Here is a 56071-nt window from a genome sequence, read left to right on the forward strand (position 1 = left end):
GCCGCAGGCGACCCCACCCCCTCCCAACCCCTCAACTCCGCCACAGCGCCTCGACCGCCGCCCCCAGCACCGTCCCCACCTTCCCCAGATCGAAGACCAGGTCGAAGTGGTTGCGCCCCCCGATCAGCAGCTCGTGCACCCGGACCCCGTTCTCCCGGAGCGTCTCCGCGAACTCGGCCTGCTGCCGCCCGAACTCGTCCGTCTCGTGCTCCCCCAGCGCGAGCACCACCGGCGGCAGCGCCGCCAGCGCCCCGGGCGCGGCGTGCTGCGGGCTGAGCCGGCGGGCCCGGTCGGCGTCGAGGGCGAGCGGCTGGTTGACGTAGCTGAGGATGACGGGCTGCAGGTCGTAGACGCCGCTGAGCAGGGCCGCGCCCCGGATCCGCCCGCGCAGCCTCTCGTCGAGCAGGGCGCTCGCCGCCAGGTGCGCTCCCGCGGAGCTGCCGCTGAGCACGATGCGGTCCGGGTCGGCGCCGAGTTCCGCCGCGTGCTCGACCAGCCACAGCACCGCGGTCGTGACCTGTTCGGTGATCTGCTCCACGGTCCACTCGGGCGCGAGCCCGTAGCCGACGGCGGCGAACGCGGTGCCGCGCGGGACGAAGTCGAGTGCGGGGAAGTCCGAGTCCTCCTTGCCGAGTTCCTGCCAGAAGCCGCCGTGCACGAAGACGTGCAGCGGGGCGCCGGGCCCGGCCGGGAAGTAGTCGAGGAGTTCGGGGGCGGCGGCCCCGTACCGGAGTTCCCGGTGGCCGCCGAGTTCCCGGTGGGCCCGGCGGCTCTGGTCGGCGTACGCCGCGAGTTCGGCGTCGAAGTCGGCGACCTTGCTGCTGGGCGAGTACTCCCGGTCGAGTTCCCGCTGGTCGAAGCCCCGGTAGACCGCCATGCCGCCGTTCCCCTCACCCCAGGGGGCCGCCCCCGGCAGGTCACCCAACAAGGTATAGACCAATACGGGAGGGCCCGGTTAGCGTGGTGACTTCCCCGTACTTCCTTCTCCGGAGTTGCCCCGTGGAGACGTCCGTCCTCGCCTTCGCCACCGATCTGCTCGACGAAGGGGCCGACACCTTCTTCGGCAACCTTACCGACCGGGCGGGCGTCGGCGGCGTCACGCTCGCGTCCGTCTACCACGAGGCGCGCGACGTCTTCCCGCACAACCCGCGCCGGGTGCTGCGCTACCTGGAGCCCGGCGCCGCGTACTTCCGCCCGGACCGGGCCCGCTGGGCCGGCCGTCGGCTCGCCCCGCTGCCGTCCACCGCGATCGGCTCCCGCGACCCGTTCGCCGAGGCCGCCGAGGAGACCCGCCGCCGCGGCCTGAAGCTGCACGCCTGGACGGTCTTCTGCCACAACGACCGGCTCGGCTTCGCGCACCCGGACTGCGCCCCCGCCAACGCCTTCGGCGACCGGCACCTGACCGAGCTGTGCCCGGCCAACCCGGAGGTCCGCGAGTACTGCCGGACGATCGTCGAGGAGCTCGCCCGCTACGGCGTGGACGCGATCCGCGCCGAGTCGCTGCACTTCCACGGCCTGGCGCACGGCTACCACCACGAGCGCTACTTCGAGGAGCTCGGCCCGGTCACCGAGGCCCTGCTGTCGGTCTGCTTCTGCCCGCACTGCCTGGCCGCCGCGACGGCCGCCGGCGTCCCGGCCGAGCACGTCCGCGACACCGTCCGGGCCGAGCTGCGGGCCCGCCTCGCCGACGAGTCCCGGGCGCTGGCGCCCGCCCCGCTGGACGAGCTGGCCGGCGGCGCGTTCGCCGCCTACGTGGACGCCTCCGCCCGCACCGTGACCTCGCTGGCCGCCGAGCTGGCCGCCACCGCCGCCGAGCACGGCATGCGGCTGACCTTCATGGACGGCGGCGGCCCGGGCACCGGCTGGCTGTCCGGCATCGACCTGCCCGCCCTGGCGGGCGCCGCCCACCAGATCGAGACCCTCGGCTACGCGAAGACCCCCGAGGAGGTCCGCGAGAAGGTCGCCGCCTTCGCCCTGCACGGCGTGAGCCCGCGGGACATGGCGGTGATCCTGCGCCCGATGGCCTCCGACTGCGACGGCCCGGCCAACCTCACCGCCAAGATCGCCACCCTGCGCGAACTCGGGGTTCCCGAGGTCGAGTTCTACAACTACGGTCTGATGCGGCTCTCCTCGCTGGACCGCATCGGCCAGGCCCTGCGCTGACCCCCGGCCCTCGCCCCGGGCGGCCGGAATGCACCATTCGCACACATAACGTCCGCTCCGTCCCCACCCCGACTCAACGCACCGTTCGCCCCGCCTGCTGCGCCCGGTGCGTCCCGAACGGTAGGCTTTCCGTGTGATCTTCAAGCGCATCGGCAACGGGCGGCCGTACCCGGATCACGGCCGGACCAGCACCCGCCAGTGGGCGGACGTCGCGCCGCGTCCGGTGCGGCTGGACCAGTTGGTGACCACCAAGGGCCAGTTGGACCTGGAGACCCTCCTCGCGGAGGACTCCACGTTCTACGGGGACTTGTTCGCCCACGTGGTGAAGTGGCGCGGCGACCTGTACCTGGAGGACGGGCTGCACCGCGCCGTCCGGGCCGCCCTCCAACAGCGGCAGGTCCTGCACGCCCGCGTGCTGGAGATGGACTGACGCCCCGTCATCCGCCGGGGCGTCCGGAAGGCGCCGGAACCGCTCGGGAACGGGTGCAACCGGCGTCGGTGCCGGTACGTCCTTTCGAGTGCCGTCGTCCCCCGGATGATGATCGTTTAGTACCTGCGCACCCGTTGTCGGATTAGTCTGCTGACTACAGCGGTTCCGCGGTCCGTTCCCCACGGCCGCCCCGCGGTCACCGGCACCCCACCCTGGCACCTAGGGGGAGACAGACCATGAGCATGTTGACTCCCCGGGGTTTGAAGGGGAAGCAGTACCGCGTCACCGGAAACGCCTACCCCAGGCTCGGACGCCCCTCGCGCCGCGGCCGGAAGGCCGCCGTCGCACTGGGCGGCGTCCTCGTGCTGGGCCTGGTCTCGGTCGGCGGCGTCCAGCTGTACGACGTCTTCACCGGCAAGAGCAGCAAGAACGCCACCGCCCAGGCGTGCGCCTCGGCCTCCGGCAAGCCGCTGGCCGCCCCGGAGAGCTCCCCGTCGGCCGGCGCCCCCGCCGCCGCCCAGGCGTCCGGCGCCCCGGCGCCGGTGCCGAGCAGCACCGCGGTACCGCAGCCCGCCGCGGTCACGGTGAACGTCTACAACGCCACCGACAAGTCCGGCCTGGCCGCCCGCACCGCCGACGAGCTCCGCAAGCGCGGCTTCGTGGTCGACAAGGTCGGCAACGCGCCCGCCGCGCTCGACAAGAAGGTCCCCGGCACCGCGCAGATCCTCAGCGGCCCCGGCGGCCTCGGCGCGGCCGCCCTGCTCACCTCGCAGGTCGCCGCCGCGACCGCCACCGAGGACACCCGGGCCGACGCCACCGTCGACTTCGTCATCGGCGACACCTTCAGCGCCCTCGCCGACCCGGCCCAGGCCGCCGCCGCGCTCGCCGAGCTCACCAAGCCCTCCCCCACCCCGGAGCCCGGCCACTGCTGAGCCCCGCACGGACGAGGTCCGGCCACCGACGGGAGTTCCCGTCGGCGGCCGGACCTCGTTCCGTCCGTACTCTCCGTACCGTGCGGACCGGCCTCAGCCGGCCGTGCCGTACAGCCGGTCGCCCGCGTCGCCCAGCCCCGGCACGATGTACCCGTGCTCGTTGAGCCGCTCGTCGACCGCCGCGGTGACCACCGTGACCGGCCGGCCCGCCAGCTCGCGCTCCATCACCGCGACGCCCTCCGGCGCGGCCAGCAGCACCACCGCGGTGACGTCGGTGGCGCCCCGCTCCAGCAGCATCCGGATCGCCGCGACCAGGGTGCCGCCGGTGGCGAGCATCGGGTCGAGGACGTAGATCTGCCGCCCGGAGAGGTCGTCCGGCATCCGGGTCGCGTAGGTGGACGCCTCCAGCGTCTCCTCGTTGCGCACCATCCCGAGGAAGCCGACCTCGGCGGTGGGCAGCAGCCGGGTCATGCCGTCGAGCATGCCGAGCCCGGCCCGCAGGATCGGGACGACCAGCGGGCGCGGGTAGGAGAGCCGGGTGCCCCGGGTGACGGCGACCGGGGTGGTGATCTCGACCGTGTCGGTGCGGACGTCCCTGGTCGCCTCGTACGCGAGCAGGGTGACCAGCTCGTCGGTGAGCCGCCGGAAGGTCGGCGAGTCCGTGCGCTCATCGCGCAGGGTGGACAGCTTGTGGGCGACCAGCGGGTGGTCGACGACGTGGAGACGCATGGGACCAACGGTAACGGGCGCGAGCACGTGTGTACGACTCCGTACGAAGCGGGACGACCGGGGCGACCCGCCGAAATGCGCCGCAGTCCGTCCGCAATCACGGAAGTCGGGCCGCTCCTGTGGTATCGGCGCGGCTGATCTGGGAAAGTCGGGACCTATGAAGAGCAACCCGACGCGGGCGTCCACCGCCGGCGCGGGCGGGTCAGGCTCGACGGCCGAGTCCCGTCCGGCGTCCGAGAGCGGAGCGGAGAGCACCGCGGAGACCGACGCGGAGCGGCGCAAGCGCCGCGCCGTCTTCCTCCGCGAGTTGACCGAGGCCCGGGAGCTGCGGGCCCGGGTGCAGCCGAGACGGACCAAGGAGCGCCGGATGCGCGAAGCGCTGCGGATGCGCACCTTCCGGATCTGACCGCGAGCCGCGCCCCGCAGCCGAGTTGCGCCCCCGTGAGTGCCCGAACGCCCCCGCGCAAGAGGCCGGACGGTCAAGATCCGCACCCGGAGCGGCCGGAAGCCGACCATTCCGACACGACCTGCGAAGACGCGCTGCCGAACACCCCCCGCAGCGGCGGCCTTTCTGTCACGATGCGGTGGGACGGTCCGAACAGCGGACCGCCTTCTGGCGCGGGGGCGGCCGGACCGCACCCGCCCGAGATCGCCGACAGCCGAGACCAATCTTGGGAGTGTCCCTGGTGGCGTACTTCGCTGCAGTGCTTGCTCGCACCGGTGCCGGGTGGGACGTGAGCGAAACCGAACTCGACGACGTAGAGACCCTGGCCGACCTGACCGACCTGGCCCGCGAAGCGGCCGAGGACGAGGACACCGTGCTGGTCTTCATCGAGCAGGAGGACGCGTGGTTCGCCGTCCTGCGCATCGACGGTGAGGACGACCCGCGGATCTTCGTCTCCGACGCGGCCGCCGCGGCGCGCAGCTCGTACGGCTCGGTGCTCACCGACGAGTTGATCGAACAGGACGGGGAGGCCGACTTCGACGACCTCGACGGGCTCGTCGCCGGGCTCGACGACGAGGACGGCGCGACCGCCGAGGACGACTCCGACGAGGACGACGAGGAGCCGGCCGGCGGCCGGGCCGCGAGCCCGGTCGGGCCGATCGGCGACTCCGAGCTGCTGACCGAGTTCGGGATGACCGCCGCCGACCTGCTGGAGCTGGCCGGCGAGGGCTCCGCGCCGGGCGACGCGCTGGGCGAGATCGCCGAGGCGCTGGGCTGCGGCGAGGTCCTGGAGGCCGTTCGGTAGCGGCGGGCCCGGTGCCCGACACTGGGTCCATGCAGCCCGCCCCCCTTTCCACCACCGACCCCGGTGCGCGGCCGCGGATCGCCCCGCTGCCCGCCCCCGAACGCCCCGATCCGGTCCGCGACCGGTGGCGGGGCCGGATGCGCCTCGCCATCGAGGAGGCCGCACTGGCCACCGCCACCGGTGACGTTCCGGTCGGGGCGTTCGTCCTCGCCCCGGACGGCACCGTGCTCGGCCGCGGCCACAACGTCCGCGAGGCGGACGGCGACCCGACCGGCCACGCCGAGGTGGTGGCGATCCGCGCGGCCGCCCGGGCCCTGAACGAGGCCGCGCGGAGCACCCCCGGCCAGGACGGCGACGCCCGCCGGGCCGGCGAGTGGCGCCTGACCGGCTGCACCCTGGTCGTCACCCTCGAACCCTGCACCATGTGCGCGGGCGCGATCGTCCTCTCCCGCCTCGCCCGGGTCGTCTTCGGCGCCTACGACCCCAAGGCCGGCGCGGCCGGCTCGCTCTTCGACGTGGTCCGCGACAACCGCCTCAACCACCGCCCCGAAGTGGTCGGCGGCGTCCTCGCCGAGGAGTGCACCGCCCAGCTGCTGGCCTTCTTCGACACCCAGCGCTGACCGCCCCGGAACGGATTTCGCCCCGTCCCCCCGATCCGGTAGAGTTCCCCTCGGTAGCGTGTCCGAGCGGCCAAAGGAGCACGCCTCGAAAGCGTGTGTGGGGGCAACTCCACCGTGGGTTCGAATCCCACCGCTACCGCTTCTCGAAGGGCCCGACCGGTTCACCGGTCGGGCCCTTCGGCGTTCCCCGGCCCCGCGGGGCCGGCGGTTGGGACGGGGACGCGCCCCGGAAAAGGCGAGGGGCCCCGCGCTCCCGGGCGGTTGACCACCGTGCCCAGGGGAGTGCGGAGCCCGGCCGGAACCTCGCGGTCCAGCGGTGGGGGCAGCAGCTCCGGGGGGACGAGCTGCTGCCCCGGCGGAGGTCCCACAACCGGGTCCGCTTCGGGGGAAGCCGCGGTGCCCGGTCCCACAGCGGGGACCTCCGGATCGCCGTACCGGGGATTCCTGCCAGATCCTCGGTACATCAACCATCCTGCCGCGCCTCCCCGGTGGGGACATCCGGACAAAGCCCTGTCCGCGCGGGACCTTCGTCCCGGCGGGTGAACACGGCCCTCACCCCTTGCGCCGTCCGGTGGATAAGCTGCGGGTGGCAGGGCCGTGCGGGGAGAGGGCGGCGGCCCGACTCAGGGAGGCAGGCCCGTTCGATGGCTCAGGCGAAGAAGGTGGCCATGTGGATCGTGGTCATCTTCGTCATCTACACGATCATCACCTCACCGGAGCGCTCGGCGGACCTGGTGAAGTCCGGCTTCGTGGGCATCTCGGACGCCGCCAAGGCGGTCGGCTCGTTCATGACCGGACTGGTGCGCTAGTACCGTTGCGGGGTCCGTCCGTCGGGGGCGCACCCGTGACCGCGCGCGCCCTCCCCCACCCGCGAGGAGCGGCATCGTGATCCGGCACCTGGTCCTGTTCAAGCTCAACGAAGGCGTCACCGAGGAGGACCCGCGGGCCGTCGCGGGCGCCAAGGCGTTCGCCGAGCTCGGCGCGCTGATCCCCGAGCTGCGCGAGTGGGAGTGCGGCTGGAACTTCACCGAGCGGGACATCGCCCAGGACTTCGCCATCAACAGCCTGGTCGAGGACCGCGCGGCGCTGGCCGCGTACCTCGGCCACCCGGCCCATCAGGCCGCCGCCGCGCAGTGGCGCGAGTTCGCCACCTGGGTGATCGCCGACCTGGAGGTCTGACCCCCTCCCGGCCACCCCTCGTACACGCACGACCCGCCTCCCCCCGCCCTCCGCACGCGAGCGGGGGGTCTGGCGCGCTCCGCCGAATGCTGGACGGCCCGTCAACACGCCTCTACCGGGTGCTTGCCCGGCCACAGAGCGACTTGTGATGCTATGACCGGTTTTGCCGGAAATTGGCGAGGTGGTTCACGAGGGAGGGGTGACGTGTCCGTGCGGACGCAGCAGGGCAGTGCGCCGGAGGACCGGATCGAGGACCTGCCGGACCCTGTCGAGCTGGCCGCCCGACGCTCCGGCGGACGCGGCGCCGTGGACGTCCGCACCCTCACCCGGGTCCTGTTCGAGCGGCTCGCCGAACTCCCGCCGGGCGCCCCCGAACGCGCCCGGGTCCGCTCCGCCCTGATCGAGATCAACATCCCGCTGGTCCGCTACGCCGCCACCCGCTTCCGCAGCCGCAGCGAACCGATGGAGGACATCGTCCAGGTCGGCACCATCGGCCTGATCAACGCCATCGACCGCTTCGACCACGAGCGCGGCGTCCAGTTCCCCACCTACGCGCTGCCCACCATCCTCGGCGAGATCAAGCGCTACTTCCGCGACAACGTCCGCACCATGCACGTCCCGCGCCGGCTCCAGGAGCTCTGGGTGCAGGTCAGCGGCGCCATGGAGGAGCTGACGGTCACCCACGGCCGGGTCCCCAAGGTCCCCGAGATCGCAGCGAACCTGCGCATCCCCGAGGAGGACGTCCGGGCCTGCCTGGACGCCGGCCGCGCCTACAACGCCGCCTCGCTGGAGGCCGCCCAGGAGCACGAGGGCGGCCTCGCCCTGCTCGACCGGCTCGGCTACGAGGACTCCGCCCTCACCGACGTCGAGCACCGCGACATGGTCCGCCACCTGCTGGTCCAACTCCCCGAGCGGGAACGGCGGATCATCATGCTCCGGTTCTTCGCCAACCTCACCCAGTCGCAGATCTCCACCGAGCTCGGCATGTCCCAGATGCACGTCTCCCGCCTGCTGTCCCGGATCCTGTCCCGGCTGCGCACCGGCAACTCCTGGGAGGAGTGAGCCGCCTCCTGTTGCCCCGTGTCACCGCCGGATGACGAGTCACCACGTTCGGGTTTGCCGGGGCCGGTGCGCCGGTATTGAGCAGGAAGACCCGTCGACCGGGAACCACCGCGCGGTGGCGGCCGTTCGACAGACAGTCACGAGGGGGGTGGGCGCGTGTTCACAGAACCGGGCAGTGCGGTCATCGAAGCCGAAGCCGTCGCCGTACAGATCCCGGCCCAGGCCGGTCCCGCCGAGGCCCCCGACCGGGCCCTCGACACCCGCACGCTGTCCCGGGCGCTGTTCCGCCGGCTCGCCGGGCTGGAGTCCGGCAGCGCGGAGCACACCTACGTCCGGGACACCCTGATCGAGCTCAACCTGCCGCTGGTCCGGTACGCGTCCGCGCGCTTCCGCAGCCGCAACGAGCCGATGGAGGACATCGTCCAGGTCGGCACCATCGGCCTGATCAAGGCCATCGACCGCTTCGACCCGGACCGCGGCGTCGAGTTCCCGACCTTCGCCATGCCCACCGTGGTCGGCGAGATCAAGCGCTTCTTCCGGGACACCAGCTGGTCCGTGCGCGTCCCGCGCCGCCTCCAGGAGCTGCGCCTGGCCCTCACCAAGGCCGGCGACGAGCTCTCCCAGCGCCTCGACCGCTCCCCCACCGTCCCCGAGCTCGCCGGCTACCTCGGCGTCTCCGAGGAGGACGTGGTGGAGGGCCTGGCCGTCGGCAACGCGTACACCGCCAGCTCGCTCGACTCCAGCCCGGCCGAGGACGACGGCGGCGAGGGCCCGCTCGCCGACCGCCTCGGCTACGAGGACCTCGCCCTCGAAGGCGTCGAGTACCGCGAGTCCCTCAAGCCGCTGCTCGCCAAGCTCCCGCCCCGCGAGCGCCGGATCATCATGCTCCGATTCTTCGGGAACCTGACGCAGTCCCAGATCGGCGAGGAGATCGGCATCTCCCAGATGCACGTCTCCCGGCTGCTCACCAAGACGCTCGCCCACCTCCGCGACGGCCTCACCGCCGAGTAGCGGCAAGTGGGTGGAGGGGCCCGGCGACAGCCGGGCCCCTAGACGGTGCAGCCGGCCCGGAGACTCGCCAGGTGCTCGGCGGTGAGGCCCAGGCCGTCGTGCCAGAAGTGCTCGAAGTCGTCCCAGCCGCGGGCGAGTTCCTCGAAGGCCGCGTCCAGGTAGGCCTCCTCCGCGCGGGCCAGCGGCCGCATCAGCGGGTCGACCCGGGCGATCAGGGCCGCCGAGCGCTCGTTGGTGAGCAGGTAGTCCGCGCGGACGCTCTCCCGGTCCACGCCCAGGGCGGTGAGCAGCAGGGCCGCCGTCCAGCCGGTGCGGTCCTTGCCGGCGGTGCAGTGGAAGAGCACCGGCGCGCCGCCCGCCTCGGCGGCCAGCCGCAGCACGGTGGCGAAGCGGGAGCGGGCGACGGCGTCGGTGACGAACCAGCGGTACATCGAGGTCATCATCGCGGCGGCCCGGCCGTCTCCGAGCGCGGCGTGCACGGCCGCCGGGTCGCCGCTGCCCAGCGCCCGGCGCAGTTCCACGTACAGGTCGAAGTCCGCGGAGAACACCGGCAGGTGGTGCAGGGTCGGCCCGAGCCCGTCGGCCGCCGCGACGGTGAGCGTCGCCGCGGCGTCCAGCGGCAGCACGGCCGCGGGCAGGCCGGGGACGAGGTCGGCCCCGAGGTGGCGGACCTCGTCGAGGCTGCGCAGGTCGACGACGTGCCGCAGCCCGAGCGCGCCGAGCAGCGCCCGGTCGTCCTCGCCGAGCCGGCTGAGCGCCTCGGTGCGCAGCAGCGCGCCGGGGCGGACGGTGCGGCCGTCCGCGGTGCGGTAGCCGCCGAGGTCGCGGGCGTTGGCGGCGGCGGCCAGGCCGAGGCTTCTGGCGGTCTCGGTGGACGGCGCGGTCACGGGTGCCTCCTCGCGGCGGTGCGGCGGACCCGGCCAGTGTAGGCACGCCCGACGGCGGGACCGCCCGGGGTTCCCGGTCGGCCCCGTGCGGGTGCTCCCGGGTGCTACTTGACGGCCAGCCAGATCACGCCGGCGACGACCGCCAGGACCACGATGGCCCCGATGACGACCATCGGGGTGCGGCTCGACGAGGAGCTGCTGCCGTAGGTGGTGACGGTGCCCGGGGCCTGCGCGGCCGGGGCCTCGTCGACGAACGCCCGGAACATCTGGGTGGAGCCGGCGGGGTCGTAGTCGTTGTCAGCCATGGACGGGACTCTAGCCCGCCCGGGCAGCCCGACGACACCCCGGTCCCCGTCCCCGGGCAGGTCTGCACGCTCCCCTCACCTCGGGCGACCGGGGGGTGAACGCACGGTCCGCCGGAATCAAGCCGGACCCGAACGGGTTGTCTCCCGTCATGACCAACAGTGACGCCCCCCGGGTGACCCTCGGCCCCTCCGACCTCGCCGTCTCCCCGCTGGCCCTCGGCGGCAACGTGTTCGGCTGGACGGCCGACACCGCGCAGTCCTTCGCCGTGCTCGACGCGTACGCGGCGGCGGGCGGCAACTTCCTCGACACCGCGGACGTCTACTCGGCCTGGGCGCCGGGCAATTCCGGCGGCGAGTCGGAGACGGTGATCGGCGAGTGGCTGCGCAGCCGCGGCAACCGCGAGCAGATCGTGGTCGCCACCAAGGTCGGCATGCTGTCGGGCCTGGACAACCTGCGCCCGGAGACGATCCGGCGCGGCGCGGAGGAGTCGCTGCGCCGGCTCGGCGTGGAGCGGATCGACCTGTTCTACACCCACCGGGACGACCCGGAGACCCCGGTCGAGGAGATCGTCACGACGCTGGACGCGCTGGTCCGCGAGGGCAAGGTGCGCGAGGTCGCCGCGTCCAACATCGGCCCGGAGCGGCTGGCCGCCTCGCTGGAGTTCGCCGCCCGCGAGGGCCTGGCCAAGTACGTCGCGGTGCAGCCGCACTACAACCTGGTCTCCCGCGACACCTACGAGGGCCCGCTGGCGGACGTGGCCGCCGAGCACGGCCTGTCCGCCGTCCCGTACTACGCGCTGGCCTCGGGCTTCCTGACCGGCAAGTACCGCCCGGGCGCGGCCGTCGACTCGGCCCGGGCCCAGGGCGCGGGCCGCTACCTGGAGGAGCCGCGCGGCCTGCGGGTGCTCGCCGCCCTGGACGAGGTGGCCGCGGCGCACGGCGCGCAGCCCGCCGCGGTGGCGCTGGCCTGGCTGGCCGCGCAGCCGACGGTGGCGGCCCCGCTGGCCAGCGCCCGCACGGTGGAGCAGCTGCCGCCGCTGCTGGCCGCCGCCTCGCTGGAGCTGACCGGGGCGGAGCTCAAGCTGCTCTCCGAGGCGTCCGCCTGACGCCTCGTCGGGCCGCACGACGGCGCCCCTCCCGCAGCACGCGGGAGGGGCGCCGTCGGTTTCCCCGCCGTCCGGTTGTCCCGGCCGTTCAGGGGCGGCCGAAGAAGTCCGGGTAGTAGCCGCTGTTGAGGCGGGAGACCCGGACGTCCTTGCCGGGGCGCGGGGCCTCCACGTACGTCCCGTCGCCGAGGTAGATGGCCACGTGGTGGATGCCGGATATCCGGCCGTTGCTGGACCAGAACACCAGGTCGCCGCGCTGCAGCTGCCCGGAGCCGATCGGGGTGGCGGCCCGGTACTGGTCGTCGGCGACCCGCGGGGTGGAGACCCCGGCCCGGCGGAACGCCTGCTGGACCAGGCCCGAGCAGTCGAACCCGTTAGGCCCGTTGCCGCCCCACACGTACGGCTTGCCGACCTGCGCCAGCGCGTAGGACACCGCCGCCTCCACCCCGCTCGCGGCGGACTGGCCGGACTGGCCGGACGAACCGGCGGACTGCCCGGAGGAGCCGCGGTCGCCGGTCCGGGCGACGTAGACGTCGTGGTGGCTGGTGTAGCGCCACTCGCCGGCCGCGTTCCTGAACCAGTAGACCCGGCCGTCCCAGCCCTGCCGGATCCCGCCGGAGGACTGCGCGGGGGCGGACTTCGCCGGCGGGGACTGCGGCTGCGCGCTCTTCGCGCCGCCGGTGCGGTCCAGGTAGACGTTGCGCCACTTGGTGTAGCGCCACTCGCCGGCCGCGTTCTTGAACCAGTAGACCTTGCCGTCCCAGCCGGGGCCGGACGGCGCGGGCATGGCCTGCGCGGTGCCCGCGTCGAGGCCGAGGCCGACCGCTCCGGCGCCCGCCAGCACGGTGCCGGCCAGCAGGGCCGACCGCACGGCGCGGTGTATTCGGCCCACCCGCTCGGCCGCGCCGGACCCGCCGGTGCGGACGGCCGACCGGGCGCACGCGGCGCAGCGGCAGGCCGGCGCACCGTCGGATTCGGCGAAGCCCAGCAGCGGGGCCCCGGCGAAACCCGGGAGGTCGGTGGGGTCGGTGGATATCGAGGCGAGCGCGGTGGTCACGCGGGTTTCCCTTCCTTGCGGTGCGGGCGGGCGGCCGGGGCGGGCACCGAGGCGGTGACCCCGGCCGGGGCGACGAACGCGACCAGCAGCTGCTCCATCAGGGCGCTGCGCGCGCTGTCGTCCAACTCGTGGGCGGTGGCGCGCTCCAGGCGTCGCACCGCGAGGGCGGCGGCCTCCACCGCGTCGTCCACCAGGACGGTCCGCAGCCCGGCGTCCAGGTCGGCGAGCCGGCGGCGGCGCATCGACTCGGCGACCTCCGGCGCGTAGTCCAGGGCCAGCGGCTGCACCGAGTACACCTCGACCCCGGCCGGGGCGGTCTCGGCGGCCAGCGCCCGGGTCAGCTCGTCGGCGAACCACTGGCCGTCGCGCAGCGCGGGCCCGGGTGCGGAGTTGGAGTCGCACGGCAGCAGGGAGGCGGTTCGGGTAAGGACGGCCTGCACCTGCTCGCGCAGATACGTTTCGTGTTCGGCGATGCCCAGCGTCACCCGGGCGGTGTCCTTGACCCGCCAGACGATCAGCAGCCGCACCACCAGCGGCGTCCCGGCCCGGTCGGTGACGTGCACCGGCTCGCTGCGCCAGTGCCGCAGCCGGACGTCCACCCGGCGGCGGCGCAGCAGCGGGTTCACCCAGAGCAGGCCGGTGCGGCGGACGGTGCCCCGGTAGCGGCCCCAGCGGGTCAGCACCCGGGTCTCGCCGCCCGGGTTGGAGAGCATCCCGCCGAGCGCGGCCAGCATGACCAGCCCGATCCCGCTGACCGCGGCGACCGTGCCGTCGCCGACCTGGGCCCGCCCGCTGTCCAGCGCGGCCGGGCCGCGCAGGTCCGGCACCCCGGGCAGTTGCGGGAGCACCCCGGCCCGGGCCAGCACCAGCAGCACCCCGGCCGCGCCGGCCAGCAGCACCAGCAGCGGCAGCCAGCCCGGCAGGGCGAACGCGCGCCGCTCGCGCAGCGACTGGTCCGCGCGCGGCGGTCGGCGGTGGGTCGCGGCCTCGGCCGCGGTCGGGTGCGCCGCCACCGGCTCGGCGCCGGCCGCGCTGAGCCGGCGCAGTTTGCCGGACGGGGCGCCGGCGGGCTCGACGGTGACGGGCTCGACGGCGGGCCGGGGCGCGGGCGGGAGCACGGACGGGTCGTCCGCGCCGACCGGCACCAGGCGGGCCGGGTCGACGGCCGGGTTCACCACCGGGAGCGGCTGGGTGGCCGGCCCCCGGTCGAGACCGTCCTCGGCCGGCGGGGCGGTGGTGATCAGCGGCTTGGCCACCGCTCTGGCGACCGCCTTGGACAGTTGGGTCGCACCGACCGGGGGCTCGGGTGCGGCGGGGGGCCAGGAGTTGGGTCGCGGCGACGAGTCGCGGGTGACGTCCATGCACGTGTCCTAAGGGTCAGAGTGTCGCGCACCGGGCGGCCCGGATCTGACGGGCAGTGCCAGACTCAGGCTAAGTTGATAAGTCATCAAATGCGACATTTGCCAAGGGGTGTGTCGGTTTGTCCGCTCAGCGGACACGGGACGGCCCGCCCGCGCTGAGCTGCGGGAACGAGCGGGCCGACCGGAGCTCGGAACCGGAACGGACGGGCCGTCAGCGACGCCGGGTGCCACTCCCCCGGCCGAACACCCGGCGGGTCAGCAGCCCCACGCCCGCCGCGATCAGCAGCGCCCCGCAGGCCAGCCCGCGCCACCCGGTGGCCGCCGCCCGGTGCGCCGCCGCCACCACGTCCGGCGGCGGCGCGGCCGGCGTCCGCGACTGCGGCTGCGCCTGCGCCTCGTCGTCCTGCGGCTCCGGATCGGGAGCGGCCACTGCCGGGTCGTCGGACGCCGGGACCAGGGCCGACGCCGACGCCGACACCGACGCCAACGGGGCCTGGGACGGCGGAACGGACGGTGGAACGGACGGCGGAGCGGACAGGACCGTCACAGCGGCCGAGGCCCCCCGAGTCGACGTCGGCACCACCGGCGACGGTGTACCGGCCGGAGACGTCGCGGCGGGCGGGGTCGCGGCGGGCGGCGGCGTGGTCGCGGGCGGCGTGCCTCGGGTCGGCGCGACCGCCGCAGGCTCCACCGGACGGCCCGGCACCCCGGACGGCGCGGGCGCCGCAGCGAGCTGACCACCCGTCGGACCGACGGTCGACGGCACCGCAGGGGCTGCCGGAACGGCCACCGGGGCGGGAGGAACCGGCGGTGCCACGTCCGACGGCACCGGCAACGTCAACGCGGGCCCGGCCACCCCACCGGAAGACTCCGACGCGGATGCGGACGGCGAAGGCGACGCACTCGGCACCACGATCGGCAGCACCACGTCCGGCGGCACCGGCAACGTCAGCTCGGGCTCGGAAGCCCCACCGGACGGCGAGGACGACACGGACGGGGCGGGCGACGCCGATCCGGACGCGGACGGCGACGGCGACGGGGCTGCGGACGTGGACGCGGACGGCACCGTGGACGGCGACGGCGACGCACTGGGCACGTCGTCCTGCCCACCCGTCGGCGGCACCACGATCGGCAGCACGTCGGGCGGCACCGGCACCACCGGTACCACCGGCGTGGGCACCGCCGGGATCGGCACGGAGGGCACGGCACTTGACGATGCGTCGGGCACAGCCACCACCGACGCCGACGCCGAAGCCGAACCGGACGGGGACGCGGAGGCCGACGCGCTCCCACTCACGCTCGCACTCGCGCTCGCGCTCGGACTGGCCGTCACCTCGGCACTCGCACTCGGCGCCGCACTCACACTCGGGCTCGGGCTCGGCGTCACAGCCGGACTCGGACTCGCGCTCGAACTCGGGCTAGCGCTCCCGCCCGGCGTCGCCGTCGCCGCCGCTGCCGCGACGCGGACTGGCACCGGGTCGCCCGGGGTGCCATTGCCCGCCGGGTCGGTGGCGGTGGCGAGGAGGGTGAGGTCGCCGGGGGCGAGGTCGTGGGCGGGGGTGCAGGACCAGGTGCCGTCGGGGGCGGTGACGGCGCTGCAGGCGGTGGTGCGTTCGTCGCCGTGGCCGGTGGTGGCGGTGACGGTGACGGTGGTGCCGGGTTCGGCGCGGCCGGTGAGCTTGGGGCGGGCGGTGTGCAGGAGTTCGCCGCTGCCGGGGGCGGTGAACTGCGGGCGGTCGGGAGCGACGGTGTCGACGGTGAGGGCGACCGCCTTGCCGTCCGCGTGGTTGCCGGCGCCGTCGTCGGCCCGCGGGGTGAGCTGGTAGCGGCCGTCGGCGAGGTTCTCGACCGGCAGGCAGGACCAGGTGCCGTCGGCGGCGACGGCGGTGGAGCACAGGTCGCCGCGGCCCTGGCCGGGGGCGTCCGCGGTGACGGTGACGGTGGAGCCGGGTTCGCCGAGGCCGGTGAGCAGCAGGCCGGGGTCGTTGGTGTAGGCGGGCAGGGTGAGGACAGGGGCGGTGGGCGGCGTGGTCCGGACGGTCAGCCGGAACTCGTCGCCGCGCAGCACCATGCCGGTGCGGGTGGTCTCCACCGGGACGAGGGTGTGGGTGCCCTCGGCGAGCGGCCGGTCGGGGCGGCAGCTCCAGGAGCCGTCGTTGCCGGCCTTGGCGGTGCACAGGGTGGTGCCGTTCTCCTGGACGGCGATGCTCGCCCCGGCGACCGCGCCGTCGCCGCGGAACTCGGGGCGGGGCTCCCGGGTGGTGCTGCCGGGGACGGGCAGGCCGACCTGGGGTTTGGCGGCGCCGATCGAGATGCCGACCTTCTGGTCGACGACCTGCCCGGAGTCCGCGAAGCCGCCGGGGGCGACGAGTTGGGAGCCGCTGCGGGCCAGCCGCAGCCGGACCCAGGTGTCGCCGCCGGCCGCCCCGGGCGGGACCTGCCACTCCAGGGCGGCGTGGTCCGCCCCGGCGGGGACGTCGGCCTGCACCCGCTCGAGCGGGTCGAAGCGGCCGTTGTGGTCGAAGTCGATCCAGCCGGCCAGGACGGCGGGGCCGCCGCCCGCGTTGACCGGCACGTCCAGGTGGTAGTAGCGGCCGACCGCGGCCTCGGTGGGGAACTTCAGCGTCGGGTCGGCGCCCTGGTACTCGGCGCGGCCGGGCTGCAGCAGCGGCGGGGGCGGGCTGGCCCAGGGGCTGCGGCGGCTCTCCCCGCCATCGATCTCCACGCTGGGGGCGACCGGCCCGGCGTCGGGCGGCGGCGGGGGCGGGCTCGCGGGCGGGCCGGGCTGCAGCGGCTGCTCGACGGACTGGGCGAGGCCGGGGCGGGCCCGGGTGGCGGAGGTCGCGGCGTCCTGCCCGAGGAACAGGTCGGAGACCAGGTGGGAGACGTTCCCGTACTCCTGCGGGGCGCTGCCGAGGCCCTCGTCGAGGGTGACGGTGTACGCCTGGCGGAGCGGGGCGGGCGGGGTGGTGGAGCCGTCCCGGGCGGTGGAGCGCTGCTCGACGCGCAGCGACACGGTCGTGACGGTGCCGGCGAGTTCGAGGGTGCCGGTGCCGTCGGCGGTGCCGTCCGGCCCGGCGTCGGGGGCGGGGGCGAGCTCGCCGGCGCCGACCGTCCAGCCGGGCCAGCCGGTGCGGCCGACCAGGGCGGGGGCGGCGGGGCTGCCGCCGGTGACGGTCAGCCGGGTGCTGGTGCCGGTGCTGCCGTCCTTCGAAGTGGCCGTTCCGGCAAGGCCGCTGACGTGCAGTCGGGGGTTGCGGACCGGGCGGGAGAAGGAGAGCTGGAGGGTGCCGAGGGTGTGCCAGGAGCCGTCGGCGCGGGGGCGGCGCTCGGCGGCCTGGAAGGTCTCGGCCGGGTCGCCGGGGCGGATGCCGTCGGTGTAGGGGCCGGCGCCGCCGCCGGTGCGGTCGGCGAGCTTGCCGGGCGCGGTGTCGACGCCCACCCCGGGGACGGCCGCGTAGTCGAACTGGACGGTGAGGCCCGAGGGCAGGACGGCGCGCCGCTCGGCGGACCAGCTGTCCGGGGTCTGCTGGGCGGCCACCGGCGGGATGCCGAGGCCGGTGAGCAGCCCGGTGGCGATCAGCGCGGCGGTGCGCCGGCCGATGCGGGGGTGCGGCCGGTCACGGTCGGCCGGGCGGGCGTCGGGGGCCGGGGCCCGGTGCGGGAACTGTCGGCACATCCGGCTCTCCTCTCGGTGTCGTCGTCCGCCGGAATCGCGGTCCGATCACCATCGCGGTCCGATCGCCCTTCGCCCGAATGGTCATGACGATCCGACAAAAGGTAATCACGATCTGGTTTCGGTCATACCGCAACACCCGCTCATTTCCCCCGACACCACCCGATTGGCGGCCACTCGGTCAGCAGCATCTGGATACCCGCCCGACTCACCGTCAACTCCCACGAACAGGCACCAATCGGGCGCTACCGCCCAGTTGTTGACTTCCCGTCAATCCGGCCTGTTCGAATTGGTGGGTTTATCAGTAGAGTCGGCGGGCGTGACAATCGATCCCACTCTCATCAAGAGCAGCTTCGCCGTCGTCGAGCCCCACGGCAGCGAGGTCACCGCCTACTTCTACGCCCACCTGTTCGAGCACAACCCGGATGTGCGCAAGCTCTTCGCCGAGCACATGAACGACCAGCAGGACCGCCTCTGGGCCGCGATAGGCACCCTGGTCAACCGGCTCGAGGACACCGACACGGTGGTCAACGTGCTCCAGGGCCTGGGCCGCCGGCACATCGGCTACGGCGCCCTCCCCGAGCACTTCCCCGCCGTCGGCGGCAGCCTGCTCGCCTCCCTCGCGCACTTCGCCGGCGACGCCTGGACCCCGGAGATCGAGGCCGCCTGGACGGCGCTCTACGGCGTCATCACGGATGTCATGAGCGCGGCAATGACCGAAGAAGCCGCGGGCTGAGAGCCCCCCGGTGCCCTTCGACCCCGCGGTCATCCGCGCCAGCTTCGCCGTCGTCGAGCGCCGAGCCGATCAGCTGACCAAGTTCTTCTACGCCCACCTCTTCACCAACAACCCCGGTGTCGAAGAGCTTTTCCCGGCCAGGCTCGCCGAACAGCGCGACCGCCTCTTCGCCGCACTCACCCAACTCGTGCTGCGGCTGGAGGAACCGGAGAAACTCACCGGCTACCTGGCGGCACTCGGGCGCGACCACCGCAAGTTCCAGGCCGCGCCCGAGCACTACCCCGCCGTCGGCGCCAGCCTGATCGCCGCGCTCAAACACTTCTCCGGCCACTACTGGACCCCCGAGATCGAGAAGGCCTGGACCGAGGCCTACACCGTCATCTCCCAGGCCATGATCGACGCCGCCGCGGCCGTCCCCGACTCCACCCCGCGCTGGTGGAACGCCGAGATCACCGGCCACCGCCGCGCCACCTCCGACCTCGCGGTGCTCACCCTGCGGCCCGACCGGCCGTACCCGTTCACCGCGGGCCAGTACCTGACGGTCTGCTCCGACCGCCGGCCCCAGGTCTGGCGGCCCTACTCCGTCGCCTGCGCACCCCGTTCCGACAACACCCTGGAACTGCACGTCCGCCGGGTCCCCGACGGGACGGTGTCCACCGCCCTGGTCGACGAGGTCCGGCTCGGCGAACGGCTCCGGCTCGGCCCGCCGCTCGGCGAGGCCGTGCTCGCGCCCGGCTCCGACCGGCCGCTGCTGATGGTCGCGGCCGGCAGCGGCTGGGCCCCGGTCCGGGCCCTGCTGGAACAGCTCGCCCAGGACGGCGGACGGCCCGCCACGGTCTTCATCGCCGCCCGCGGCGACCGGGACCTGTACGACCTGGACTCCGTGCACGCCATGGTCCAGGAACACGCCTGGCTGCACGCCGTGCTCTCCGCACCCGACCGCGGCGCCTCCCGCAACGAGGCCGTCCGGCTGCTCCGCGAGGGCCTGCGCGAGTACGGCGACTGCTCCGGGCACGACATCCACCTGTCCGGCCCGCCCGACCTCGTCCCCGCCGTCGGTGCCCAACTCCTCGAGCAGGGCGCCGAGTCCACCCTCCTCCGGCACGATCCGGTCACGCCCACCTTCAACCGCAGCCGCCCGCTCACCCCCGCGGAGTGGTTCCTCGAAGAACGCGACGTGCCCTGGATCAACCGGACCGAACTCGGCTGACGCCGGTCCTGCCGCCCCCCGACCACCACAACGGGGGGCGGCAGGACCGGCGACACCCGGCGGGAGCACGACGAAGGCCCCGGGCGGGAACCCGGGGCCTTCGGCTGGTGCGCTCAGCAGGATTCGAACCTGCAACCTCTTGATCCGTAGTCAAGTGCTCTATCCGTTGAGCTATGAGCGCTCGGACGGCCCCTTGCGGAACCGCGAGCGGAGATTGGTGCGCTCAGCAGGATTCGAACCTGCAACCTCTTGATCCGTAGTCAAGTGCTCTATCCGTTGAGCTATGAGCGCTCGCCCCGGTGGACTGGCCTCCTGGGCGGTGCGGGGACAACATTACATGACCGGCGACCTGGGACGAAATCGATTGCCACCGGCCCCGTCGCCCCCGGCCGGGGCCCTCCGGGCGGCCCCCGGGTGAACTTCCGGCGACAACGCAGGAGCCCCGCCGGCCTGTGACCGACGGGGCTCCCGGTGAGCGGAGGCGGAGGGATTTGAACCCTCGATGGACGGTAAAGCCCAAACCGCATTAGCAGTGCGGCGCCATAGACCGGACTAGGCGACGCCTCCAACACCCGGACCGCGACCGGCACTCCGGCGCGTTCCGTGCGACTGCGATGATGCCACAGCCGACGGCCCCGGCACCAACCACCACAACGATACTGGCCGGGTCGTCCACGGCGCAAAGAAGAATGAGATACTTCCCTCTCCGAGGAGAGCCAGAGCCGCCCGTCGCAGCGGCGGCCCGAAGCCGTGAGGAGACCTGTCGACGTGAGCAGCAGGCCGACCCGAGGCGCTGCTCGCCTCGCCGCGATACTCGATGCACTGCCCGACCCGCTGCTGCTGGTGAACAGCAACGGCACCGTGGTCGACGTCAACAAGGCCGCCGTGGAAAGCCTGCAGGCACCCGGCACCTCGTTGGTCGGGATGGGCGTGCTGGACCTGCTGCCGGAGTTCGACCCCAGTCGGATCCCGGGTTCCATGCGGCCCCCCGCGAGCGAGACCGAGAGCCTTGACCGACCGGTCCGGATGACCGCCCGCCGCACCGACGGCACCGCCTTCACCGTCGAGGTGTCCGGCAACGACTTCACCGACGAGGGCGGCGGGGAGGCGCACGGCTTCCTGTCCTTCAGCACCAACGACCAGGGGCTGCTGCTGCTCCTGGTCCGCGACATGTCGGCCCGGCTCGGGGTCGAGTCCGAGCTGCGCCGCCAGCACAAGCAGACCGAGATGATCCTGCGCGCCGCCGCCGAGGGCGTCCTCGGCGTCGACCTGGAGGGCCGCGTGGTGCTGGTCAACCCGGCCGCCGCGCACATCCTGGACTTCCGGGCCAGCGAGCTCGGCGGCCGCGAACTGCACCCGCTGATCCAGCACTCGCAGCCCGACGGCAGCCCGCTCGCCGCCGAGAGCTCCGCGCTGATGGACACCCTGCACTCCGGCCGCAAGCACCGGATCCGCAACACCGTGCTGTGGCGCAAGGACGGCCGGCCGGTCACCGTCGACCTGACCACCGCCCCGGTCCGGGACGGCGAGCAACTGGTCGGCGCGGTGATGACCTTCACCGACCGCACCCGCGAACTCGCCCTCGCCGCCCGCAACGAGCACCTCACCGCCGTCCTGGAGACCGAGCTCGGCGGGGCCCTCACCGCGCTGCACGGCCGGATCGACGCGCTCGCCGCCGACCCCGCCGGGCAGCTCTGGCCGGAGGCCAACTGGACGCTGCGCCGGCTCGCCGACGAGTGCCGCCGGTTCGGGAAGCTGATCGACGGCGTCCTGGAGCACCAGCGCTTCGAGGCCGCCGCCGACCGCGGCAAGGCCGCCCTCGACCGCGAACGCGTCGGCCTGGACGAGGTCGTGCAGCTCGCCGTCGAACGGGCCGGGGAGCTCGTCGGGCCCGGCCGGGTCCGCTACTCGGTGCACGCCGCCGCCGTGAAGGTGCTCGCCGACCGCGAGCGGCTCGCCCAGGCGCTCGCCCACCTGGTGGCCGACGTCAGCGGGGTCACGCCGGTGCCCGAACCCGCCCGGGCCGAGGGCGAGTCCGCCCCCGCCGGGGTCCCGTTCGCCGGGCCCGCGCCGGCCGGCGAGCAGCCCCCGATGGTGGTGCTGGCCGCCGCCCGGCGCGGGGACGTCGCCCGGGTCGAGGTGCGCGGCCCGGCCCGCGGCTCCAGCGCCGTGCACCTGCCGATCGCCCGGGCCGCCGTCCAGCGGCACGGCGGCGTGCTCCAGCGCCACGACCTGCCCGACGGGGCCGGCGCCACCTACGTGGTGGAACTGCCGCTCGACCCCGACGGCGACGCGTCCGGCGGGCCGGACAAGCAGCAGCACGTCCCCAAGGACTCCGACACCGCGATGATCCCGGACCTGCCCGGCCAGCCCGCGCCGGTCGAGCCCCGGCCGGACGGCGACGAGGCCCCCGGCGCGAAGCCGGAGGCCGAGGCGCGCGCCGACGACACCCAGGGGTCCGGCCGGCGCCGGGCCCGGGCGGCCGCGGAGCGCGGCGGCCAGGACGCGCCGGAGCAGCCGGCCCCGCGCGGGCCGATCGCGCTCGGCGCCGGGCCGTCCGCGGACGACACCTCCGGCGGCGGCGCGATCGCCCTCGGGCCGGCCGAGGGTGCCGAGGGCGGCACCCGTTCCGGCCGGCGGGCCCGCCGGGCCGCCGCGCAGGCCGCGTCCGGCGACAGCTCCGGAGCGCTGCACATCCCCGGCGTGCCCGACCCCGGGACGCCCGTGTACCCGGGCCTGGAGAGCGCGCTGGCCGCCTCGACGCCGGAGCCGGTCACCCCGACCGCCCAGCCCACCGGGCGCCGGCGGCGGCTCGCGCTGCCCGCCGACACCGCGCAGAGCGCGGAGGAGGTGACGGCGGTCCTGCCGCCCGTCCCCGCCCTGGACCCGGCCCCGCCGGCCGCGCCCGCCCCGGATGCCGGGGCCGCGCCGGCCGCGCCGTCGAACGGCGCGCTGGAGGTCGCCCGGCCCGCCGCGCCGGCCCTGCCCCCCGCCGCCCCGGACGCCGCCGCCCAGGCCCCCGAGCCGGTCGGCAGCGGGCTCGGCGAACTGCTGCCGCCGCGGCCGATGGGCGGCTTCCAGGCCGCCTTCCCGGCCGCGTTCCCCAACGCCCCGGTGCCGGGCCCCGCGCCCGCGCCGAACGCGCTGCCCGCCGGCGGGAGCACCCCGTCCGCGGTCGACCCGGTGCTGCTGAACGGCCAGCGCCTGAACGGGGCCGCCCCGCAGGGCGAGGGCGGCGGACCGGGGGCGGCCCTGGCGCTGCCCGGCGCGGCCGGGGCGTCCGGCGGCCCGGTCGAGGGGCGCACCCCGCCCCGGCCGGTCGCCGAACTCGCCCCCGCCAAGGACCTCCCGTCGGACGGCCCGCGCCCGCTGCTGGTGTGGCCCGAGCCCGACCCGTCCACCCGGGGCGCGCTGGAGGTCCGGGGCTTCCGCCCGGTCGTCGTCGCCTCCCGCGAGGAGGTGGACGCGCAGGTGCCGCAGGCCCCCGCCGCGCTGTTCGTCGACCCGCTGACCGGGCCGATCACCCGCACCGCGCTGCAGTCGCTGCGCACCGCCGCGCTGGCCGGGCGGGTGCCGGTGCTGCTGGCCGCCGGCCTCGGCCAGGCCACCCGGGACGCCGCGTACGGCGCCGACCCGGCGGTGCTGCTGCGGGCGCTCGCGCCCCGGGACGGCGAGAACCACGCGGCCCGGGTGCTGCTGGTGGAGTCCGACCCGGAGGTCGCGGCGGCGCTGGTGGCCAGCCTGGAGCGGCGCGGCATGCACGTCGAGCACGCCGCCGACGAGAACGAGGCGGTGGCCCGGGCCAGCAGCCTCCAGCCGAACCTGGTGGTGCTGGACCTGCAGCGGATCGAGCGGCAGCACCTCGGCCTGCTCGACTGGCTGCGCGCCAACGACCGCCTGCACCGCACCCCGCTGGTCGTCTACACCTCGGCCGACCTGGACCCGCAGGCCCGGGCCGGGCTGCGAACCGGCGAGAACGTGCTGTTCCTCGCCGAGCGCTCCACCACCGAGGACGTGCAGGGCCGGATCGTCGAACTGCTGGCCCGGATCGGCGCGTTGGGCCAGGTCGTGACGGCGGGCAGCGGCGCCTCGTTCTGACGCTCCGTCAACTCGCCTGCGCAGGTGGCCCGGCCAGTGGGAGGCGGGCCACCAGGCGGGCGCCGTGCGGGTGTTCGGCGACGACCAGGGTGCCGCCGTGGTGCTCGGCCAGGTCCCGGGCGATGGCCAACCCGAGGCCAGCGCCGCCGAGTTCGCGGCTGCGGGCGTCGTCGAGCCGGGTGAAGCGCTCGAACACCCGCTCCCGGTCCGGCTCCGGGATGCCCGGGCCGTCGTCGCGCACCTCCAGCACCAACTCGTCCGCCTCGACGGACAGTTCGACCTCCACCCGGCTCGCGGCGTAGCGCTGGGCGTTGTCGACCAGGTTGGTGAGCAGCCTGGTCAGCCAGGTGCGGCTGCCCAGCACCCGTGCCCCGTCGGCGAGTTCGGCCCGGACCGGGACCCGGTCGGCGATCCGGGCGTCCAGGACGTCGGCGAACAGGACGTCCAGGTCGAGGAGTTGGGTGGCGACCGGGTCGGCGGCGTCCAGCCGGGCGAGCAGCAGCAGGTCCGTGGCGAGGTCCTGCAGGCGGACGGTGTCCTGGAGGGCGTCGGCGAGCAGTTCGGGCCACAGCTCCGGGTCCGGGTGGGCCAGCGCGACCTCCAGTTGGGTGCGCAGCACGGCGATGGGGCTGCGCAGTTCGTGCGAGGCGTCGGCGATGAAGCGGCGCTGGCGCTGCCCCGCGTCCTCCAGCCGGTCCAGGGTGGAGTTGACGGTGACGGCGAGCCGGGAGACCTCGTCGCCGGTGGGCGGCACCGGGACCCTGCGGTGCAGGTCGTGGCCGGTGATCTCGGCGACCTCGGAGCGGATCGCCTCCACCGGGCGCAGCGCCCGGCCGGTGACCCGCCAGGTCACCAGTGCCACCAGGGCCACCAGCAGCGGTAGTCCGACGGCGAGCGCGGCGGCGGCGGTCCGGCCCGCCGCGTCCACCGTGCCCAGGGAGGCCGCCGCGTAGACGGTGAGCTGCCCGTCCGGGCCGGTGACGGACACCGAGACCACCCGCTGCCGCGGGTCGTCGGTCGGCCCGCCGGCGTACAACGTGCCTTCCCCGTCCAGGAGTCGGCGCTTGTAGGGCGGGGCGGGCAGCGGGACCTCGGGCGGTACCGGGGCGTCCGCGCCGAGTTCGCCGGCCAGGTCGGGCGTGGTGGCGACCAGCCGGCCCGTGCTGTCGACCACCTGGACCGACCCGCCGGGCCCGCCGATGATCGGCGGCAGGTGCTGGCGCTCCGCCATCGCGGCGACCTTGGAGGCCTGCCGGACGGCGGTCTGCTGGACGTCGCGGGCCAGGTTGGCGTGCAGCACGCTGAGCAGGGCCAGCGCGGTGCCGCCCAGGGCGAGGGCCACCACGGCGGTGGCGGCGAAGGTCGCCCGGGCCCGCACCGAGCGCGGCACCAGGCGGCGCAGGGTTCTCTTCCGGCCGGCCGCCGCCCGGTCAGCCACCGTCTGTTCAGCCACCGCCCGGTCAGCCTCCGCCCGGTCAGCCATCGCCCGGTCAGCCACCGTCCACCGCCAGCCGGTAGCCGGCGCCGCGCACCGTGCCGACCGCGCTGCGGCCGAACGGGGCGTCGATCTTCCGGCGCAGGGCGCTGATGTGCACCTCGACGATGTTGGGGTCGCCGTCGAACGCGGAGTCCCAGACGCTCTCCAGGATCTCCCGTTTGGACACCACCCCGCCGGACGCCCGGGCCAGGCACTCCAGCACCGCGAACTCCCGTGTGGTGAGCCGGACTTCGGTGCCCGCACGGGTGCAGGTGCGGCGGGCCGGGTCGATCGCCAGGTCGCCGAACTCCAGGGTCTGCGGCAGCCGGCGCCCGGTGCGGCGGACCAGGGCGCGCAGCCGGGCGACCAGCACCACGTACGAGAACGGCTTGGAGAGGAAGTCGTCGGCGCCGGTGTCCAGGGCCTCGGCCTCGTCGAGTTCGCCGTCCTTGGCGGTGAGCATCAGGATCGGGGTCTCGTCACCGGCCGCGCGCAGCCGGGCGCAGACCCGGTAGCCGTTCAGCCGGGGCAGCATGATGTCGAGCACGATCACGTCGTAGTCGTGCTCGGTGGCCAGCCACAGGCCCTCCTCGCCGTCGTGGGCGAGGTCGACGGCGAAGCCCTCGGCCCGCAGCCCGCGTTGCAGTGTGGCGGCGAGCCGCCGTTCGTCCTCCACCACCAGTACGCGCATGGGGGACAGCGTCGCAGGCGTCCGGCGGAACGGGGAGGGCGGCTTCAGCCTGGCTTCAGGAGGGCGGCGGCATGCTGGGCGCCCGGCCGGACGGGAACCGTTCCGGCCGCGTTCCCAGGAGGGGGTCCACCCGCATGTCCGAATCCCAGTCGCAGTCCCCGCAGTCCCAGTCCCAGCCGCAGCCGCAGCCGCAGCCGCAGCCGCAGCCTGCTGAGTCGGGGCCGGAGTCGATCGACCTGACCAAGCTGCCCGCCCCGGAGCCGTCGGACGCGGCGGCCGGGCCCGCCCCGGCCCCGGTGGCGTCCCGGCGTTCGCTGCGGCTGCCGGGGCGGCGCGGGGTGCGCTGGGTGCTCGGCGCCGCCGTGGTCGTGGTGCTGGGCGTGGCGGCCGTCGGCACCGGCGTCGCGCTGGAGCGCCACCACGAGCGCGGGGTGCCGGTGTTCGACCGGGCCTACGTCGGCAAGGGCCCGCTGGCCGCCCCCGGTGCGCCGAAGGCGCCGGGCGTGCCCGGCAAGGTGGTGGTCCGCGGCGCGGACGGCTCGGTGCAGGTCTTCCCCGGCGCCGGGCAGCTGCCGGAGGGCGCCGCCGGGCTCCCGGGCTTGCAGGGCTTCCGGGGTGTCCAGGGCTTCCAGGGTGGCGACGGCCCGGCCCAGGGCCTCGCCCCGGCCGCGCTGCCCGCCGTCCCCGCCGACCAGGCCGTGGCCAAGGCCGCGGCGGCCGTCCCGAACGGCAAGGTCGACGCCCTCGCGGTGGTCGGCCGGGAGGGCGGCGGCAGTTCCTGGTCGGTGGAGGTGCTCGGCCCGGACGGCGTCCGCCACCTGGTGACGGTGGACGGCACCGACGGGTCGGTCACCGGGAACACCGTCGCCGCCGGACGCTGAGTCGGCGCCCGGCGGCGCGGCCGGAGTCGGTGCGGGTCGGGGTCGGTGCGGGCCGGGGTCAGTGGTAGGCGTGGACCACCGCGTGACCCCGGCCGCGGCCGATCAGCCAGCGGTTGACCGGGACGGTGACCAGGAAGGCCAGCACCAGGGAGCCGGCCAGCGACAGCCAGAACAGCAGCTGGCCGAGACCCGCGTCCATCGCCCCCGGGACGGCCACCATGACGCCGTTGTCGATCAGCTCCATGACGATGATCGACACGGTGTCGGCGGCCAGCGCGACCTTCAGCGCCTCCCGGAAGGGCAGGCCGGCCTTCAGCACGCCGCGCATGGTCAGCGCGTAGCCGAACACGAAGGCGAGCGCGATCGACAGCACCACGGTCGCGCCGTTGTGCAGGCCGAAGCCGACGCCGATCACCTGGCCGAGCACCTCGCCGATCGCGCAGCCGGTGAGGCAGTGCAGCGTCGCCTGCGCGGCGGTGCGCCAACTGCTGCCGCCGCCGTGGTGCTGGTGCGCGTGGCCGGTGTGCTGCGCGTGGTCCGGGTGGTGCCCGTGCTGCTGCTCGTGGTGCTCGTGGTGCGCGTGCTGTGCGGGGTGTGCGGGGTGTTCGTGCCCCTGGTGCGCGCTGTGCTCCATGACGGCCCTCCTCGTCCGACCCGGTGGATTCCCCCGGCCACCTGCGGAACGTTATACCCCCCTGGGGTATTCCGAACCGGTTTTCGGGATCTTTCCGGGGAGGGCCGCCCGGCGGTCCGCGTCAGCCCTTGTCGGCGGTCTTGCCGATCACCGTCACGTCGAGGCGGTCGGCCGCGTAGTCCGCGCGGATCACCTTCTTGTCGAACTTGCCGACCGAGGTCTTCGGCACCGACTCGATCAGCGACCAGCGCTCCGGCAGCTGCCAGGAGGCGACCCGCTCGGCCAGGAAGGCCCGCAGCTCGGGGAGGCCGGCCGTGGCGCCGGGCCGCAGCACCACGGTGGCCAGCGGGCGTTCGCCCCACTTCTCGTCCGGGACGGCCACCACCGCGGCTTCGGCGACCTCGGGGTGCGCCATCAGGTGGTTCTCCAGCGCGACCGAACTGATCCACTCGCCACCGGACTTGATCACGTCCTTGGCCCGGTCGGTGAGGGTCAGGTAGCCGTCGGAGGTGATGGTGCCGACGTCGCCGGTGCGCAGCCAGCCGTCGGGGCTGAACTTGTCCTCGGGAGCCTCGGCCGCGTTGCCCGTGCCGCCGAAGTACGCCGCGGCGATCCACGGGCCGCGCACCTCCAGCTCGCCCTCGGCGACGCCGTCGTGCGGCATCACCTCGCCGCCGGGGCCGATCAGCCGGGCCTGCACGGAGGACGGGAAGACGCCCTGGGTGACCCGGTAGGCCCACTCGTCCTCGCCGGTGACGCCGGCCGGCGGGTGGGCGACGGTGCCCAGCGGGGAGGTCTCGGTCATGCCCCAGGCGTGGATCACCCGGATGCCGTGCCGCTCCTGGAAGGCCCGCATCAGGGCGGGCGGACAGGCCGAGCCGCCGATGACGACGGTCTCCAGGGTGGAGGTGTCGTAGTCGCCCGCGTCCAGCTCGTCCAGCAGGCCGGTCCAGATGGTCGGGACGGCGGCGCCGAAGGTCGGCTTGACCCGGTCGATCATCTCGGCGAGCGGCTTGGGCTGCAGGAAGCGGTCCGGCATCAGCAGGCTCGCGCCGGTCATGAACGCCGCGTGCGGGATGCCCCAGGCGTTGACGTGGAACATCGGCACGACCGGCAGCACGGTGTCGCGGGCGGTCAGGCCGAAGCTGGAGGCGGCGATGATCTGCATCGAGTGCAGGTAGATCGAGCGGTGGCTGTACACGACGCCCTTGGGGTCGCCGGTGGTGCCGGAGGTGTAGCAGAGCGCGGCGGCCTGCTTCTCGTCGATGTCGGTCTGCCACGGGTAGTCGGCCGGCCGGCCCGCGATCAGCTCCTCGTAGTCGTGCACCGTCCCGCCGAACCCGGCCAGCAGCGCCGGGTCGTACGCCCCGGACACCACGATGTGCTCGACGGTGCCGGCCAGCTGCGGCAGCACGGCGGCCAGCAGCGGGAGCACCGTCCCGTTGACGATGACCACCCGGTCCGCGGCGTGCTTGACGATGTAGACCAGCTGGTGGGCGGGCAGCCGCAGGTTCAGGGTGTGCAGCACCGCGCCCATGGACGGTATCGCCAGGTACGCCTCCTGGTGCTCGGTGTTGTTCCACATCAGCGTCGCCACGACGCTGCCGTCGGTCACCCCGAGCTCGTCGCGGAGGGCGTGCGCGAGCTGTCCGGCGCGGGCGCCGATCTCGGCGAAGGTCCGCACCACCGGGCCGTTCTCGGTCCAGGTGGTGACGGTGGACCGGCCGTGGATGGTGGAGCCGTGCTGCAGAATCCGGGCAACCGTGAGCGGAACGTCCTGCATCGTGCTGTACACGCGGGTCCTCCTTGACCGGCCGGCGCGTTGCTACCCGCAGGTAGCAAGCGATTTCTCCGATTGTTTCCCCGGCGCACCCCCGCTGTCAGTAGTCGCAACCGAGATGAGACCGACCCCTCCCCCGCAGGTCGCGGGGCGTGTCCGGCCGGGTCCGGGGCGTGGCAGGGCACGGCAGGCGCGATGGGGCACGGTGGGGCGCGTCCGCCCGGCCGCGCGCCCGTTCGTTCGTTCGCGCACCCGTTCGTTCGTGCGTCCGTTCGGTGCCACTGTTCGCTTCCTACCCGCTCAGCGGGCGACCGGACCGTCCACCTGGTTGCGGTCGACGGCCAGCGCGGCGCCGCCGTAGCTCTCCTGGGCGTTGCCGTGGTGCTGGTGGATCCGGGCGTGGTCGGCCCACAGGTCGTCGCCCAGCCGGCCCGCGCCGTCGGTGGTGGTGGCCCGGTCGTCCCAGTTGGCGTACCAGACCGCGTCCGGCAGCGGCCCGCTGCCGGCCCGGGCGGCGGCGGCCAGGTCGGCCACGCCCGAGTTGGTGGAGGAGTAGAAGCCGGAGCGGAAGCCCGCCCCGTGCAGCGCCTGCGTCCAGCCGACGGTGAAGTCCATCACCGCCTGGCTGCACGCCGAGTCGCCGCGCGGGTACGCCTCGACGTCCAGGTACACGGGGGTGCCGACGCGCAGCCCGAGGCCCTGCACCGCGCGCACCGCCTCGGCCGCCTCCTCCCGGCCCTGCTGCACCGCCTGCGCCGGGTCGATCCGCTGCGTCTTGCTGCCGGCCGCCATGCACGGGGCCTGCCGCCCGACGTGGGTCGGGATCAGCTGCCAGCCCATCTCCCGGACCTCGCGCACCCAGTCCGCGGTCAGCCGGGACTGGCCGCAGGCCCGCTGCCGCCCGCTGGTGTAGATCCCGACCGCGCCGTACGGGGAGGTGCCCCACCAGGCGCGCATGGTCTCCACCGGCGGCGCGGAGCAGGCGTCGAACCCGGCGCCGGTGAACACCTCGGCGGGCAGCGGCTCCCGGCGCGAACGCAGCGGGTCGGCCAGCAGCCTCCGGCGCAGGCGGACGGGCGGCGCCTCGGCAGCCGTCCGACCCTCGGTCAGCGCGGCGGCCTGGTGGGCCACGGCGGGCGCCGCCTGGGTGGGGAGTTGCTGGGCGGGGAGCTGCTGGGCGGGGAGTTGCTGGGCGGTGGGGGCCGGGTCGAAGACGGGATCGAGGGCAGGGCCGGGGGCGAGGCCGGGATCGAGGGCAGGGCCGGGGGCGAGGCCGGGGGCGGTTCGGGCCAGGACCCGGGCGGGGGCGGCCGCCGGGCCGGCCGTCGGCATTCCGACGACCGCCTGGTCGGTGGCGAGCAGCAGGACGAGTGACGCGGCCGTCAGGGCCGCCGGGCCGAGGTAGCGCATCTTCCAGGACTACTGACGGCCCGTCAGGACCCTCGGCAGGACACGCCGTCGCCGTCGCCGGGTCACCCGGGTGGCCCCGCCGGGCCATCCGCCGGTAACCGGCTTTGACCATTTGCACTCCTTACGACAGACTCGATCGCATGCCAGGCACGCCCCTCACCGTTGAAAGCGCAATCGAACTCCCGGCAGTCGCCTCCGTTTCGAAGGCCGATACCGGTTCCCGTCGAGCCCGGGCGAGCGGCCTGCGACGACCGGACGCCCGGCGGGTGCGCGGGGTCCGGCAGCGGGTGGGGCGCGTTCCGGCCCCGATGCTGTGCCTGGTGTCGATGCTCGCGGTGCAGCTCGGGGTGGCGGCGTCCAAGCCGCTGTTCGGGGTGCTGGGGGTGGCGGGCGCGACCTTCCTGCGGATCTCGTTCGCCGCCGTCGTGCTGCTCGCCGTCACCCGGCCCCGGCTGCGCGGCCGCAGCCCGCGCGACCTGGCGATGGCCGGGCTGCTCGGCGTCGCCTCCGCCGGGATGACCCTGCTGTTCGCGGGCGCCGTCGACCGGCTGCCGATGGGCACCGCCGCCACCATCGAGTTCCTCGGCCCGCTGGCCGTCGCCCTGGTCTTCGCCCGCCGGGCCGGCCACGTGCTGTGGGCGGCACTGGCCGCCGCCGGGGTCGCGCTGCTCACCCTGCTGGGCGGCGACGGCGGCTCCGGCCCCGGCGGCCTCGACCCGGTCGGCCTGGCCTGCGCGTTCGGCGCGGCCGCCTGCTACGCGGGCTACATCCTGTTCACCGACAAGGTCGGCGCAGCCTTCAAGGGCTTCGAGGGCCTGGCGGTCTCGTTCACCATCGGCACCGTGGTGCTCGCCCCGTTCGGCGCCGCCGAGGCCGTGCACGGCCTGTCCGGATCCGACTCCCCCGCCCTGCTGCTGCTCGCCGTCGCGGGGGTCGCCCTACTCTTCCCGGTGCTGCCGTACGCGCTGGAGATGACCGCGCTGCGCCGGATGTCGCAGCGGGTGTTCAGCGTGATCGTCAGCCTCGACCCGGCGGTCAGCGCCCTGGTCGGCCTGCTGGTGCTCGGCCAGGTGCTGGGGCTGCCGCAACTGCTGGGCATCGGCTGCGTGGTCGCCGCGAGCGTCGGGGCGACGCTCACCGCGCGCCGCTGACCCGGCCGCCTTTCCCCTTCTCCCTTCTCTCCTTCCCCGCCTCCCGGAACGCGCCTCGGGGGCGCGGCGGCCGCCGTAGCGGCACCGCGCCCCCGAGGGGTTTCGATCGTCGTGCGCTGTACGCCCCGAGGCGGTGACCCTTTCCACTCCCGGGTGCTCCGGCGGTCCGTGCTCCGTCCGGTCCGGCGCCCCCGCCGGTCCGTCCGCACCTCCCGCCGGGAGGTCAGTACGAGTAGACCGGCGCGAAGACGAAGTTGAAGTTCTTGTTGGACTGGTCGGCGTAGACGACCCCGGTGTTCCCCTTCACCCCGAGGGTGTTGTTCTGGTTCGACGCACCGGCACCGGTCGCCGTCTGCTGGGTGGAGTTGTAGTTGCCGTCGACCGACCCGAAGATGTTTCCGCTGCCGAAGTCCGAGACCACGCTGCTGTTCGAGCCGTGGCCGGCAGCCGCACCGTTGTCGGCCGCCGCGGCACCCGCCCCGGCCAGCAGCAGACCGGCTGCGAGCGGGACGGACGCGACCAGCGCGGCCAAGCGGATGGTGCGGAAGCGCGCCATGGGGATTCCCTCCGTTGGTTCTTGCCAGGTATTGCGAGATGGAAAAAGTGCTTCCGGAGTTCGCGGCCAGACGAGGCTCCGGGGGCTGCGACGCCGAGGAACAGACTTCCGCAACAAATCGACAAAGCACCAGCACCGCTGAGCCTTTTCCCCCATTAGCGTGACGTGGTGGCATCGGCGCATAATCCCCGCCCGATCGGTTCGTCGGCAGACACACCGCCTGCGAGCTGGCTGTTCGCCCGGACGGCGGCGTTCCGGCCCCTGTCTGGGCGGGAGCGTGACGGGCCGGTTTCCGGCGAGTCGCGCGATCCCCGGGGCGTGCGAACGGTCCGTCCACGCCCCGTCAGGGTCGCGTGACCGCGCAAAGTCGATATTCAGCCACTTCCGGAATTCCTCATACCATCCGGATGCCACATGATGATGGTCGGTTCAACGGCAGGAGAATTTCCCGACCATCATCTTGTGACGATCGGTCAATATCCCGCCCGGCTCGGCGCCGACCACCCTCCTGGGCCTCCCGGCCTCCCGGCCCCAGCTTTCCGAGCGTCCCGAGCCCCCCGAACCCCCGAGTCCCCCGAGCCCGACCGGGCCCAGCTCCCGGGCCAGCCACTCGCGCTTCAGCAGGCCGATGCCGTGCTCGCCCGTCACCGTCCCGCCCAGTTCCAGGCCGAGCGCCATGATCTCGTCGAAGGAGCTGCGGGCCCGGGCCGCCTGCTCCTCGTCCTTCGCGTCGAAGATCACCACCGGGTGGGTGTTGCCGTCGCCCGCGTGCGAGACCACGCCGATGGTCAGCCGGTGCCGGTCGGCGATCTCGGCGACGCCGTTCAGCATCGCGGCCAGCGCGCTCCGCGGCACCGCCACGTCGTCGATCATCGTGGTGCCCAGGCGCTCCAGCGCCAGCAGCGACAACCGCCGTGCCTGCAGCAGCAGTTCGGACTCGGCCCGGTCCTCGGCCGGCACCACCGCGGTGGCCCCGGCGGCGGTGCACAGCGCCGCCACCTCGGCCAGCCGCTCACGCCGGTCCGAGCCGTCGAAGGCGACCAGCAGCAGCGCCCGGGTCGACTCCGGCAGGCCCATCCGCGCCATCGCGTTCACCGCCCGGACGGTGGTGGCGTCCATCAGCTCCATCAGCGAGGGCGCGTGTCCGGCCGACATCACCTCGCACACCGCGTGCCCGGCGGCGTCCACCGAGTCGAACTCCGCGGCCAGCACCAACTGCGGCCCCGGCGCGGGCCGTAGCGCCAGCACCGCCTCGACCACCACACCCAGGGTGCCCTCCGAGCCGACCAGCAGCCGGGTCAGGTCGTACCCGGCGACGCCCTTCGCGGTGCTCCGCCCGGTCCGCAGCAGTTGCCCGTCCGCCAGCACCACCTCCAGGCCGAGCACGTACTCGCTGGTCACCCCGTACTTCACGCAGCACAGGCCGCCGGCGCCGGTGCCGATGTTGCCGCCGATGGTGCAGGACTCCCAACTCGACGGGTCGGGCGGGTAGGAGAGCCCGAGGGCCTCGGCGGCGCGGGACAGCTCGGCGTTGACCACCCCCGGCTGCACCACGGCGATCCGGTCCACCGGGTCGAGGCGCAGGATCCGGTTCATCCTGGTCAGCGACAGCAGGATGCAGCCGTCCACCGCGTTCGCCCCGCCCGAGAGCCCCGTCCGGGCCCCCTGCGGCACCACCGGCACCCGCAGCTCGGTCGCCGTCCGCAGCACGAACCGCACCTGCTCCACCGTCTCCGGGAACACCAGCACCGCCGGCTCACCCACCGCACAGAACCCGGCCGTGTCCCGCGCGTACGCGGCCGTCACGTCCGGATCCACCGCGACCGCCCCCTCCGGCAGCCCCGCCCGCAACCGCTCGACCAACCCGCCCACGGCAACCTCCACTCGCCTCGTCCCCACGCCCCTCCCCTCCCCCGCCCCCGGCCGGACAACCGCCCACCGGCCCCTGTCGCGCTGTCGGTCCGCTCCGGCAGGCCGCGAGGCCAGCATCAACATCGGATGCCGAAATTCGCTATCCGATTCCAATCTTCATCTCGTATGCTTATTTCCGGCAACGGATGGCCGCCAGGCCTAACGACTCGAGGGGACGAGCACATGAGCGAATCGCAGCACGACGCGTGGGACCTCAAGCCCGGCGACACGATCGAACGCAAGCAGCTCCACCAGCGCTTCGGTGGGCGCACCCAGGGCGGCATCGGGCCGTCAGCGAAGTCTCCGAACGTCATGGTCTTCACCGATCCCGTCGCCGGAGAGAAGCACGGCTACTACGACGGCTGGATGCCCGACGGGCACTTCCACTACAGCGGCGAGGGCCAGTACGGCGACCAGCGCATGATCTCCGGGAACGCCAGCATCCTGAACCACACGGTCGAGGGCCGCGCGCTGCGCGTCTTCAAGGGCGCCCGGGGGCTGGTGACTTACCTCGGCGAGTTCGAGATCGCCGCTGACGACCCGTACTACGAAGCGGACGCCCCGGAGACGAACGACGGGCCGATCCGGAAGGTCATCGTCTTCCGGCTTCTCCCGGTCGACGCCGAGCCCCAGGACCCGACCTCCCGGCTCGGCCGGCTGCTCGAAACCGCTGACGGGGCCGGACCGGTGCAGAGCCTCCCCCTGGAGCAGCAGCTCACGGAGAAGATGTTCGTCGAACCCAACCGCGAGGCGTACGAGGCCGAGCGGAAGGAGTCGAAGCTCGTTGCCGCCCTGGCCGACTACCTGCGGACCAAGAACCACCAGGTGGGGCGGCACCAGATCCTGCCCGCCGGCGAGACCCGCCCCCTCTACACCGACGTCTACGTCGAGGGCCTGAACCTGCTGGTCGAAGCCAAGGGGAGCGTCACCCGCGAGAACATCCGGATGGCCATCGGTCAGCTCGCCGACTATTCGCGGTACCTCGACAACCCCGTCAAGGCCATCCTGGTCCCGAGCCGCCCCCGGGCCGACCTGCTCGATCTGGCCGCCAGCCAGGACTGCACGGTCATCTGGCCCCACGACAAGGGCTATTTCAGCACCGACCCCGCAATCGAGCTCTGACGCCCACGGGCCGGCCCTTCGATGGGCCGGCCCCGCACTCGTGCTGTCCTGGCTCAACCACCCCAGCGTTCACGGTGGTTGCGGACTCGTGCGAGGTCAATGCGGTGCTGCGGATGCGTCCGCAGTGCCCCCACCACCTCGCCGTGCTTGACGATGTCCAGGTCGTCCGTGAGGACGATCGCGCCACCGTCGAACATGACGTGGCAAGTCGGGCAGAGACAGAGGACGTTGTCCGTGATGTCCGGCCCGTTATACGGACTCCCCAACGCCTGGATGTGGGCGCCTTCGCTGTACACGCCGCCGGGCAGAACCACCGTCAGACCACAGAGCTGGCAGGCGCCTCCGTGCCAGGTCTTCACCCGCCGAACGACCGCACCGTTCCGGACGATCCGCTGCACGTCCGTCCGCACCCGCGCAGGCGTCGCGGCTCCGAGCGGCGGGTCCGACACGGCGTCCAACGTCGGCTGCACGTCCTGGGTCGGAGGTTCGGGGACGCCGGTCTCGCGGTCGGCCTCCAGCCGGAACTGCCAGATCCGGTGCCCGTCCACACCCATCGTGCTGCCGTAGCTCGCCACCCGGTACAACCCGTCGTAGCGGTACCCGCTGCGCGGCGCGAACTGCGATCCCCGGTGCGCTCCGCGCAGCACCCGGACGAGTTGCCCCTCGAGGTAACTGGTGACCAGCGCCGCGTTCCCCGGATCGTCCAAACTCTGGTCGCTGACCTGGTTGTTCGACGCGTCCTGCCCGCCGTGCCCCGTGTAGACGATGACATCGCCGTGGTCCTGGTCGTCCTTGTAACCGCCGGAGACCACGATCGACTCGGCACCACCACGCTTGGTCCCGCAGATCCCCGCCTGCAACGGACGGTGCACACCTGCGCCGTGCGCATCACGACGCGTCCTGAACTCCTGGCCGACCTCGACCCCCGGAACCTCACCGATCACGCGCACCATGCTGTCGTACGGTCACGAAGGTTTCAAGAAGCACCAATGGGCCGAGCACCAGCCAGTGCCCGCCGGCACCCACCCACCCACCCGCTGCACCACCGCAACGGCAACGGCCCCCGTCCGCATCACTGCTGGTCGGGGGCCGTTCTCGCGGCGGAGGGTGTGGGATTTGAACCCACGGTGGCGCGAAGCCACGACAGTTTTCAAGACTGGTCCCTTAGGCCGCTCGGGCAACCCTCCTCGGCGGAGGCCAGCCTAACGGGTCGGGGCCGCTTGGGTGCACACCGTTTCGGAGGGGAGGGGTCAGTTGTCGCCCTTGCGTTCGCCGAGGGTGACGGTGGTCTTGGCGGCCTTGCCGTCGCGCTTGTACTCGACCTCGACCTTCTCGCCGGGCTTGTGCGTCCAGATCTCGCTGACCAGGGTCGGGCCGCTGTCGATGGCGATGCCGCCGAGCTTGGTGATGACGTCGCCCGGCTTGAGGCCGGCCTGGTCGGCGGGGCCGCCGGGGGTGACGGCCTGCTGGCCGCCCTGGGAGCCGCTGGTGGCGATCTGGGCGCCGTCGCCGGTGTACTTGTCGTCGCGCAGGACGCCGAGGATCGCGTAGACGGGGGTGCCGTCCTTGATCAGGGTCTGGGCGACCCACTTGGCCTGGTTGATCGGGATGGCGAAGCCGAGGCCGATGGAGCCGGCCCGGCCGCTGCCGCTGGTGTTGGACTGGATCGCCGAGTTGATGCCGATCACCGAGCCGGAGGCGTCGAGCAGCGGGCCGCCGGAGTTGCCGGGGTTGATCGAGGCGTCGGTCTGCAGGGCGTTCATGTAGGACGTCTGGGAGTTGTTCTCGTCGCCGGAGGCGACCGGGCGGTCCTTGGCCGAGACGATGCCGGTGGTGACGGTGCCTTCGAGGCCGTAGGGGGCGCCGATGGCGATGGTCGCGTCGCCGATGGCGACCTTGTCGGAGTCGGCCAGCGGCAGCGGGACGAGCTTGTCGGTGGGCGGGTTGTCCAGCCGGACGACCGCGACGTCGTAGCCCTTGGCCTGGCCGACCACCGAGGCGCTGTACGAGGAGCCGTCGGAGAACTTGACGGTGAGCTTGCCGCCGTTGGCGGCGGGGGCGACCACGTGGTTGTTGGTCAGGATGTGGCCCTCGGTGTCGAAGACGAAACCGGTGCCGGTGCCGGACTCGCTGGAGCCCTCGGCCTTGATGGTGACGGTGGACGGCAGCGCCTTCGCGGCGATCCCGGCGACGGACTCGGGGGCCCGGTCCAGGTTCTGGTGGGTGTTGCCGACCGCCACGGTGGTGCTGTTGCGGCTGGCGCTGCTGCCGCCGCCGTTCTTGTCGTTGTTGGTGACGGAGGCGCCGATCGCGCCGCCGGCCAGGCCCGCCACCAGGGCGACGGCCGCGACCAGGGCGACCAGCGAGCCGCGCTTGCGCTTGCCGGAGCCGCCGTCGCCGGGCTGCGGCGCGCCCCACGGCGCACCGGGCCCGCCCGCGCCGCCGGCGGTGTCGCCGCCGGACGGGTGGCCCCAGCCGCCGACCGGGTGGCCGGCCCCGAACGGGTGCTGCGGCTGCTGGGGGCCGGCCGGGCCGCCGGGCGCGCCCGGGGCCTGCTGGAGCAGCGGCGCGGGGGCGACGGCCGGGTTGACCGCGGTCTGCGCCTCGTCCGGGCGGGCGAACGGGCCGGACGGTTCGGCGAACGGGCCGGACGGTTCGCCGACCGAGCCGTACGGGTTCTGGAACGGCGGCGGCGCGTCCACCGGAACGGCGGGGGCGAGCGGGGCGGCCGGGGCCGGGGGCAGGTCGGGCACCTTGCCGAGCTGGATGGTCTGCTCGACCGGCGTGGGAGCCGGAGCCGGGGCGGCGGCCGGGGCCGGGGCCGGGGGCAGCACCGGCGGCGGGGCGTCCAGGTAGGCAGGGGCGGGGGCGGGCGTACCGGAGCCGGCGGCCACCGCCTCGGTGCCGGCGGGCGCGGCGGCCGTCTCCGGCGGGGTGGTACCACTCGCGTGCTCGGTGCTCACGGACGACCTCCATCGCTGAACAGAACCTTCGGTGGCGAACCGCGGCGCTGGGGGCACGGCTCGCAACCTCGGTGCACAGTTTTTCCTATACCGGATTCGGACACCGTAAGCGGGCCCCTGAAGAAATGATGAGAAGCCTTAGCCCGCCCTGACATGCACATCGATGGTCCCCGCGGCGCGGTCCCGCGATGCGGACGCCCCTCCCCCCGGCCTTGGCGTTCCTCCGTCCGGAGGCTAGCCTGTCGCTCCTGTAAACCGAAGAACGTCGCGGGAGCTTGGACCAGCCAGGCTGAGAGTGCGCCGGTTCGACCGTGGGCATGGCGGTGACGCCACCACGGGCGAGGGGGCGCTGACCGCCGGAACCTGTCCGGGTAATGCCGGCGTAGGGAGTATCGGCCATGACGGCTGTTCCGTCTGCCCAGTTGTCCGACCGTGCCGCCGAGGTGCGGTCCGAGGCCCCGCTGACCCTCGACACCGCGCCGCCGCGCACCCTGGACTTCCGGGCGCTGTTCGCGCTGTGGGCCAACCTCGGGGTCAGCCTGATCGGCTTCACCAGCGCCGCGACGGTGCTCGGCGAGCAGGGCCACGAACTGGGCTTCACCGCCGCGGTGACGGCGATCGTCGCGGGCACCGCGATCGGCACCGCGATGCTGGCGGTGGCCGCCCTGGTGGGCGCCCGGACCGGCGCACCGGCGATGGCGGTGCTGCGCGGCCTGTTCGGCACCCGGCTGTCGTACGTGCCGACGGTGCTGAACATCGTGCAGTGCGTCGGCTGGGGCGTGTACGAGCTGACGGTGATCGCCTGGGGCGCGCAGACCGTGTCGGGCACCGCGGGCTGGCGGTGGCTGTTCGTGCTGCTGGCGGGCGTGCTGACCACGGTGCTGACGATCTGGCCGCTGGGCGCGATCGCGGTGCTGCGCAAGTACGTGGCGGTGGCGGTCGGCGTGGCGATGGTCTACTTCACGGTGCAGTTCGCCCGGGTGGGCTTCCCCGACCCGGGCGCGGGCAACTGGGACGGCTTCCTGGGCGCCACGGACGCGGTGATCGCGGTGTCGATCTCCTTCGTGCCGCTGGCCGCCGACTACACCCGGCACGCGCGCAGTTCGGCGAAGGCGTTCTGGGGGACGTTCTCCGGCTACACGGTGGCCCAGGTGTGGTGCTACGTGCTGGGCGTGGTGGCGCTGCTGCAGTCGGGCGGCGACGCGAACCGGATCTTCGAGTCGTTCACCGGCGTGGCCGCGGGCTGGGCGTTTCTGCTGGTGCTGGTGCTGCGGGAGACCGACCAGTCGTTCGCGAACGTGTACTCGACGGCGATGTCGATCCACAACCTGTGGCCGCGGGTGGACCGCCGGGTGCTGACCGGCGGGATCGGCGTGCTGGTGACGGTGCTGGCGCTGCGGATCAAGGAGTTCACCGACTCGTACTACGGGTTCCTCGGCCTGATCGGCTCGGTGTTCGTGCCGCTGTTCGCGGTGCTCGCGGTGGACTACTTCCTCGGTGCGGGCCGGCGCGGCTGGAACCTGGCGCAGGACGCCCCGGCGCGCTGGGTGATGCTGCTGCCGTGGGCGGTGGGCTTCGCGGTGTACCAGTTCCTGGCCCCGTCGAAGATCGGCGGCTGGTGGACCGGCCGTTGGGAGGACCTCCAGCAGCTGGTGCACTTCACCCCGGCGGCGTGGTCCTCGGCCTCGCTGTTCTCCTTCCTGGTCGCGGCGCTGGTCACCCTCGCGGTGACCGCGCTGGAGCGCCCGAAGACGGCGGCGGGCCCGCAGCAGGGCTGACCCGCGTCCGGCGCCGGCCTCCCGTTCACGCCCGCTCGCTCCCGTTCGCTCCCGCTCGCTCCTGTTCAGGGGACCAGCACCACCTTGCCGGTGACGGTGCCGGACTCGGCCAGGCGCAGCGCCTCGGCGGCCTCGGTGAGCGGGAGGCGGGCGGCGATCGGCGCGGTGAGCTCGCCGCGCCGCAGGGCGTCCAGGACGGCGGTCAGGTCGGCGCGCAGCCGGGCCCGGAAGCGGGCGGGGCGCAGGGTCCGGCCGGCCCAGATGTTGTAGAAGTGCGCGCGGCGGCCGTTCGGCAGGGCGTTCCACCACCAGGTGCGGGCGAGCACCTTGAGCACCGGCCACTGCTTGGAGCCGGTGTCGTCGCGGGTGGCGGCGCTGCCGTAGGCGACCAGGGTGCCGCCGGGGGCGAGCAGGCGCCAGGAGTCCAGGACGCTGCGGCCGCCGACGTGGTCGAAGACGGCGTCGACGCCGCCGGGGGCGAGCCGGCGGACCTGGGCCGGGACGTCGCCGGTGCGGTAGTCGACGGGGGTGACGCCGAGGGCGCGCAGCGCGTCGTGGTGGCGGGCGGAGGCGGTGCCGATCACCTGCGCCCCGGCGGCCAGGGCGAGTTGGGCGAGCAGCAGGCCGACGCCGCCGCCCGCGCCGTGCACCAGGACGGTCTGCCCGGGGCGGACCTCGGCGTGCCGGTGCAGCAGCTGCCGGGCGGTGATGCCGTTGACGACCGCGGTCTCGGCCGCCGCGGGCTCCAGGCCGTCCGGGACGTCGACGGTGTCGGCGGGGTCGAGCAGGACGTGGCTGGCCCAGCCGCCGGTCTTCACCAGCGCGGCGACCCGGCGGCCCGCCAGCGCCGGGTCGGTGCCGGGCCCGGTGGCCGTCACCGTGCCGACCAGGTCGTAGCCCGGGACGAACGGGAACGGCGGCTGGTCGTAGTAGCGGCCGCGGCGCATCTGCTGCTCGGCGAAGGACACGCCGGTGGCCTCGACCGCGACCAGCACCTGCCCGGGACCGGGCTGCGGCAGCGGCGATCGGCGGATCCGCAGGCCCTCCGGCTCGACGATGCCGGGCAGGACGATCTCGACGAGCTGTTCTTCTCGCATGACGGTCTCCCATTCGATAGAGCCACTCACTTGCGTTAGACCCTCTAACAAGAACCGTTGTAACACCACGCTTCCGTGAGAGTCAACAACGAACGCGATAGGGTCTAACGGAAGGAAGAGGGTGCAACGCGTCCCGTGGCGGTACCGCGACGGCACCGCCACGGCACCGCGACGGCACCCCGGCGCGGCAGGACGAGAGGAACCCCATGGAGACCGAGACCGGCACCCCCCGGGAGCGCTACCGCGCCCAGGTCCGCGAGGAGGTCAAGCGGCACGCCCGCGAGCAGATCGCCGAGGCCGGCGCCTCCGCGCTCTCGCTGAACGCGATCGCCAAGCGGATGGGCATGAGCGGTCCGGCGCTCTACCGCTACTTCGCCAACCGCGACGAGCTGATCACCGACCTGGTCACCGACGCCTACCGCAGCCTCGCCCTGGCCCTGCGCGCCCCGGCCGAGGCGGGGGCCGACCTGCCGGCGCTGGCGGCCGCCCTGCGGCAGTGGGCGCTGGCCGACCCGCAGCGCTACTTCCTGCTGTACGGCACCCCCGTCCCGGGCTACCACGCCCCGTCGGAGACCACCGCCATCGCCACCTCGATCATGACCACGCTGCTGGACGCCGCCGTCCTCCACCAGACCCCGGCGGTCGACCCGGGCCCGGCCGACGCCCGCCTCTACACGCACCTGGCGCACCACCACGAGTGGGCCGGCGACCACCCGGCCCCGTCGCACGCGCTGCGCCGGGCGCTGGTGTTCTGGACCAGGCTGCACGGCGTGCTCTCGCTCGAACTGGCCGGGCACTTCACCGGCATGGAGCTCGACGCCGAACTGCTGTACGCCTCCGAGGCGGAGTCCCTCGCCGGCCCGCGCTGACCCGGCCGCCCGCATCCGCCCCGCCCGCCCGCCCGACCCAGGCCCCTCCCCCGCACAAGTCCAAGCCCGCTCCACCCGTCCCGCCCCGTCCCGCCGACCGGTTGTTCACCCGCCCGCCACCGTGCCGGAGGACGGGCGACATCCGGTGCCGCGTACGGTGGTTCACGTGGACACCCAGCACAGCGCGGCCGGTTCGCCCGCCGCTCCGACCGACCGCACCGCCGTCAAGGTGATCGCGCACCGGGGCTCCTCGGCGGCGCTGCCGGAGCACACCGAGGCGGCCTACCGGCGGGCGCTGGAGGAGGGGGCGGACGGCCTGGAGTGCGACGTCCGGGTCACCGCCGACGGGCAGTTGGTGTGCGTGCACGACCGGACGGTGCGCCGGACCTCGGACGGGCAGGGCGTGGTGTCGGCGATGACGCTGGCTCAGCTGTCCGCGCTGGACTTCGGCTCGTGGAAGCACCCGGAGCGGCCGGAGCCCAGCCCGGTGCTCACCCTGGAGCGGCTGCTGGAGCTGACCGCGGACGCCGGGCGGCGGGTGGAGCTGGCGATCGAGACCAAGCACCCGGTGCGCTACGCGGGCCGGGTGGAGTCCGAACTGCTGCGGGTGCTGGGCCGGTTCGGGCTGCTGCCGGCCGACCCGGCCGAGTCCTCGGTACGGGTGATGAGCTTCTCCGAGCTGGCCCTGCACCGGGTCCGGCGGGCCGCCCCGGCGGTGCCCCGGGTGTACCTGTGGGAGCGCCGGCTGCCGGTGCTGGGCCGGACCAGGTCGCTGCCGGGCGGCGCCGCGATCGCCGGTCCGGGCATCGAGCTGGTGCGGCGCGACCCGGGCCTGGTGACGGCGCTGCGCCGGGCCGGGCACCGGGTGCACGTGTGGACGGTGGACCGCCCGGAGGACGTCGAACTCTGCCTGGAACTGGGCGTGGAGGCCCTGATCACCAACCGCCCGGCCGAGGTGCTGGCCCAACTCGGCCGCTGAACCGGAACCCCGACCGCCCCCGACCGCCCTCGACTACCCCGCCGTCCCATCGCCCGGCCCACCCGGCCCACCCGGCCTGCCCCGCCCGCCTGCCCGGCCCACCCGGCCCACCCGGAAACCCGGTGGCCTCGACTTCCGCTCCGGTGGCACTCGCCCGCCAATCGCGTGACAGAAATACCGAACGGGGTATTTCCGGAGCCCGTTTCCCGCCGATCACCACCGCGGAACGTGAGACCCCCCTCACCTTTTGCCCGCGCGGCCGGGCAGATGTCGTTAATACCGCCATCGGATCGTCGAACGCCCGTTTCCGGGGCATTACCTGCGGGCATCCATCCCTCGGCAGAAGCTGAAGGAGGTCCGGGGGTGGCGTTGATGGTGGCGCGAGCTGTGCCAGTTCAGGCCGGGTCGACCTCATCGGCCATGGCGGTTCCGCACGGGCCGGCCAGTGTTTCGGCCGCGCGGCGCAGGCTGCGCGGCGATCTCGGTGACCGGTCGATACCGGAAGCGGTGATTGACGACGCGGTGTTGATCCTCTCCGAACTGCTCAGCAATTCCTGTCGGCACGCGAGACCGCTGGAAGCGGCCGCGGACGCCGCTGGGGAGGACGCGGAGAGCGGTACGGTGCTGGTGAGTTGGCAGATGCGCGGCGACGGCCTGCTGACCCTGGAGGTGACGGACGGCGGGGCGAGCACCCGGCCGATCCCGGCCCGTCCGTCGGTGACGGCGCACGGCGGCCGCGGGTTGAGCATCGTGGGCCGGCTCGCGCAGGACTGGGGCGTGCGGCACGCACCCGGTCAGGTGACGGTCTGGGCGGAGCTCCCGGCGTTCGGGCAGGTCGCGGACGGCGGGCGGCGGCGCAGCGCCTGAGCGGCCGGAACGGGAGGTTCCCGGCGAAGTAGGCTGCCCGGTGCAACGTCCGACGTCCCCGGGAGAGCCGCACCATGGCCAAGAAGGCCGCGAAGAAGCAGCCCAGCCAGTCCACCGCCGTCGAGGGCGAGGTCCCGGTCGTCGGGGCGCGCGAGGCCTGCCCGTGCGGCTCGGGCCGCCGGTACAAGGCCTGCCACGGCCGCCAGGCGGCGCACGCGGTGCAGGAGTTGGTGCACCGCCCGTTCGAGGGCCTGCCGGGCGAGGCCGACTGGGTGGCGCTGCGCGAGCTGGTCCCGGCCGCCACGGTGCCGCTGGTGCTGGCCGCCGGGGTGGCGGACGAGGCGGTCGGCGAGGTCCCGTCGGTGACGCTGGCGACGGTGCTGCCGCTGGCCTGGCCGGCGCTGCGCCGTCCGGACGGCTCGATCCTGCTGGGCCTGCAGACCCAGTCCTCCTCCGGCGACCTGAGCCGTGACCTGGCGGACGCGCTGGAGCTGGCGCTGGCCACCGAGCCGGGCACCCCGGTGCCGGCCCGCCGGACCAACCCGGGCGGCCGCCGCCTGCAGGAACTGCTGGACACCACGGCCGCGTTCGTCCCCGAGGTGCACACCGGCTTCGAGTTCTGGCTGGAGGACGCCGAGTCGGCGACCGGCGAGGTGGCGGCCTCGCTGGAGCGGGCCAACGCCTCGGCGATCCCGACCGAGAAGCTGGCCGGGGTGGACTCCGCGTACTGGTGCGGCACCCCGGACAAGAACCACCTGCGCTGGGTGATGGACGTCCCCGAGGAGCAGTTGCTGGACGCGCTGTCCCGGCTGTCGGCGGCCGGTGACAGCTCGCTGGGCGAGGGCACCAAGCTGGTCGGCTCGTTCCGGGCGCACGGCCTGACCGTCCCGGTGTGGGACCTGCCGCTGGAGATGACCGCCGCGGACGTGGAGAAGCCGGCCGTGGAGTTCGCCGGGAAGCTGGCCGCGGTGCTGGCCGCGCCCGCGCCGCTGACCGCGGAGGAGCGCCGGGCCCGGGCGAACCTGGTGAGCCGTCAGATCACCCTGAACTGACCGGAACTGGCCGCAAGGTGATGTGAGTCACATTTCCGGCCCGGTCAAAGGCCTTTCCGCGTGGACAAATTGGCGCGGAGCCGGATCTTTGTTACTGTTTGAAAGGTCCGACCGCTGGTGCATCCCCCGTCGCCAGCGGTCGGACTTTTCTCGTTTCCGGGCTGCGACTTCCTCACCAGGCACCATAGCTGACGGGACATCATCAAAAAAGCAGGCCCGGCGCCCCGGCTCAGCCCTGCGGCAGCGCCACCGCGCTGGCCGTGATCATCCCGCCCAGCAGCGTCCCGACCTCCGGCAGCCACGGCCGCCCCGGCCCCGGCCGGCGCACCCAGTGCACCGCGCCCGCCCCCGTCCGGGACGGCGGCAGCACCAGGTAGCCGCCCGGCCCGTGGTAGCGCAACACCCCCGGCACCCAAGGCCGTTCGGCCAGCAGCCCGCCCAGCTCCGGCAGCGTGTACGGCGCGGTCAGCAGCACGAACCGGCCCGGCGTGCCGAGCACCGGCCCGTACGGGACGCCGGTCTCCTCCAGGTGCCGCAGCAGCCACGGCCCGGCCGGCCGCGGCAGGCTCACCGCGCCCAGCGCCCGCCCGGTCGCCGCCAGCACCGGGGCGCCCGGCGCGCGCCGCTCCCACCACCAGCGCACCATCCGCGGATCGGTGGTCGCCGCCTCCAGCGGCGGGTCGTCCGGGTGCCCGCCCGGCACCGCGCAGGCCCGGTCGCCGCACGAGCAGCGTCCCGCCGCGCCGCGCGGCACCCGGGCCCCCGGCAGCACCGGCCAGCCGCACCCCTCGGCGGCCTGCAGGGCGGCGGCGAGCGCCAGCGAACGGCTCCGGCGGCCCGGCCACCACCGGCCGACGCGCTCCGGCAGCAGCTCTCGGCGGGGTGGGCGCATGGCGGCTCGTTCCTTTCCGCGTCCATCGGGGCGCACGGCACGGTCGGTGCGATCGTCTGATCGTTCGGATCGGCGTGGTCGGGGTGGCGGGCGGTGCGTGTGCGTCTCGGCTACCCGCTGCTGGAACGAGAATCCCCCATACGTCCGGATGGACGCGGCCGGGCGCCCCCCGGTTCCACCGTACGAGTGAGTGCGGGTCGCCCCGGGTGGCACCCCGGCGGCCTGCGCATACGATCCCTGGCACGTTCGGCCGCCGCACTCCTGGACATGCCCCGATCGGCCTGTGTACAAGTGGGGGAAACATGCCGAGTAGTGAGTAAAGACATCGTTTCGGTCGGTCTCGGTGGTCTTGCGTGACACGTTCCGGATTGTGGGGAGTTGCGACATGACCGACGTCCACCCGTTGACGTCCACGGCGCCCGCCGCCACGGCGCTGCCGCCCGCCCCGGCCGCCCCGGCGGCCGACCCGCTGCTGCTCCCGGAGCTCGGCGAGGTGCCCGCCGCCGACCTGCAGGACCGTTTGGCCGGATGGCTGTCCGATTTCACCAGCCTCCAGGAGCACCTCGAACTGCTGGCCCGGGCCGACGGCCTGGCCGGCACCCTGGACGCGCTGCTGGACTCCGGCGCGGCCCTGCTCGGCGCCCGCCGCGGCCTGGTGGTGACGCTGCCGCCCGGCTCCGAGGGCCAGCCGGCCCGCCCGGTCGGGCTCGGCCTGGACCGGGCGACGCTCGGCACGCTGGAGACCGTGCCGGTCGAGCACGGCCCGTTCGCCGGGCTGCTCGGCCGCCCCGGCCCGGAGGGCCGGCTGCTGATCGCCGACCTGGCCGCCGACCCGGCGGTCGGCCCCCGCTTCCGCGAGGTCGCCGAGCAGCTCGGCCTCGGCGCCTGCTACGCCCTGCCGCTGGCCACCGGCCCCGCGGAGGAGGTGCTCGGCGCGGCCGCCTGGTTCTACGACGAGCCCGGCAGCCCCGACGAGCGCCGCGAGCACCTGGTGCGCCGCTACTGCGAGTTCGCCGCCCCGCTGCTGGCCCGCCAGCTGGCCGCGGACCGGGCGGTGCGCGCCGCCGAGACGCTGCGCCGCTCGCTGCTGCCCGGCCACCTGCCCGCCCGCACCGGCCTGAAGGTGGCCGCCCGCTGCGTCCCCGCCGCGCTGGAGCGGGCCGCCGGCAGCGACTGGTACGACGCGATCGCGCTGCCCGACGACACCGTGGGCCTGACCGTGGGCAGCGTGCTCGGCGGCGGCCCGGGCGCCGGCCCGCACGCGGGCACCGACGCGGCCGCCGCGATGGGCCGGGTGCGGGCCGCGCTGCGCGCCTACGCGGTGCTGGAGGGCGAGGACCCGGTCTCGGTGCTCGGCGACCTCGAACTGCTGCTGAAGACCACCGAGCCGACCCGCTCCGCCACCGCGGTCTACGCCTGCGTCGACCCGGCCGAGCGCCGGATCGCGCTGGCCGGCGCCGCCAACTGCCCGCCGGTGCTGCTCACCCGCTACGGCGCCAACTTCGTGGAGACCTCGCTGTCCGCGCCGCTGGGCATGCTCAGCTGCTGGGAGGCCCCCGGGGTGGAGCTCACCGCGGAGCCCGGCGACGTGCTGGTGCTGTACACCGAGGGCCTGGCCCGCCGCTTCGCCCCCGCCCTGCACGCCGGGCAGAGCGCGCTGCGCCGGGCCGCCGCCGACGCCCCGCGGGACGTCCGGCTCGACCCGGACCGGCTCTGCGCCCACCTGCTGGAGCAGGCCGGCGGCGGCGAGCCCGGCACCGACGACCTGGTGCTGCTGGCCGCCCGCTTCGAGTAGCCCCGGCCGGCCCGGCCGGACCCCGGACGCCCTTCCTCCGTTCGAACGGCCCTACGTACCATGGGGGCGACATCCGCCCGCACGCCCCGCGACCCGGGGACGGGCGGGCGGTAGCGCGCGCAAGGAGGCGACGTAGTGACCGAGGACCGCAGCCCGGCGGTGTCCGAGAACCCCGAGGGTTCCGTCGAGGGCGAGGAGGCCGAGAAGCCGGTCAAGAGCCGCAAGAACGGCCTGTACGGCGAGATCTCCGACGAGCTCGCCGCGTCCATGCGCTCCGGCTGGGCCGACACCGAGCTGCGCGGCCTGCAGCCGGACGTGCAGGCCCCGTACGCGGCCGAGCGCCGCGCCAAGCTGTCCGCCGCCTTCCCCGGCGAGCGCCTGGTCGTCCCCGCGGGCAACCTGCGCACCCGGGCCAACGACACCGAGTACGCCTTCCGCGCCGCCAGCGAGTACGTCCACCTGACCGGCAACCGGACCGAGGACGCCGTCCTGGTCGGCGAGCCGGTCGACGGCGGCCACGCGTTCGCGCTGTACCTGCTGCCGCGCTCCGACCGGGAGAACGGCGAGTTCTGGCTGAGCGGCCAGGGCGAGCTGTGGGTCGGCCGCCGCCACTCGCTGGCCGAGTCCGAGCAGCTGTACGGCCTGCCGGTGCGGGACGTCCGCAAGGCCGCCGAGGAGCTGGCCGCGGCCGACGTCCCGACCCGGATCGTGCGCGGCTACGACGCCGCGCTGGAGGAGGCCCTCGCCGAGCGGCTCGACGAGGAGAAGGACGACGAGCTGAAGGTGTTCCTGTCCGGGCTGCGCCTGGTCAAGGACGAGTGGGAGATCGGCGAGCTGCGCGCCGCCTGCGACGCCACCGTGAACGGCTTCACCGACGTGGTGCGCGAGCTGGACCGGGCCGTCGCCTCCTCCGAGCGCTGGATCGAGGGCACCTTCTGGCGCCGCGCCCGGGTCGAGGGCAACGACGTCGGCTACGGCACGATCGCCGCGGCCGGCCCGCACGCCACCACCCTGCACTGGGTCCGCAACGACGGCGACGTCCGCCCCGGCGAACTGCTGCTGCTGGACGCGGGCGTGGAGACCCACACCCTCTACACCGCCGACGTCACCCGCACCCTGCCGATCAACGGCCGCTTCTCCCCGCTGCAGCGCAAGGTCTACGACGCGGTGTACGAGGCCCAGGAGGCCGGCATCGCCGCGGTCCGGCCGGGCGGGAGGTTCCGCGACTTCCACGACGCCGCGCAGCAGGTGCTCGCCGCCCGCCTGCTGGAGTGGGGCCTGATCGACGCCTCGGTGTACGACCTGGAGAAGGTCCTGGAGCTCGGCCTGCAGCGCCGCTGGACGCTGCACGGCACCGGCCACATGCTCGGCCTCGACGTGCACGACTGCGCGCACGCCCGCCGCGAGCAGTACGTGGACGCGCTGCTGGAGCCCGGCATGGTGCTGACCGTCGAGCCCGGCCTGTACTTCCAGGCCGACGACCTGACCGTCCCCGAGGAGTACCGCGGCCTCGGCGTCCGGATCGAGGACGACATCCTGGTCACCGCCGACGGCCACGAGAACCTCTCCGCGGCGCTGCCCCGGCAGGCCGACGAGGTCGAGTCCTGGATGGCCGGCCTGACCGCCTGACCGCCCGCGCGGCACGTACCGAAGCCCCCGTCCGGCCGGTCCGGCGGGGGCTCCGTCGTGCTCAGTGGCGTCGGCCCCAACCGGAGCAGGCCGCGCAGGTCGGGAGGTTCTTCGCATAACGGGCATGACGGAACATGGACATCTGACGCTCTCCGGACATGGTGGTGGAAGAGGACGGGGAACGGCCGCACCGGACCCCGATGTGATGACTCCTCATCCTCCCGGGAGGTTGTCTCCCGATTCCAAAGGTTTTCCGCCGCCGTCCGCCCCCGTCCGATCAGCCTGCGCCACCGTCCGTGCGCACCCGCCCACCCCGCCGCCGCTCCCGGCGGGCCGGCGCCCCGGACGGCTAGACTCGGCGCGAAACCGCCGACGGCCGCCCCGGGAGCACCACATGGCCGAGCCCGTGCCCATCACCATCGGAAGGCGCCCGGCGCCGGTGCACACCGTCGCGGTGTACGCCTTCGCGGGCATGGCCCCGTTCGAACTCGGCGTGGTGGTCGAGGTGTTCGCCCTCGCCCGGCCCGAGCTGGCCGGGCTGCTGGCCGCCCCCTGGTACGACGTCCGGGTGTGCGCCGAGCGCCCCGGCCACCCGCTGGAGGCGGTCGGCGGGTTCTCCCTGACGCCCCGTCACGGCCTGGAGGAACTCGCCGCCGCCGACACCGTCGTGGTGGTCGGGGTGCCCGACCCGCACGGCGACGTCCCGCCCGCCGTGGTGGCCGCGCTGCGCACCGCGCACGCCCGCGGCGCCCGGGTGGTCTCGATCTGCTCCGGCGCCTTCGCGCTGGCCGCCGCCGGACTGCTGGACGGCCTGCCCGCCACCACGCACTGGCGGTACGCGCCGGAACTGCGCCGCCGCTACCCGCACGTCCGGGTCGACCCGGACGTGCTGTACGTCGACAACGGCCAGGTGCTGACCAGCGCGGGCAGCGCCGCCGGCATCGACCTGTGCCTGCACCTGGTCCGCCAGGACCACGGCGCCAAGGTCGCCAACACCGTCGCCCGCCGCTTCGTCGTCCCGCCGCACCGGGACGGCGGGCAGGCGCAGTTCATCGAGGCGGCGGTGCGGCCGGTGGACGAGCCGGAGGACGGGGTGGCCCGCTCGATGCGCTGGGCGCTGGACCACCTCGCCCGGCCGCTGACCGTGCCGCTGCTGGCCCGGGCGGCCGGCATGTCCGACCGCTCGTACCTGCGGCACTTCACCGCCCGCAACGGGGTCAGCCCGATGCGGTGGGTGGCGATCCAGCGGATCGCGGCCAGCCTGCCGCTGCTGGAGTCGCCGGAGGGCAGCGTGGAGGAGATCGCCGCGGCGGTGGGCTTCGAGTCGGCGGCGACCTTCCGCCACCACTTCGGCCGCACCATGCGCACCTCCCCGACCGCCTACCGGCGCACCTTCGGCCGGGCCGCCTGACGCCGGGCCGCCCCGGCACCGGGCCACCCGAAGACCGGGCCGCCCGAGCGCCGAACCGCCCGGAGACCGGCCGCCCGACGCCGGGCGGCCGTCAGCCCTGCTGCTGCTCGCGCTCCAGCCGGTCCGCGTTGGCGTGGATCGCGTCCCGCAGCCACTGGGCCAGGCCGGGAGCGAGCTTCTCGTACGTCTCGGTGAACCGCGGGTCGGCGAGGTACATGTCGCCGAGGCAGCGGTGCATCTGCGGGCCGCAGTCGTAGAAGTTCAGGCCGATGTGCCGCCGGTGCTGCTCGGCGACCGACATCGCCTGCTCGCTGTCCGGGGCGGTGCCGGCGGTGAGCGCCGCCACCATGGCGTCGTTGATGCCGTCGGTCTCGGCCTTGATCCGCTCCCAGTCCGCCTTGGTGTAGCGGGCGGTGCGCTGCTGGGACTGCTTCCAGGCGTCGGTCTCGCCCCAGCGCTGCTGGGCCTCGTCCTCCCAGTCCTCCTGGTAGTCCTTGCCGAACACCTCGAACTTCTCCTCCGGGGTCAACTGGATCCCCAAGGTCCTCGCCTCCATCGCTCGCTCGACCGCCGCGGCGAGTTCCTCGAGCTTGCGGATCCGGTCGCCGATCAGCTCGCGCTGCCGGCGCAGGTGCTCGCTCGGGCCGACCGTCCGGTCGTCCAGGATCGCCGCGATCTCCTCCAGCGGGAAGCCGAGTTCGCGGTAGAACAGGATCTGTTGCAGCCGGTCCAGCTCGGCCTCGCTGTAGCGCCGGTAGCCGGCCGGGGTGCGGTCGCTCGGCGACAGCAGCCCGATCCGGTCGTAGTGGTGCAGGGTGCGCACCGTGACCTTGGCGATCGCCGCCAGCCGTCCGACCGTGTAGCCCTCGTCCATCGCGTTTCCCTCCTTCCCGCCGCTGTGCGACCAGCCTGGGGCCTGACGCGACGTGAGGGTCAAGCCGCTCGGGCCCGGCCCCGGCCACCGCCTTCCGCGGGCGGCTACTCGGACTCGCCGTAGCGGATCAGGTAGGCGGCGAACCGGTCCAGGTCCTCGTCGTCCCAGGAGGTGAAGCGGTCGGTGAAGGCCCGCCGCCGCTGCTCGTACGCCTCCGCCAGCAGCTGTTCGCCGGCCTCCGTCAGGTGCAGCAGCTGGCCGCGCTGGTCGTCCGGGTCGGCCTGGCGGCCCAGCAGCCCGAGCCGCTCCAGCGCGCCGACCTGCCGGCTGACGGTGGACTTGTCGAGCATGAAGTGCGACGCCAGGTCGGCGGCCCGGCACGAGCCCCGCTCCTTGACCAGGTCGAGCATGCTGTACGTGACCAGCGAGAGCTCGGGGTGCAGCTGGGCTGCCTTGTGGCGGGCCCGGCGGGCGAACGCGGTGAGCTCGCGCTGGATGGTCTCCAGCGCGGCGTCGCGGTCGGGCATGGCGTGGCTCCTTCGTCGTGCGGTGTTGCCGACCACGGTAGGGGTAGCCGCGCTCAGACGCCGACCGCCTCCTCCATCTCCTCCTCGGCGGCCTCCGCCGCAAGCTGCTCGACAGACCGATCGGCAGGCTGCTCGGCGGCCTGTTCCGCGCCCGGCACGACGGCCGGCGCCGCGGCCGCGGCGAGGGCCCGCTTCCGCTCGGTGCGGGCGGCCGCCAGGAGCAGCACCGCACCGGCCGCGAGCCAGCCGAACAGGGTGGCGACGTGGCCGCCGAGCCCGGCCCGGCCGCCGAAGTAGACGTGGTCGCGGACGCCCTCCAGGAAGCCCGCGCCGTTCCAGAAGGAGTGCAGGGCGCGGTAGAAGCCGTTCTGCAGCTCGGGCTGGAAGATGCCGCCGGAGCTGGTGAAGTTGAGCATCACGAACAGCGCCATCATGGTCAGCGTGGTCCACCGGCCGAGGAAGGCGTGCAGGGCGGTGCCGATCGCGACGATGCCCGCCGAGTACAGCCAGCTCATCGCCCAGACGCCGAGCAGGCCGTGGTCGACCAGGTGGAAGACCGGTCCGGCCAGCGCCGTGCCGAGCAGGCTGACCACCAGGGCGACGCCGAGGCCGAGCAGGGCCCGCACCCGCATCGCCAGGGCCGCGCCGGCCGCGCCGAGCACCGCGACCGAGCCGTAGGAGCCGATGCTCAGCGCCACCAGCAGGAAGAACAGGCCCTGCCCGGTCGGGTCGCCGGCCGGCAGCGGGGTCAGTTCCTGGACGGCCAGCGGCTTGCCCTGGTGGGCGGCGACCTGGGTGAACACCTTCTCGGCGGCGCTCGCCGAGGTCTCCGAGTTCGCGGTGGCCACCAGCAGGGTCGGCGCGTCGGCGTCCGGCACGTACGCGGCGACCAGGTCGCGGTCGAGCAGCCGCTGCCGGGCCGCGTCGGAGTCGGCCGCGGTGGTGACGTCCAGGCCGTCGCCGGCCTTGTCCTTGAGGGTCTGCGCCAGCACCTGGGCCTGCGGCCCCTGTCCGACCACCGCGACCGGCAGTTGGTGCGGGGCGGGGGCGTGGAAGGCGGACAGGTAGGCGATCCCCATGCCGAGGCACATCAGCAGCGGTGTGACCAGGTGGGTGAGGACGTGCCGCAGGGCGGGGCGGGACACCGCTGACACCGAGGACATCACGACTCCATGGTTGGGAAGTACAACTATTATTTAGTTGCACTTTACAACGCGAGTGTCCTCCGCAGCCATCCCCCGGCCCCGCCCTGTGGCACACCTCACCCGCCTACAGCAGGTCGTCGAGCTCCCGCAGCAGGCGGCTCTTCGCCCGCGCCCCCACCAGCGAGCGCACCGGCTCGCCGTCCTTGAACACCATCAGCGTCGGCATCGACAGCACCCCGTACGCGTTCCGGGTCTCCGGGTTCGCGTCCACGTCCAGCGCGACCACCGCCAACCGCCCGGCCTGCTCCGCCGCCACCTCCGCCAGCACCGGCGCCAGCTGCCGGCACGGCGGGCACCAGTCGGCGGTGAACTCCACCAGCACCGGCCCCGGCACCGCCAGCACCCGCTCGGCGAAGTCCCGGTCCGTCACACTGTCCACGCCACCCATCGCGTCCTCCTGTCGTCGGTCGTCGTCACTCCTCGGTGCGGACCAGCTCGCAGCGCGGCTCGCCGCCGCCGGCCCCGGCCAGCGCGTCCCGGGCCGCCTCGGCCCGGGCCAACTGCCCCGCCACCGTCTCCCGGACCTCGCTCAACCGGGCCACCATGGCGTCCAGTTCGGCCAGCTTCGCCCGGTACACCTCCAGCGAGGCCGGGCACGAGTCACCCTCCGGGTGGCCCGCCTGCAGGCACTCCACGAACGGCCGGGTCTCCTCCAGCTCGAACCCGAAGTCCTGGAGCATCCGAATCTGCCGCAGCAGCCGCAGGTCCTCCTCGTCGTACGCCCGGTACCCGTTCCCCCCGCGCCGCGCGGGCAGCAGCCCCCGCGACTCGTAGTACCGGAGCGCCCTGGTGGTGGTCCCCGCCCGCTGCGCCAACTCGCCGATCCGCATGCCACGACGCTAGACCTTCACCCCGACGTCAACGCCAGCCCCTTTTCCGCTGTCCGCCGCCCCACGATGATCGTTAGGCTCGCCTGATGACCGAACTGACCACGGCCCTGCTCGCGGCCTACGACGAGCACATGCGCGGCCTCGGCGTCCGCGCCGAGGACGAGACCCACGACAGCGACGGCCCGCTGCTGCGCAAGTACGGCGGCTTCCGCGGCTTCGTCACCTCGCCCCGCCCCGACCTCGGCCTGCGCGGCGACGCGCTCGACGAACTCATCGTCCGCCAGCGCGAGTTCTTCGCCGCCCGCGGCGAGAGCGTCGAGTGGAAGACCCGCGGCCACGACCTCCCCGCCGACCTCCCGGCCCGGCTGACCGCCGCCGGCTTCGTCGGCGAGGAGCCCGAGACCGTCCTGGTCGGCCTCGCCGCCGAACTCGCCACCCCCACCCCCGCCCCCGAGGGCGTCACCGTCCGCCGGGTCACCTCCCCCGCCGACATGCGGCGGATCGCCGCGATGGAGAGCGAGGTCTGGGGCGAGGACTGGTCCTGGCTCGCCGACGACCTCGCCACCCGCGCGAACGGCCCCGCGGACTTCCTGGTCCTGGTCGCCGAGACCGACACCCCCCGCCCCGAGGTGGTCTCCGCCGCCTGGCTCAACCGCACCCCCGGCAGCGAGTTCGGCGGCCTCTGGGGCGGCTCCACCCTCGCCGCCTGGCGCGGCCGCGGCATCTACCGCTCCCTGGTCGCCCACCGCGCCCGCTGGGCCCTCGACCACGGCATCCGCTACCTCCAGGTCGACGCCTCCCCCGACAGCGCCCCCATCCTGAACCGCCTGGGCATGCACGCCGTCACCACCACCACCCCGTACGTCTGGACCCCGCCCACCGCCTGACCCGCCACCCGGTGCGCAGCAGCGGGGGCGCTGCGCGCGGCCGGACCGGCCCGACGAACACCCCTCCGACCTGCGGGAACACCGCCGGTCAGAACTTCCTCGGAAAATCTTCGGCAGCATGTAGAGAACCCTCCTCCCCGCTCCGACCAATGGACGCAAGCACGAACCGCCCGAACGAACCGAGGAAGTGGTCCCCGTGAAGTACCTGCTGATGACGTACGGCAACCAGGAGAAGTGGGCCGCCCTGTCGACCGAGGGCTGGACCGAAGCGGTCGCCCAGCAGGACGCGTTCAACAAGCGCTACCAGGAGACCGGCGAACTGATCGGCGCCTACGGCCTCGGCGACGCCGCGGTCAGCCGCCTGGTGCGCCGCCAGGAGGGCCTGCCCGCGGTCAGCGACGGCCCCTACCTGGAGACCAAGGAGTACATGGCGAGCTTCTACCTGCTCGACTGCGAGAACGAGCAGCGCGCCCTGGCGATCGCCGCCGACATGCCGTGGGCCGACCGCGAACCGGTGGAACTGTGGCCGATCCTGCACGAGGCGAATTGACGCCCTCCCCACGCTACGGCGCGGGAATTCCGGCCGACCCGGCGGTGCGGGGCTTGGGCCCCGTTCCGCGCGGGCTCCGGTGGGTTCCTCGTTCGACGGACCGTGCCCGGCGTGGTTCTGCCACGCCGGGTCTGACCGGCCCTCCGGAGGCGTTTGACCTGTCCGCCCGCCCGGCGGCCAGGATGTTGCGCGCGGCGTTGAGATCACGGTCGTGCCCGGCCCCGCACGCACCGCAGGTCCACGTCCTGACCTGCAGGGGCTTGGGTCCGTCCCTGGCGCCACAGGCCGAGCACAGCTGGGAGGAGGGGAACGCCCGGTGGACGATCCCGACCGTGCGGCCGTAACGGGCGGCCTTCTCTTCGATCATTCGTCGGAAGGTTCCCCATCCGGCGTCGTGCACGGACTTGGCCAGTCGGCCCCGGGCCAGGCCGCGCACGTTGA

At 74.2% G+C, this 56071-nt stretch carries 51 protein-coding genes, 5 tRNA genes and 1 riboswitch (1 of these 57 cut by a window edge); of the genes, 28 read left to right on the top strand and 28 right to left on the bottom strand.

All coding sequences use genetic code 11. The features are described from left to right. Positions 1-31: 31 nt before the first annotated feature. Complete coding sequence (locus tag IH44_RS0101235) at positions 32-877, bottom strand: alpha/beta hydrolase (protein ID WP_030457459.1); 846 nt, start codon at positions 875-877, stop codon at positions 32-34. A gap of 122 nt (positions 878-999) precedes the next feature. Between IH44_RS0101235 and IH44_RS0101240 the strand changes: the two genes are divergently transcribed. The 3 genes from IH44_RS0101240 (at position 1000) to IH44_RS0101250 (ending at position 3525) form a co-directional block, all read left to right on the top strand. Further along, positions 1000-2163 carry a hypothetical protein gene (locus IH44_RS0101240; protein ID WP_030457460.1) on the top strand — a complete coding sequence of 388 codons (1164 nt, stop codon included), beginning with the start codon at positions 1000-1002 and terminating at the stop codon, positions 2161-2163. A gap of 133 nt (positions 2164-2296) precedes the next feature. Further along, positions 2297-2593, top strand: a complete 297-nt coding sequence (locus IH44_RS0101245; protein ID WP_014136828.1) for a type II toxin-antitoxin system VapB family antitoxin — start codon at positions 2297-2299, stop codon at positions 2591-2593. A 236-nt stretch (positions 2594-2829) separates the two neighbouring features. Beyond that, on the top strand, positions 2830-3525 hold the full coding sequence (locus IH44_RS0101250; RefSeq protein WP_030457461.1) for a LytR C-terminal domain-containing protein: 696 nt from the start codon (positions 2830-2832) through the stop codon (positions 3523-3525). 93 nt (positions 3526-3618) lie between these two features. On the opposite strand, the gene upp is transcribed toward IH44_RS0101250, so the two are convergent. After that, complete coding sequence (gene upp, locus IH44_RS0101255; protein WP_030457462.1) at positions 3619-4254, bottom strand: uracil phosphoribosyltransferase; 636 nt, start codon at positions 4252-4254, stop codon at positions 3619-3621. A 157-nt stretch (positions 4255-4411) separates the two neighbouring features. Between upp and IH44_RS0101260 the strand changes: the two genes are divergently transcribed. The 8 genes from IH44_RS0101260 (at position 4412) to IH44_RS0101295 (ending at position 9376) form a co-directional block, all read left to right on the top strand. Continuing rightward, positions 4412-4660 carry a hypothetical protein gene (locus IH44_RS0101260; RefSeq protein WP_030457463.1) on the top strand — a complete coding sequence of 83 codons (249 nt, stop codon included), beginning with the start codon at positions 4412-4414 and terminating at the stop codon, positions 4658-4660. Between the two features lie 280 nt (positions 4661-4940). Beyond that, on the top strand, positions 4941-5504 hold the full coding sequence (locus IH44_RS0101265) for a hypothetical protein (protein ID WP_030457464.1): 564 nt from the start codon (positions 4941-4943) through the stop codon (positions 5502-5504). A 29-nt stretch (positions 5505-5533) separates the two neighbouring features. After that, a complete protein-coding gene (locus IH44_RS0101270; RefSeq protein WP_081966668.1) occupies positions 5534-6124 on the top strand; it encodes a nucleoside deaminase in 591 nt (196 codons plus the stop codon). Between the two features lie 52 nt (positions 6125-6176). After that, positions 6177-6263: transfer RNA gene (locus IH44_RS0101275), tRNA-Ser, on the top strand. Positions 6264-6768: 505 nt separating this feature from the next. Then, positions 6769-6933: a hypothetical protein gene (locus IH44_RS47095; protein WP_162871565.1), complete on the top strand. Its 165-nt coding sequence runs from the start codon at positions 6769-6771 to the stop codon at positions 6931-6933. A gap of 76 nt (positions 6934-7009) precedes the next feature. Further along, positions 7010-7303, top strand: coding sequence for a Dabb family protein (locus tag IH44_RS0101285; protein ID WP_030457466.1), 294 nt, complete (start codon positions 7010-7012; stop codon positions 7301-7303). Positions 7304-7507: 204 nt separating this feature from the next. Further along, positions 7508-8365 carry an RNA polymerase sigma factor SigF gene (locus IH44_RS0101290; RefSeq protein WP_030457467.1) on the top strand — a complete coding sequence of 286 codons (858 nt, stop codon included), beginning with the start codon at positions 7508-7510 and terminating at the stop codon, positions 8363-8365. A gap of 156 nt (positions 8366-8521) precedes the next feature. Then, entirely contained in the window at positions 8522-9376 is an 855-nt protein-coding gene (locus IH44_RS0101295) for an RNA polymerase sigma factor SigF (RefSeq protein ID WP_030457468.1), read from the top strand. A 38-nt stretch (positions 9377-9414) separates the two neighbouring features. On the opposite strand, the gene IH44_RS0101300 is transcribed toward IH44_RS0101295, so the two are convergent. Together IH44_RS0101300 and IH44_RS0101305 are read right to left on the bottom strand one after the other, a co-directional pair. Next, positions 9415-10263, bottom strand: coding sequence for a tyrosine-protein phosphatase (locus IH44_RS0101300; RefSeq protein ID WP_051816422.1), 849 nt, complete (start codon positions 10261-10263; stop codon positions 9415-9417). Between the two features lie 104 nt (positions 10264-10367). Then, positions 10368-10568: a hypothetical protein gene (locus IH44_RS0101305; RefSeq protein WP_030457470.1), complete on the bottom strand. Its 201-nt coding sequence runs from the start codon at positions 10566-10568 to the stop codon at positions 10368-10370. A 149-nt stretch (positions 10569-10717) separates the two neighbouring features. Here IH44_RS0101305 and IH44_RS0101310 point away from each other — a divergent pair, with 149 nt between their 5' ends. Next, a complete protein-coding gene (locus IH44_RS0101310; RefSeq protein ID WP_030457471.1) occupies positions 10718-11674 on the top strand; it encodes an aldo/keto reductase in 957 nt (318 codons plus the stop codon). A gap of 88 nt (positions 11675-11762) precedes the next feature. Here IH44_RS0101310 and IH44_RS42295 read toward each other — a convergent pair whose 3' ends face one another. The 3 genes from IH44_RS42295 to IH44_RS45095 form a co-directional block, all read right to left on the bottom strand. Further along, entirely contained in the window at positions 11763-12731 is a 969-nt protein-coding gene (locus IH44_RS42295; RefSeq protein WP_051816423.1) for a C40 family peptidase, read from the bottom strand. After that, a complete protein-coding gene (locus tag IH44_RS42300; protein ID WP_051816424.1) occupies positions 12728-14092 on the bottom strand; it encodes an SPFH domain-containing protein in 1365 nt (454 codons plus the stop codon). Before IH44_RS42300 ends, IH44_RS42295 begins: the two co-directional genes overlap by 4 nt. Before the next feature lie 211 nt (positions 14093-14303). After that, positions 14304-17771, bottom strand: coding sequence for an Ig-like domain-containing protein (locus tag IH44_RS45095; protein ID WP_030457474.1), 3468 nt, complete (start codon positions 17769-17771; stop codon positions 14304-14306). Positions 17772-18087: 316 nt separating this feature from the next. On the opposite strand from IH44_RS45095, the gene IH44_RS46155 reads away from it, so the two are divergent. Further along, positions 18088-18504 carry a globin family protein gene (locus tag IH44_RS46155; protein WP_030457475.1) on the top strand — a complete coding sequence of 139 codons (417 nt, stop codon included), beginning with the start codon at positions 18088-18090 and terminating at the stop codon, positions 18502-18504. 10 nt (positions 18505-18514) lie between these two features. Continuing rightward, the gene (locus IH44_RS0101335; protein WP_051816425.1) at positions 18515-19714 is read left to right on the top strand and encodes a globin domain-containing protein; all 1200 of its coding nucleotides are present in this window, start codon (positions 18515-18517) and stop codon (positions 19712-19714) included. Between the two features lie 105 nt (positions 19715-19819). Here IH44_RS0101335 and IH44_RS0101340 read toward each other — a convergent pair. From IH44_RS0101340 to IH44_RS0101350, 3 genes are all read right to left on the bottom strand, one after another. Next, positions 19820-19895 (bottom strand) — tRNA-Arg (locus IH44_RS0101340). A 34-nt stretch (positions 19896-19929) separates the two neighbouring features. Then, positions 19930-20005, bottom strand: a tRNA-Arg gene (locus IH44_RS0101345). A 185-nt stretch (positions 20006-20190) separates the two neighbouring features. Further along, positions 20191-20281: transfer RNA gene (locus tag IH44_RS0101350), tRNA-Ser, on the bottom strand. 201 nt (positions 20282-20482) lie between these two features. Here IH44_RS0101350 and IH44_RS0101355 point away from each other — a divergent pair. Next, positions 20483-23812, top strand: a complete 3330-nt coding sequence (locus IH44_RS0101355) for a PAS domain-containing protein (protein WP_030457477.1) — start codon at positions 20483-20485, stop codon at positions 23810-23812. A gap of 7 nt (positions 23813-23819) precedes the next feature. Here IH44_RS0101355 and IH44_RS0101360 read toward each other — a convergent pair whose 3' ends face one another. Then, positions 23820-25250, bottom strand: coding sequence for an ATP-binding protein (locus IH44_RS0101360; RefSeq protein WP_369794878.1), 1431 nt, complete (start codon positions 25248-25250; stop codon positions 23820-23822). Between the two features lie 52 nt (positions 25251-25302). After that, on the bottom strand, positions 25303-25980 hold the full coding sequence (locus IH44_RS0101365; RefSeq protein ID WP_030457479.1) for a response regulator transcription factor: 678 nt from the start codon (positions 25978-25980) through the stop codon (positions 25303-25305). Positions 25981-26114: 134 nt separating this feature from the next. On the opposite strand from IH44_RS0101365, the gene IH44_RS45100 reads away from it, so the two are divergent. Continuing rightward, positions 26115-26861: a hypothetical protein gene (locus IH44_RS45100; protein ID WP_035953531.1), complete on the top strand. Its 747-nt coding sequence runs from the start codon at positions 26115-26117 to the stop codon at positions 26859-26861. 58 nt (positions 26862-26919) lie between these two features. Here the strand turns inward: IH44_RS45100 and IH44_RS0101375 are convergent, their stop codons facing one another. The 3 genes from IH44_RS0101375 to IH44_RS0101385 form a co-directional block, all read right to left on the bottom strand. Further along, positions 26920-27495, bottom strand: a complete 576-nt coding sequence (locus IH44_RS0101375) for a DUF4396 domain-containing protein (RefSeq protein ID WP_030457480.1) — start codon at positions 27493-27495, stop codon at positions 26920-26922. A 121-nt stretch (positions 27496-27616) separates the two neighbouring features. Then, positions 27617-29290 carry a long-chain fatty acid--CoA ligase gene (locus tag IH44_RS0101380; protein WP_030457481.1) on the bottom strand — a complete coding sequence of 558 codons (1674 nt, stop codon included), beginning with the start codon at positions 29288-29290 and terminating at the stop codon, positions 27617-27619. A gap of 285 nt (positions 29291-29575) precedes the next feature. Further along, positions 29576-30685 carry a DUF1906 domain-containing protein gene (locus tag IH44_RS0101385; RefSeq protein WP_051816426.1) on the bottom strand — a complete coding sequence of 370 codons (1110 nt, stop codon included), beginning with the start codon at positions 30683-30685 and terminating at the stop codon, positions 29576-29578. Positions 30686-31011: 326 nt separating this feature from the next. On the opposite strand from IH44_RS0101385, the gene IH44_RS0101390 reads away from it, so the two are divergent. Further along, complete coding sequence (locus IH44_RS0101390; RefSeq protein ID WP_232794793.1) at positions 31012-31836, top strand: DMT family transporter; 825 nt, start codon at positions 31012-31014, stop codon at positions 31834-31836. Between the two features lie 223 nt (positions 31837-32059). On the opposite strand, the gene IH44_RS0101395 is transcribed toward IH44_RS0101390, so the two are convergent. Then, positions 32060-32392, bottom strand: a complete 333-nt coding sequence (locus tag IH44_RS0101395; RefSeq protein ID WP_030457484.1) for a hypothetical protein — start codon at positions 32390-32392, stop codon at positions 32060-32062. Positions 32393-32821: 429 nt separating this feature from the next. Next, positions 32822-34264: an FAD-binding oxidoreductase gene (locus tag IH44_RS0101400; protein WP_232794780.1), complete on the bottom strand. Its 1443-nt coding sequence runs from the start codon at positions 34262-34264 to the stop codon at positions 32822-32824. Positions 34265-34486: 222 nt separating this feature from the next. On the opposite strand from IH44_RS0101400, the gene IH44_RS0101405 reads away from it, so the two are divergent. Next, on the top strand, positions 34487-35425 hold the full coding sequence (locus IH44_RS0101405) for a hypothetical protein (protein ID WP_030457486.1): 939 nt from the start codon (positions 34487-34489) through the stop codon (positions 35423-35425). A 53-nt stretch (positions 35426-35478) separates the two neighbouring features. Here the strand turns inward: IH44_RS0101405 and IH44_RS0101410 are convergent, their stop codons facing one another. The 3 genes from IH44_RS0101410 to IH44_RS0101420 form a co-directional block, all read right to left on the bottom strand. Continuing rightward, complete coding sequence (locus IH44_RS0101410) at positions 35479-36378, bottom strand: YDG/SRA domain-containing protein (RefSeq protein ID WP_030457487.1); 900 nt, start codon at positions 36376-36378, stop codon at positions 35479-35481. Positions 36379-36526: 148 nt separating this feature from the next. Then, a tRNA-Ser gene (locus IH44_RS0101415) sits at positions 36527-36612 on the bottom strand. Positions 36613-36675: 63 nt separating this feature from the next. After that, a complete protein-coding gene (locus tag IH44_RS0101420) occupies positions 36676-38388 on the bottom strand; it encodes a S1C family serine protease (RefSeq protein WP_030457488.1) in 1713 nt (570 codons plus the stop codon). 257 nt (positions 38389-38645) lie between these two features. Next, positions 38646-38796, top strand: a riboswitch (TPP riboswitch). Between IH44_RS0101420 and IH44_RS0101425 the strand changes: the two genes are divergently transcribed. Beyond that, the gene (locus tag IH44_RS0101425) at positions 38787-40166 is read left to right on the top strand and encodes a cytosine permease (RefSeq protein ID WP_030457489.1); all 1380 of its coding nucleotides are present in this window, start codon (positions 38787-38789) and stop codon (positions 40164-40166) included. Its footprint overlaps the riboswitch before it by 10 nt. 65 nt (positions 40167-40231) lie before the next feature. Here IH44_RS0101425 and IH44_RS0101430 read toward each other — a convergent pair whose 3' ends face one another. Next, positions 40232-41263, bottom strand: coding sequence for a medium chain dehydrogenase/reductase family protein (locus IH44_RS0101430; protein WP_030457490.1), 1032 nt, complete (start codon positions 41261-41263; stop codon positions 40232-40234). 206 nt (positions 41264-41469) lie between these two features. On the opposite strand from IH44_RS0101430, the gene IH44_RS0101435 reads away from it, so the two are divergent. The 4 genes from IH44_RS0101435 (at position 41470) to IH44_RS0101450 (ending at position 45030) form a co-directional block, all read left to right on the top strand. After that, positions 41470-42132: a TetR/AcrR family transcriptional regulator gene (locus tag IH44_RS0101435; protein ID WP_030457491.1), complete on the top strand. Its 663-nt coding sequence runs from the start codon at positions 41470-41472 to the stop codon at positions 42130-42132. Between the two features lie 166 nt (positions 42133-42298). Next, positions 42299-43111 carry a glycerophosphodiester phosphodiesterase family protein gene (locus IH44_RS0101440; RefSeq protein WP_051816428.1) on the top strand — a complete coding sequence of 271 codons (813 nt, stop codon included), beginning with the start codon at positions 42299-42301 and terminating at the stop codon, positions 43109-43111. 372 nt (positions 43112-43483) lie between these two features. After that, positions 43484-43978 carry an ATP-binding protein gene (locus tag IH44_RS0101445; protein ID WP_232794794.1) on the top strand — a complete coding sequence of 165 codons (495 nt, stop codon included), beginning with the start codon at positions 43484-43486 and terminating at the stop codon, positions 43976-43978. A gap of 74 nt (positions 43979-44052) precedes the next feature. Next, positions 44053-45030, top strand: a complete 978-nt coding sequence (locus IH44_RS0101450; protein WP_030457494.1) for a DUF5926 family protein — start codon at positions 44053-44055, stop codon at positions 45028-45030. A 229-nt stretch (positions 45031-45259) separates the two neighbouring features. Here IH44_RS0101450 and IH44_RS0101455 read toward each other — a convergent pair whose 3' ends face one another. Continuing rightward, positions 45260-45922, bottom strand: coding sequence for a bifunctional DNA primase/polymerase (locus IH44_RS0101455; protein ID WP_030457495.1), 663 nt, complete (start codon positions 45920-45922; stop codon positions 45260-45262). A 385-nt stretch (positions 45923-46307) separates the two neighbouring features. On the opposite strand from IH44_RS0101455, the gene IH44_RS0101460 reads away from it, so the two are divergent. From IH44_RS0101460 to IH44_RS0101470, 3 genes are all read left to right on the top strand, one after another. Further along, positions 46308-47717: a PP2C family protein-serine/threonine phosphatase gene (locus IH44_RS0101460; RefSeq protein ID WP_030457496.1), complete on the top strand. Its 1410-nt coding sequence runs from the start codon at positions 46308-46310 to the stop codon at positions 47715-47717. A gap of 135 nt (positions 47718-47852) precedes the next feature. Continuing rightward, positions 47853-49346, top strand: a complete 1494-nt coding sequence (locus tag IH44_RS0101465) for an aminopeptidase P family protein (protein WP_030457497.1) — start codon at positions 47853-47855, stop codon at positions 49344-49346. A gap of 394 nt (positions 49347-49740) precedes the next feature. After that, on the top strand, positions 49741-50757 hold the full coding sequence (locus tag IH44_RS0101470; protein ID WP_030457498.1) for a helix-turn-helix domain-containing protein: 1017 nt from the start codon (positions 49741-49743) through the stop codon (positions 50755-50757). Positions 50758-50848: 91 nt separating this feature from the next. On the opposite strand, the gene IH44_RS0101475 is transcribed toward IH44_RS0101470, so the two are convergent. The 5 genes from IH44_RS0101475 to IH44_RS0101495 all read right to left on the bottom strand — a co-directional run bounded on the left by IH44_RS0101475 (position 50849) and on the right by IH44_RS0101495 (position 54193). Then, entirely contained in the window at positions 50849-51631 is a 783-nt protein-coding gene (locus tag IH44_RS0101475) for a MerR family transcriptional regulator (protein ID WP_030457499.1), read from the bottom strand. A 104-nt stretch (positions 51632-51735) separates the two neighbouring features. Continuing rightward, the gene (locus IH44_RS0101480) at positions 51736-52158 is read right to left on the bottom strand and encodes a MarR family winged helix-turn-helix transcriptional regulator (RefSeq protein ID WP_030457500.1); all 423 of its coding nucleotides are present in this window, start codon (positions 52156-52158) and stop codon (positions 51736-51738) included. Positions 52159-52211: 53 nt separating this feature from the next. Next, complete coding sequence (locus tag IH44_RS0101485) at positions 52212-53321, bottom strand: membrane protein (RefSeq protein WP_030457501.1); 1110 nt, start codon at positions 53319-53321, stop codon at positions 52212-52214. Between the two features lie 106 nt (positions 53322-53427). Beyond that, complete coding sequence (locus IH44_RS0101490) at positions 53428-53751, bottom strand: co-chaperone YbbN (protein WP_030457502.1); 324 nt, start codon at positions 53749-53751, stop codon at positions 53428-53430. Positions 53752-53776: 25 nt separating this feature from the next. Then, positions 53777-54193, bottom strand: coding sequence for a MerR family transcriptional regulator (locus tag IH44_RS0101495; RefSeq protein WP_030457503.1), 417 nt, complete (start codon positions 54191-54193; stop codon positions 53777-53779). 86 nt (positions 54194-54279) lie between these two features. Between IH44_RS0101495 and IH44_RS0101500 the strand changes: the two genes are divergently transcribed. Next, positions 54280-55080, top strand: coding sequence for a GNAT family N-acetyltransferase (locus IH44_RS0101500; RefSeq protein WP_030457504.1), 801 nt, complete (start codon positions 54280-54282; stop codon positions 55078-55080). Positions 55081-55276: 196 nt separating this feature from the next. Beyond that, entirely contained in the window at positions 55277-55630 is a 354-nt protein-coding gene (locus IH44_RS0101505) for a YciI family protein (protein ID WP_030457505.1), read from the top strand. A gap of 13 nt (positions 55631-55643) precedes the next feature. Here IH44_RS0101505 and IH44_RS0101510 read toward each other — a convergent pair whose 3' ends face one another. Continuing rightward, positions 55644-56071, bottom strand: partial view of an RNA-guided endonuclease TnpB family protein gene (locus IH44_RS0101510; protein ID WP_030457506.1) — the end only. Its footprint extends 829 nt past the window's final position; 428 of the gene's 1257 nt are visible here — the last part of the coding sequence; its start codon lies beyond the right edge, outside the window; the stop codon is at positions 55644-55646.

The organism is Kitasatospora sp. NRRL B-11411 (assembly GCF_000721345.1).
GTDB classification, from domain to species: domain Bacteria; phylum Actinomycetota; class Actinomycetes; order Streptomycetales; family Streptomycetaceae; genus Kitasatospora; species Kitasatospora cineracea.

Bases quoted from the DNA above. Each gene is read 5' to 3' on its own strand.
- IH44_RS0101250 (WP_030457461.1), top strand. From the start codon at position 2,830: ATGAGCATGTTGACTCCCCGGGGTTTGAAGGGGAAGCAGTACCGCGTC.
- IH44_RS0101470 (WP_030457498.1), top strand. From the start codon at position 49,741: ATGGCCGAGCCCGTGCCCATCACCATCGGAAGGCGCCCGGCGCCGGTG.
- IH44_RS0101485 (WP_030457501.1), bottom strand. From the start codon at position 53,321: ATGTCCTCGGTGTCAGCGGTGTCCCGCCCCGCCCTGCGGCACGTCCTC.
- IH44_RS0101475 (WP_030457499.1), bottom strand. From the start codon at position 51,631: ATGGACGAGGGCTACACGGTCGGACGGCTGGCGGCGATCGCCAAGGTC.
- IH44_RS45095 (WP_030457474.1), bottom strand. From the start codon at position 17,771: ATGTGCCGACAGTTCCCGCACCGGGCCCCGGCCCCCGACGCCCGCCCG.
- IH44_RS0101305 (WP_030457470.1), bottom strand. From the start codon at position 10,568: ATGGCTGACAACGACTACGACCCCGCCGGCTCCACCCAGATGTTCCGG.
- IH44_RS0101490 (WP_030457502.1), bottom strand. From the start codon at position 53,751: ATGGGTGGCGTGGACAGTGTGACGGACCGGGACTTCGCCGAGCGGGTG.
- IH44_RS42300 (WP_051816424.1), bottom strand. From the start codon at position 14,092: ATGGACGTCACCCGCGACTCGTCGCCGCGACCCAACTCCTGGCCCCCC.
- IH44_RS0101455 (WP_030457495.1), bottom strand. From the start codon at position 45,922: ATGCGCCCACCCCGCCGAGAGCTGCTGCCGGAGCGCGTCGGCCGGTGG.
- IH44_RS0101430 (WP_030457490.1), bottom strand. From the start codon at position 41,263: ATGCGAGAAGAACAGCTCGTCGAGATCGTCCTGCCCGGCATCGTCGAG.
- IH44_RS0101375 (WP_030457480.1), bottom strand. From the start codon at position 27,495: ATGGAGCACAGCGCGCACCAGGGGCACGAACACCCCGCACACCCCGCA.
- IH44_RS0101500 (WP_030457504.1), top strand. From the start codon at position 54,280: ATGACCGAACTGACCACGGCCCTGCTCGCGGCCTACGACGAGCACATG.
- IH44_RS0101445 (WP_232794794.1), top strand. From the start codon at position 43,484: ATGGTGGCGCGAGCTGTGCCAGTTCAGGCCGGGTCGACCTCATCGGCC.
- IH44_RS0101235 (WP_030457459.1), bottom strand. From the start codon at position 877: ATGGCGGTCTACCGGGGCTTCGACCAGCGGGAACTCGACCGGGAGTAC.
- IH44_RS0101310 (WP_030457471.1), top strand. From the start codon at position 10,718: ATGACCAACAGTGACGCCCCCCGGGTGACCCTCGGCCCCTCCGACCTC.
- IH44_RS0101260 (WP_030457463.1), top strand. From the start codon at position 4,412: ATGAAGAGCAACCCGACGCGGGCGTCCACCGCCGGCGCGGGCGGGTCA.
- IH44_RS0101405 (WP_030457486.1), top strand. From the start codon at position 34,487: ATGAGCGAATCGCAGCACGACGCGTGGGACCTCAAGCCCGGCGACACG.
- IH44_RS0101480 (WP_030457500.1), bottom strand. From the start codon at position 52,158: ATGCCCGACCGCGACGCCGCGCTGGAGACCATCCAGCGCGAGCTCACC.
- IH44_RS45100 (WP_035953531.1), top strand. From the start codon at position 26,115: ATGTCCGAATCCCAGTCGCAGTCCCCGCAGTCCCAGTCCCAGCCGCAG.
- IH44_RS0101395 (WP_030457484.1), bottom strand. From the start codon at position 32,392: ATGGCGCGCTTCCGCACCATCCGCTTGGCCGCGCTGGTCGCGTCCGTC.
- IH44_RS0101390 (WP_232794793.1), top strand. From the start codon at position 31,012: ATGCTCGCGGTGCAGCTCGGGGTGGCGGCGTCCAAGCCGCTGTTCGGG.
- IH44_RS0101435 (WP_030457491.1), top strand. From the start codon at position 41,470: ATGGAGACCGAGACCGGCACCCCCCGGGAGCGCTACCGCGCCCAGGTC.
- IH44_RS47095 (WP_162871565.1), top strand. From the start codon at position 6,769: ATGGCTCAGGCGAAGAAGGTGGCCATGTGGATCGTGGTCATCTTCGTC.
- IH44_RS0101410 (WP_030457487.1), bottom strand. From the start codon at position 36,378: ATGGTGCGCGTGATCGGTGAGGTTCCGGGGGTCGAGGTCGGCCAGGAG.
- IH44_RS0101450 (WP_030457494.1), top strand. From the start codon at position 44,053: ATGGCCAAGAAGGCCGCGAAGAAGCAGCCCAGCCAGTCCACCGCCGTC.
- IH44_RS0101495 (WP_030457503.1), bottom strand. From the start codon at position 54,193: ATGCGGATCGGCGAGTTGGCGCAGCGGGCGGGGACCACCACCAGGGCG.
- IH44_RS0101460 (WP_030457496.1), top strand. From the start codon at position 46,308: ATGACCGACGTCCACCCGTTGACGTCCACGGCGCCCGCCGCCACGGCG.
- IH44_RS0101270 (WP_081966668.1), top strand. From the start codon at position 5,534: ATGCAGCCCGCCCCCCTTTCCACCACCGACCCCGGTGCGCGGCCGCGG.
- IH44_RS0101385 (WP_051816426.1), bottom strand. From the start codon at position 30,685: ATGCGCTACCTCGGCCCGGCGGCCCTGACGGCCGCGTCACTCGTCCTG.
- IH44_RS0101365 (WP_030457479.1), bottom strand. From the start codon at position 25,980: ATGCGCGTACTGGTGGTGGAGGACGAACGGCGGCTCGCCGCCACACTG.
- IH44_RS0101425 (WP_030457489.1), top strand. From the start codon at position 38,787: ATGACGGCTGTTCCGTCTGCCCAGTTGTCCGACCGTGCCGCCGAGGTG.
- upp (WP_030457462.1), bottom strand. From the start codon at position 4,254: ATGCGTCTCCACGTCGTCGACCACCCGCTGGTCGCCCACAAGCTGTCC.